55 protein-coding genes (1 of these 55 only partly in view) are annotated in these 55,554 nt (G+C 67.4%); 22 read left to right on the top strand and 33 right to left on the bottom strand.

Going from position 1 to position 55,554, the window contains the following annotated elements:
* The 4 genes in view from Q392_RS19005 to Q392_RS18990 are tightly spaced (at most 25 nt apart) and all read left to right on the top strand, a layout consistent with a single transcriptional unit that may run on beyond the window.
* Nucleotides 1-1,084, top strand: the 3' portion of a protein-coding gene (locus Q392_RS19005; RefSeq protein WP_038211017.1) for a thiamine pyrophosphate-requiring protein. It extends 575 nt beyond the left edge of the window; 1,084 of the gene's 1,659 nt are visible here — the last part of the coding sequence; its start codon lies off the left edge, out of view; it ends in the stop codon at nucleotides 1,082-1,084.
* The gene (locus Q392_RS19000) at nucleotides 1,081-2,055 is read left to right on the top strand and encodes a Bug family tripartite tricarboxylate transporter substrate binding protein (protein ID WP_038211015.1); all 975 of its coding nucleotides are present in this window, start codon (nucleotides 1,081-1,083) and stop codon (nucleotides 2,053-2,055) included. The genes Q392_RS19005 and Q392_RS19000 overlap by 4 nt, the downstream gene beginning before the upstream one ends.
* A gap of 25 nt (nucleotides 2,056-2,080) precedes the next feature.
* On the top strand, nucleotides 2,081-3,100 hold the full coding sequence (locus tag Q392_RS18995) for a TauD/TfdA family dioxygenase (protein WP_084217195.1): 1,020 nt from the start codon (nucleotides 2,081-2,083) through the stop codon (nucleotides 3,098-3,100).
* 23 nt (nucleotides 3,101-3,123) lie between these two features.
* Nucleotides 3,124-3,807: a TetR/AcrR family transcriptional regulator gene (locus Q392_RS18990; protein WP_038211014.1), complete on the top strand. Its 684-nt coding sequence runs from the start codon at nucleotides 3,124-3,126 to the stop codon at nucleotides 3,805-3,807.
* 53 nt (nucleotides 3,808-3,860) lie between these two features.
* On the opposite strand, the gene Q392_RS18985 is transcribed toward Q392_RS18990, so the two are convergent.
* Entirely contained in the window at nucleotides 3,861-4,727 is an 867-nt protein-coding gene (locus Q392_RS18985; protein WP_038211012.1) for a TauD/TfdA dioxygenase family protein, read from the bottom strand.
* A 191-nt stretch (nucleotides 4,728-4,918) separates the two neighbouring features.
* Here Q392_RS18985 and Q392_RS18980 point away from each other — a divergent pair, with 191 nt between their 5' ends.
* A complete protein-coding gene (locus Q392_RS18980; protein ID WP_038211010.1) occupies nucleotides 4,919-6,016 on the top strand; it encodes an ABC transporter substrate-binding protein in 1,098 nt (365 codons plus the stop codon).
* 38 nt (nucleotides 6,017-6,054) lie between these two features.
* Here the strand turns inward: Q392_RS18980 and Q392_RS18975 are convergent, their stop codons facing one another.
* Both Q392_RS18975 and Q392_RS18970 read right to left on the bottom strand, forming a co-directional pair.
* Nucleotides 6,055-6,630, bottom strand: a complete 576-nt coding sequence (locus Q392_RS18975; protein ID WP_038211008.1) for a DUF2889 domain-containing protein — start codon at nucleotides 6,628-6,630, stop codon at nucleotides 6,055-6,057.
* A gap of 13 nt (nucleotides 6,631-6,643) precedes the next feature.
* Nucleotides 6,644-7,639: an NADP-dependent oxidoreductase gene (locus Q392_RS18970; RefSeq protein ID WP_051953752.1), complete on the bottom strand. Its 996-nt coding sequence runs from the start codon at nucleotides 7,637-7,639 to the stop codon at nucleotides 6,644-6,646.
* Between the two features lie 174 nt (nucleotides 7,640-7,813).
* Between Q392_RS18970 and Q392_RS18965 the strand changes: the two genes are divergently transcribed.
* Nucleotides 7,814-8,734, top strand: a complete 921-nt coding sequence (locus Q392_RS18965) for a Bug family tripartite tricarboxylate transporter substrate binding protein (protein ID WP_169748317.1) — start codon at nucleotides 7,814-7,816, stop codon at nucleotides 8,732-8,734.
* A 16-nt stretch (nucleotides 8,735-8,750) separates the two neighbouring features.
* Nucleotides 8,751-9,662, top strand: coding sequence for an SDR family NAD(P)-dependent oxidoreductase (locus Q392_RS18960; protein ID WP_051953751.1), 912 nt, complete (start codon nucleotides 8,751-8,753; stop codon nucleotides 9,660-9,662).
* Between the two features lie 13 nt (nucleotides 9,663-9,675).
* On the opposite strand, the gene Q392_RS18955 is transcribed toward Q392_RS18960, so the two are convergent.
* From Q392_RS18955 to Q392_RS18925, 7 genes are all read right to left on the bottom strand, one after another.
* Nucleotides 9,676-10,794: an acyl-CoA dehydrogenase family protein gene (locus Q392_RS18955; protein WP_038211002.1), complete on the bottom strand. Its 1,119-nt coding sequence runs from the start codon at nucleotides 10,792-10,794 to the stop codon at nucleotides 9,676-9,678.
* A 6-nt stretch (nucleotides 10,795-10,800) separates the two neighbouring features.
* Nucleotides 10,801-11,952, bottom strand: coding sequence for an acyl-CoA dehydrogenase family protein (locus Q392_RS18950; protein WP_038211000.1), 1,152 nt, complete (start codon nucleotides 11,950-11,952; stop codon nucleotides 10,801-10,803).
* Between the two features lie 6 nt (nucleotides 11,953-11,958).
* Nucleotides 11,959-12,765 carry an enoyl-CoA hydratase/isomerase family protein gene (locus Q392_RS18945; RefSeq protein WP_038210997.1) on the bottom strand — a complete coding sequence of 269 codons (807 nt, stop codon included), beginning with the start codon at nucleotides 12,763-12,765 and terminating at the stop codon, nucleotides 11,959-11,961.
* Nucleotides 12,762-14,360, bottom strand: a complete 1,599-nt coding sequence (locus Q392_RS18940) for a class I adenylate-forming enzyme family protein (protein ID WP_051953748.1) — start codon at nucleotides 14,358-14,360, stop codon at nucleotides 12,762-12,764. Before Q392_RS18940 ends, Q392_RS18945 begins: the two co-directional genes overlap by 4 nt.
* A 7-nt stretch (nucleotides 14,361-14,367) precedes the next feature.
* Nucleotides 14,368-15,351 (bottom strand): Bug family tripartite tricarboxylate transporter substrate binding protein, encoded by a 984-nt coding sequence (locus Q392_RS18935; protein WP_051953747.1) that lies wholly within the window; start codon nucleotides 15,349-15,351, stop codon nucleotides 14,368-14,370.
* A gap of 101 nt (nucleotides 15,352-15,452) precedes the next feature.
* Complete coding sequence (locus tag Q392_RS31395; RefSeq protein WP_051953745.1) at nucleotides 15,453-16,199, bottom strand: hypothetical protein; 747 nt, start codon at nucleotides 16,197-16,199, stop codon at nucleotides 15,453-15,455.
* Between the two features lie 263 nt (nucleotides 16,200-16,462).
* Nucleotides 16,463-17,245, bottom strand: coding sequence for a class II aldolase/adducin family protein (locus Q392_RS18925; RefSeq protein ID WP_051953743.1), 783 nt, complete (start codon nucleotides 17,243-17,245; stop codon nucleotides 16,463-16,465).
* A gap of 195 nt (nucleotides 17,246-17,440) precedes the next feature.
* Here Q392_RS18925 and Q392_RS18920 point away from each other — a divergent pair, with 195 nt between their 5' ends.
* The 12 genes from Q392_RS18920 to Q392_RS18865 all read left to right on the top strand — a co-directional run bounded on the left by Q392_RS18920 (nucleotide 17,441) and on the right by Q392_RS18865 (nucleotide 30,644).
* The gene (locus tag Q392_RS18920) at nucleotides 17,441-18,418 is read left to right on the top strand and encodes a Bug family tripartite tricarboxylate transporter substrate binding protein (RefSeq protein WP_038210990.1); all 978 of its coding nucleotides are present in this window, start codon (nucleotides 17,441-17,443) and stop codon (nucleotides 18,416-18,418) included.
* A gap of 40 nt (nucleotides 18,419-18,458) precedes the next feature.
* Nucleotides 18,459-19,421, top strand: a complete 963-nt coding sequence (locus Q392_RS18915) for a 2-hydroxyacid dehydrogenase (protein ID WP_038210988.1) — start codon at nucleotides 18,459-18,461, stop codon at nucleotides 19,419-19,421.
* Between the two features lie 14 nt (nucleotides 19,422-19,435).
* Nucleotides 19,436-20,221, top strand: a complete 786-nt coding sequence (locus tag Q392_RS18910; protein WP_038210986.1) for an enoyl-CoA hydratase/isomerase family protein — start codon at nucleotides 19,436-19,438, stop codon at nucleotides 20,219-20,221.
* Between the two features lie 31 nt (nucleotides 20,222-20,252).
* Nucleotides 20,253-21,038, top strand: a complete 786-nt coding sequence (locus Q392_RS18905) for an aspartate/glutamate racemase family protein (protein WP_038210985.1) — start codon at nucleotides 20,253-20,255, stop codon at nucleotides 21,036-21,038.
* 11 nt (nucleotides 21,039-21,049) lie between these two features.
* Complete coding sequence (locus Q392_RS18900) at nucleotides 21,050-21,544, top strand: (2Fe-2S)-binding protein (RefSeq protein WP_038210981.1); 495 nt, start codon at nucleotides 21,050-21,052, stop codon at nucleotides 21,542-21,544.
* Between the two features lie 61 nt (nucleotides 21,545-21,605).
* Nucleotides 21,606-24,038 (top strand): xanthine dehydrogenase family protein molybdopterin-binding subunit, encoded by a 2,433-nt coding sequence (locus tag Q392_RS18895; protein WP_038210979.1) that lies wholly within the window; start codon nucleotides 21,606-21,608, stop codon nucleotides 24,036-24,038.
* Entirely contained in the window at nucleotides 24,035-24,913 is an 879-nt protein-coding gene (locus Q392_RS18890) for an FAD binding domain-containing protein (protein ID WP_038210978.1), read from the top strand. Before Q392_RS18895 ends, Q392_RS18890 begins: the two co-directional genes overlap by 4 nt.
* Complete coding sequence (locus Q392_RS18885; RefSeq protein ID WP_051953741.1) at nucleotides 24,910-25,587, top strand: SRPBCC family protein; 678 nt, start codon at nucleotides 24,910-24,912, stop codon at nucleotides 25,585-25,587. Before Q392_RS18890 ends, Q392_RS18885 begins: the two co-directional genes overlap by 4 nt.
* Before the next feature lie 7 nt (nucleotides 25,588-25,594).
* Nucleotides 25,595-27,679: an oxidoreductase gene (locus Q392_RS18880; protein WP_038210977.1), complete on the top strand. Its 2,085-nt coding sequence runs from the start codon at nucleotides 25,595-25,597 to the stop codon at nucleotides 27,677-27,679.
* A 165-nt stretch (nucleotides 27,680-27,844) separates the two neighbouring features.
* Nucleotides 27,845-28,822 carry a Bug family tripartite tricarboxylate transporter substrate binding protein gene (locus Q392_RS18875; protein WP_084217191.1) on the top strand — a complete coding sequence of 326 codons (978 nt, stop codon included), beginning with the start codon at nucleotides 27,845-27,847 and terminating at the stop codon, nucleotides 28,820-28,822.
* Nucleotides 28,823-28,845: 23 nt separating this feature from the next.
* A complete protein-coding gene (locus Q392_RS31390; protein ID WP_051953739.1) occupies nucleotides 28,846-29,757 on the top strand; it encodes a cupin domain-containing protein in 912 nt (303 codons plus the stop codon).
* A gap of 35 nt (nucleotides 29,758-29,792) precedes the next feature.
* On the top strand, nucleotides 29,793-30,644 hold the full coding sequence (locus tag Q392_RS18865; protein WP_245610753.1) for a TauD/TfdA dioxygenase family protein: 852 nt from the start codon (nucleotides 29,793-29,795) through the stop codon (nucleotides 30,642-30,644).
* A 42-nt stretch (nucleotides 30,645-30,686) separates the two neighbouring features.
* Here Q392_RS18865 and Q392_RS18860 read toward each other — a convergent pair whose 3' ends face one another.
* Nucleotides 30,687-31,277 carry a nuclear transport factor 2 family protein gene (locus Q392_RS18860; RefSeq protein ID WP_051953737.1) on the bottom strand — a complete coding sequence of 197 codons (591 nt, stop codon included), beginning with the start codon at nucleotides 31,275-31,277 and terminating at the stop codon, nucleotides 30,687-30,689.
* A complete protein-coding gene (locus Q392_RS18855) occupies nucleotides 31,278-32,258 on the bottom strand; it encodes a Bug family tripartite tricarboxylate transporter substrate binding protein (RefSeq protein ID WP_051953735.1) in 981 nt (326 codons plus the stop codon).
* A 92-nt stretch (nucleotides 32,259-32,350) separates the two neighbouring features.
* Here Q392_RS18855 and Q392_RS18850 point away from each other — a divergent pair, with 92 nt between their 5' ends.
* Entirely contained in the window at nucleotides 32,351-33,121 is a 771-nt protein-coding gene (locus Q392_RS18850; protein ID WP_038210971.1) for an IclR family transcriptional regulator, read from the top strand.
* Here the strand turns inward: Q392_RS18850 and Q392_RS18845 are convergent.
* The 17 genes from Q392_RS18845 to Q392_RS18765 form a co-directional block, all read right to left on the bottom strand.
* A complete protein-coding gene (locus tag Q392_RS18845; protein WP_038210970.1) occupies nucleotides 33,087-34,274 on the bottom strand; it encodes an acyl-CoA dehydrogenase family protein in 1,188 nt (395 codons plus the stop codon). The genes Q392_RS18850 and Q392_RS18845 overlap by 35 nt on opposite strands.
* The gene (locus tag Q392_RS18840) at nucleotides 34,271-35,440 is read right to left on the bottom strand and encodes an acyl-CoA dehydrogenase family protein (protein WP_038210969.1); all 1,170 of its coding nucleotides are present in this window, start codon (nucleotides 35,438-35,440) and stop codon (nucleotides 34,271-34,273) included. The genes Q392_RS18845 and Q392_RS18840 overlap by 4 nt, the downstream gene beginning before the upstream one ends.
* The gene (locus tag Q392_RS18835) at nucleotides 35,437-37,554 is read right to left on the bottom strand and encodes an acetate--CoA ligase family protein (RefSeq protein ID WP_038210967.1); all 2,118 of its coding nucleotides are present in this window, start codon (nucleotides 37,552-37,554) and stop codon (nucleotides 35,437-35,439) included. The genes Q392_RS18840 and Q392_RS18835 overlap by 4 nt, the downstream gene beginning before the upstream one ends.
* Complete coding sequence (locus Q392_RS18830; RefSeq protein WP_038210965.1) at nucleotides 37,544-38,344, bottom strand: enoyl-CoA hydratase; 801 nt, start codon at nucleotides 38,342-38,344, stop codon at nucleotides 37,544-37,546. Before Q392_RS18830 ends, Q392_RS18835 begins: the two co-directional genes overlap by 11 nt.
* Nucleotides 38,345-38,570: 226 nt before the next feature.
* A complete protein-coding gene (locus tag Q392_RS18825) occupies nucleotides 38,571-39,548 on the bottom strand; it encodes a Bug family tripartite tricarboxylate transporter substrate binding protein (RefSeq protein WP_038210964.1) in 978 nt (325 codons plus the stop codon).
* Entirely contained in the window at nucleotides 39,545-40,597 is a 1,053-nt protein-coding gene (gene dmpG / locus Q392_RS18820; protein ID WP_038210963.1) for a 4-hydroxy-2-oxovalerate aldolase, read from the bottom strand. Before dmpG ends, Q392_RS18825 begins: the two co-directional genes overlap by 4 nt.
* A 9-nt stretch (nucleotides 40,598-40,606) precedes the next feature.
* On the bottom strand, nucleotides 40,607-41,554 hold the full coding sequence (locus tag Q392_RS18815) for an acetaldehyde dehydrogenase (acetylating) (RefSeq protein ID WP_038210957.1): 948 nt from the start codon (nucleotides 41,552-41,554) through the stop codon (nucleotides 40,607-40,609).
* A 9-nt stretch (nucleotides 41,555-41,563) separates the two neighbouring features.
* A complete protein-coding gene (locus tag Q392_RS18810) occupies nucleotides 41,564-42,343 on the bottom strand; it encodes a 2-keto-4-pentenoate hydratase (RefSeq protein WP_038210955.1) in 780 nt (259 codons plus the stop codon).
* Between the two features lie 23 nt (nucleotides 42,344-42,366).
* Entirely contained in the window at nucleotides 42,367-43,311 is a 945-nt protein-coding gene (locus Q392_RS18805; RefSeq protein ID WP_038210953.1) for a PDR/VanB family oxidoreductase, read from the bottom strand.
* Entirely contained in the window at nucleotides 43,308-44,252 is a 945-nt protein-coding gene (locus Q392_RS18800) for a 3-carboxyethylcatechol 2,3-dioxygenase (RefSeq protein ID WP_038210952.1), read from the bottom strand. The genes Q392_RS18805 and Q392_RS18800 overlap by 4 nt, the downstream gene beginning before the upstream one ends.
* A complete protein-coding gene (locus Q392_RS18795; protein ID WP_038210947.1) occupies nucleotides 44,249-45,148 on the bottom strand; it encodes an alpha/beta fold hydrolase in 900 nt (299 codons plus the stop codon). Before Q392_RS18795 ends, Q392_RS18800 begins: the two co-directional genes overlap by 4 nt.
* Before the next feature lie 24 nt (nucleotides 45,149-45,172).
* Nucleotides 45,173-45,580 (bottom strand): Zn-ribbon domain-containing OB-fold protein, encoded by a 408-nt coding sequence (locus Q392_RS18790; RefSeq protein ID WP_038210945.1) that lies wholly within the window; start codon nucleotides 45,578-45,580, stop codon nucleotides 45,173-45,175.
* Nucleotides 45,573-46,709: a thiolase family protein gene (locus tag Q392_RS18785; RefSeq protein ID WP_051953728.1), complete on the bottom strand. Its 1,137-nt coding sequence runs from the start codon at nucleotides 46,707-46,709 to the stop codon at nucleotides 45,573-45,575. The genes Q392_RS18790 and Q392_RS18785 overlap by 8 nt, the downstream gene beginning before the upstream one ends.
* Before the next feature lie 54 nt (nucleotides 46,710-46,763).
* A complete protein-coding gene (locus Q392_RS18780) occupies nucleotides 46,764-47,270 on the bottom strand; it encodes an aromatic-ring-hydroxylating dioxygenase subunit beta (RefSeq protein WP_038210942.1) in 507 nt (168 codons plus the stop codon).
* Nucleotides 47,271-47,278: 8 nt separating this feature from the next.
* Nucleotides 47,279-48,565 carry an aromatic ring-hydroxylating oxygenase subunit alpha gene (locus Q392_RS18775; RefSeq protein WP_051953726.1) on the bottom strand — a complete coding sequence of 429 codons (1,287 nt, stop codon included), beginning with the start codon at nucleotides 48,563-48,565 and terminating at the stop codon, nucleotides 47,279-47,281.
* Nucleotides 48,566-48,585: 20 nt separating this feature from the next.
* A complete protein-coding gene (locus Q392_RS18770; protein WP_169748316.1) occupies nucleotides 48,586-50,142 on the bottom strand; it encodes a class I adenylate-forming enzyme family protein in 1,557 nt (518 codons plus the stop codon).
* Between the two features lie 40 nt (nucleotides 50,143-50,182).
* Nucleotides 50,183-51,163, bottom strand: coding sequence for a Bug family tripartite tricarboxylate transporter substrate binding protein (locus Q392_RS18765; protein ID WP_084217183.1), 981 nt, complete (start codon nucleotides 51,161-51,163; stop codon nucleotides 50,183-50,185).
* Nucleotides 51,164-51,320: 157 nt separating this feature from the next.
* Between Q392_RS18765 and Q392_RS18760 the strand changes: the two genes are divergently transcribed.
* Nucleotides 51,321-52,163 carry a DNA-binding transcriptional regulator gene (locus tag Q392_RS18760; RefSeq protein WP_038210937.1) on the top strand — a complete coding sequence of 281 codons (843 nt, stop codon included), beginning with the start codon at nucleotides 51,321-51,323 and terminating at the stop codon, nucleotides 52,161-52,163.
* A gap of 48 nt (nucleotides 52,164-52,211) precedes the next feature.
* On the opposite strand, the gene Q392_RS18755 is transcribed toward Q392_RS18760, so the two are convergent.
* The 4 genes from Q392_RS18755 to Q392_RS32060 are packed head-to-tail and all read right to left on the bottom strand — an operon-like array spanning nucleotide 52,212 to nucleotide 55,233.
* Entirely contained in the window at nucleotides 52,212-52,805 is a 594-nt protein-coding gene (locus Q392_RS18755) for an NADPH-dependent FMN reductase (RefSeq protein ID WP_038210935.1), read from the bottom strand.
* Complete coding sequence (locus tag Q392_RS18750; RefSeq protein WP_038210933.1) at nucleotides 52,802-53,935, bottom strand: hypothetical protein; 1,134 nt, start codon at nucleotides 53,933-53,935, stop codon at nucleotides 52,802-52,804. Before Q392_RS18750 ends, Q392_RS18755 begins: the two co-directional genes overlap by 4 nt.
* Nucleotides 53,932-54,522 carry a VOC family protein gene (locus tag Q392_RS18745; protein ID WP_084217179.1) on the bottom strand — a complete coding sequence of 197 codons (591 nt, stop codon included), beginning with the start codon at nucleotides 54,520-54,522 and terminating at the stop codon, nucleotides 53,932-53,934. The genes Q392_RS18750 and Q392_RS18745 overlap by 4 nt, the downstream gene beginning before the upstream one ends.
* A gap of 21 nt (nucleotides 54,523-54,543) precedes the next feature.
* Entirely contained in the window at nucleotides 54,544-55,233 is a 690-nt protein-coding gene (locus tag Q392_RS32060) for a 2-methylaconitate cis-trans isomerase PrpF family protein (protein ID WP_245610754.1), read from the bottom strand.
* 43 nt (nucleotides 55,234-55,276) lie between these two features.
* Here Q392_RS32060 and Q392_RS32055 point away from each other — a divergent pair.
* The coding region (locus Q392_RS32055; protein WP_157008063.1) for a transposase at nucleotides 55,277-55,554 on the top strand (278 nt) is incomplete at its 3' end.

Here is a 55,554-nt window from a genome sequence, read left to right as displayed (position 1 = left end):
GATCGAAGCCAGGCTGCCGATGATCCAGGCCGGCCAGGGCGTGCTGTACAGCGAAGCGAGCGCCGAACTGGTCGAACTGGCGGAGCTGCTCGACATCCCCGTCATGACGACCATCAATGGCAAGAGCGGCTTCCCGGAGGACCACGACCTGTCGCTGGGCGCCGGCGGCATCGTGGTGACCGGGCACGCCAGGCACTTCATCACGAACAGCGACGTGCTCTTCGGCATAGGAACGAGCTTCACGCCCCACAACCTCGAGTCGCCGCCGGTGCCCAAGGGCAAGCGCATCATCCACGCCACCAGCGACTCGCGCGACCTGTACAAGGGCTACGACATCGAGCTGCCGATCGTCGGCGACGCCAAGCTCGTGTTGTCGCGCCTCATCGAAGCAGCGAAGCAGCGCCTCGGGAAGAAGACGGTGGACGGCGCGCGGCGCAGGCAGGCCGTGCAAATCCGCGATCGTTGGCTCGGCGAATGGGAGCACAAGCTCGCATCGTCGGACAAGCCCATCACCCCGTACCGGGTGGTTCGCGAGTTCATGAAGACGGTGGACCCGGCCGAAGCCATCGTGACCCACGACGCGGGCAGCCCGCGCGACCAGCTCACGCCGTTCTACAAGGCCACGAGGCCGCGCGGCTACCTGGGCTGGGGCAAGTCGCATGCGCTGGGCACGGGGATGGGCCTCACGATCGGTGCCAAGCTCGCCGATCCCTCGAAGTTCTGCGTCAACTTCATGGGCGATGCAGCGTTCGGCATGACCGGGCTGGACTTCGAGACCGCGGCGCGCGTCTCGGCCCCCATCCTCACGGTGGTGTTCAACAACTCGACCATGGCGATCGAAACGAAGAGCATGATGCTCTCGCACCAGAAGTACAGGACGCGCGACATCGGCGGCAACTACGCCGGCCTGGCCGCCGACCTGGGCGGCTGGAGCGAGCGCGTCGAGGACCCGGGCGAGATCGCCGCCGCGCTGGCCCGCGCCCGCCGCCAGACGCAGGAGGGTCGCCCCGCGCTGCTCGAGTTCATCACCAACGAGGAAAAGGATTTCTCGTTCCGCGGCAACACCTCGGAAAAGAAGGCATGAACATCTCGCGCAGGGTGCTCGCCGCCGCGGCCCTGTCGCTGGCGGCGGCCGCGGTCGTGCCGGCGCGGGGCCAGACGTTTCCGACCAGGCCCCTCAAGCTGATCGTGCCCTTCGCGCCCGGCGGCCCGATGGACACCGTGGGGCGCCTGCTCGCCAGGGAGATGGAAAAGAACCTCGGCCAGCCCGTGGTGGTGGACAACCAGCCTGGGGGCGGCGGCACCGTCGCCGTCCGCAACGCGGCCCGCCAGCCGGCCGACGGCTACACCATGATCATGGTCTCGCCGGCGCCGCTCGTGGTCTCGCCCGTCCTCGATCCACAGCTGCCCTACAAGCCTTCCGACCTGGCGCCCGTCGGGCAGGTCTATGCCGCCAACCTGCTGCTGACGGTGCGCGGCGACTTGCCGGCCAGGGACCTTCGTGAATTCGTCGCGCTGGCCCGGGCGCGGCCCGGCAAGCTGAACTACGCGCACACGGGCGCCCCGGGCCTGAGCTACCTGGCGATGCAGATGTTCAAGCGCGCGGCCGGCATCGAAACGCTCGACGTCGCCTACAAGGGAGACGGGCCGATCGTCATCGAGCTGCTGGCGGGGCGCGCCGACTCCAGCACCATCGCCTACACCTCGGCGCCGCAGCAGATCGGCGAAGGCAAGATCCGCATGCTGGCAACTTTCGGGCCGCAGCGCTCCGCCACGTTGCCGAACGTGCCGACAGCAGCCGAGTCGGGCTACCCCGAAGCGGTCGCCACGGCGTGGGTCGGCATGTTCATGCCGGTGGGCACTCCGGCGCCGGTGATCCAGCGGATCAATGGCGCGATGGTCGCGGCGCTCGAAACGCCGGCCCTGCGGGAACGCATGAACAGCCTGGACGTCCCGGCGACGCCGTCCAGCCCCGAGGCATTCGCGGCCTTTCTCGAGGCCGAGACGTCCAAGTGGGCGCAGCTTCTGAAGACAGTGCCGATCAAGATCGAATAGGCGAGCGGCAGGAGGACAAGCCCTGATGACAGCAACTTCGCCGTCGCCCGCCACCGGACCGGTGGTCTGGCGGACGGCCGACATCGGACCCGAAACCATCCATGCGCTCACGCCCACCCAGGCGCAGCAGATCCTCGATCTCGCGCGCGGCTTCGAGGCTGGCGAGGCCGAGTTCCCGTCGATTCCCTTTCGCCATTCGCTTGCATCGCTGGCGCCGCTCATGGCCCGGGTGAGGCACGAGCTGCTGCAAGGCAGGGGCATCGCCCTGCTGCGCGGCGTGCCCGTCGATGCGATGAGCGAGCGCCAATGCGCGCTGGCCTTCTGGGGCATCGGCTCCTTCCTTGGCCAGGGCGTGAGCCAGAGCAGCTCGGGCGACCTGATCGGCTTCGTGCGAGACCGCGGCGACGGCAAGCGCGAGAACCGCGGCTACCAGAGCCGGGCCGCCCTTCGCTTCCACGTGGATCTGGCCGACCTGGTCGGACTGCTGTGCGTGCGACGCGGCATGTCGGGCGGCGAAAGCCTGGCCGCGAGCTCGCTCACCATCTACAACGAGATGCTGGAGCTGCACCCCGAGTACCTCGATGCGCTCGCCGCCGGTTTCCACTGGTCGCGCAACGGGGAGGAAGGACCCGGCGAGGCAGCCTACAGCGCGGTCGTCCCGGTGTTCACGCAGGCCGGCGGCATGGTGAGCTGCCGCTTCAACGCGAGCATGATGCAGCGGGGCATGGCATCCGCGGGCCAGCAGCTCACGCGCCTGCAGGAAGAGGCGCTCGACTTCGTCGAGGCCACCGCGCGGCGGCGCGACATCTGCCACGCCACGTACATGGAACCGGGCGACATCCAGTTCCTGAACAACTACACGACACTGCACAGCCGCACGGAGTTCGAGAACTGGCCCGACCCCGCGCGCGACCGCCTGATGCTCAGGCTGTGGCTGCTCAGCGATGGGGTGCGCGACTTCGGCGGGTTGGAAACGGCCATGCGCGATGCGCCCTTGATCTACGGCAGGCAGGGAAGGACGCCGGAACAATTGGCTACACTGTGACGAGGCATCCTCCTTCTCTTTCGATGGCATCCCTGACAGCCCGCCGGCCCGACCCCGAAGAGCGCCCGGACGCAGCCCGAATCCGCGAAGAGATCAAGCGCGTGGCGCAGGATCTCTTCATCCGGCACGGCCTCATCAAGATGACGCTCGGGATGGTCGCCGAGGAACTGGGCATGAGCCGTCCGTCCATCCACTACTACTATCGCACCAAGGCAAGACTGGCTGAAGCGGTGCTCGAAGACTACGCGCGCATCAGCATCGCGCGCTCCCAGGAGAACTGGCTCGATCCCGAAACCACCCTCGCGCAGAAGTTCAAGCGTTCGCTCGACGCCTCGCGCGAGCGCTATCGCTTCTACAACGCGCGCGGCAAGGGCGACCGGCCCTGGAGCCTCTTCGCGCGCTTCTACCAGGAGCTCGACCTGCTCACTCCCGTGATGGAAACGATCATGAAGAGCGCGGCCCGCGAGCAGCAGTCCTACTACGGGGCGGCGGTCAACCTCGCCAAGGCGCGCGGCGAACTCCTCCCGGAAGCCCCGACGCTCGACCTGTCCGTGCAGATCGTGGGGATGCTGCATCAGGTCGGCTGGCTGACCTGGGCGAGCGGCAGCTTCGCGGCCGTCGAAACGGCCTATGCGACGACCCTGACCAGCATCCAGCGCGCCTACGGCCCGGCCTTCCGCGCGGCGCCCGCCAGGGCTCGAGGATGATCTTTTCAGGGGTGCGCACGGGTTGTTCCCGCTGCGCATCAGGACGGGCCGCCTCAGGCGGCAGCCTGGGGAGCCGGCCGGCCGCAGGGCTCTCCGACGATGCTGGTGCGGCGCATATAGCGCACCTGTGATCGGTCGTAGTCGGCCAGCGCCTGGTGGATCACGCAACGGTTGTCCCACAGCAGGGCGTCGTGCAGCTGCCACTGGTGCCGGTAGACGAACTCGGGCTGGGTCGCATGCTCGCAGAGATAGCGCAGCAGCGGTGCGCTTTCCGCATCGGTGAAGCCGATGAACCGGCGCACGCGCTCGCTCAGGAACAACGACTTGCGACCGGTTTCCGGGTGCACCCTCAAGACCGGGTGGGCCACTGGCGGCGCGGTGAGACGCAGGCGAGCGACATGCGCCGGATCGGGCGCCACGTACTTGTCCGAGAAGCTGGCGATGACGTCATGCTCGGCTTCCAGCGACTCGAGCATCGCCCGCATGCCCGGCGAGAGGGATTCATAGGCCTCGTACATGTTGGCAAACATCGTGTCGCCCCCGACGCCCGGCAGTTCGCCGCACCACAGCAGCGAACCTTTGAGCGGCAGGATGGTGTGTTCCATGTCCGAATGCCAGGCGCGGCCCACCTCGCGGGTGGCCGAAGGCTTGCCGTGGACGGTCCTGTTGGTGACCTCGATCGCTTCGGGGTAGCCGGGCAGGCGGAAATCCGGGTTCGCCTCATGCGTATCGGCCTCGCCGAAATTGCGCGTGAACGCGATGTGCTGCTGCGGCGTGAGCGGCTGGCCGCGAAACAGCAGGATCAGATGCTCGTGCCAATGCCGCACGAGTTCCTCGCGGTCCGCGCCTGACAGCGGGCGGGTGATATCCAGGCCGGTGACTTCGGCCCCGATTGGAAAGGACAGGCGGCGAACTTGCATCAGGCGTGCTCCAGCGGGGGACCCAATCGCAATTCTACGAAGTTCTGTCTCTGACTCGTAAGTCAATGATGTGGCTTTCCCAGCCAGTGATTACCCTTGCAACATCCGGCGTTCTCTGGGAAAACACTCAGTTGACAACAGAGTCAGCTATATAAGATGGGCGCTCCTGATCCACTTCCCGAGGTGAACTCATGCAGCGCCGACGATTCGTAGCTTCCGGCACCTGGAGCCTGGCACTGGCCGGCGCGACCCGCGCCTTGGCGCAGGCGGGTGCCACGGACGGGAGGAAGGAGCTGAAGTGGGGCTATGGCGGCAAGAACATCAACACGGCGACGGTCAGCATGGCCATCCCGGAGCCGCTCGGCTACTACAAGGAAGAAGGCATCGGCATCGAGATCCTTCCGGTGGGCACCTATCCGGTCGTGCTCGAAGGCCTGCGCACGGGAACGCTGGACTTCGGCACCGTCGCGGCGATGGTCACACTGCCCCTGCTCGCCAAGGGCCAGAAGCTGCCGATCGTGAATTTCATGGAGTACACCTACCCCTTCAAGTGGAGCCTGGCCGTCAAGCCGGAATCGAGCCTGAACGCGCTCGAACAGCTCAGAGGCAAGCGCATCGGCATCCCTTTCTTCGGCAGCGCGGACTTCGAGGTCGGCAAGGGGGTGCTCGCCCTAGTGGGCCTCACCGAGAAGGACGTGCAATGGATCGCCACCGGGGAAGGCATCCCGGGCGGCCTGGCTCTGCAGCGCGGCGACATCGACGCCCTCTTCACCTATGACAGCCAACTGGCCGTGATCGAAGGGGCCGGGCTGAAGCTTCGCTACCTGACGCTGCCGTCCAACGTGCCCAAAGTCGGAGGGCAATGGCTGGGCGCCGCAACCGACCGCCTGGGCGACGCGAACTACAGGCGGCATGCGGTTGCCTTCGGCCGGTCCGTGGCCAAGGCCAACATCTTCATCCTTGAGAATCCCGAGGCGGCGGCCTATCTCTTCCTCATGCTTTATCCCGAAATGGCTCCGATGAACATGACGCTGCCCGAGAAGGTGAATGCCCTGCTGCTGGCCATGAAGAAGCGCGCGGCCCTCTACAAGCACTACGACCCCGCCATCAGGAAGTGGGGTTATGTGAAGCAGGAGGAGATCGACGAGGAATTGAAGTTCGCCGGGGTCGTGGGCAAGGTCGATGGCTCTGCCCTGTGGACCAACGATCTCGTCGACGAAATAAACCGGTTCGACGAGTTGAAGATCCGCAGGCAGGCCCGAGAGTTCGAACTGCCGTACAAGCGCTGACGGCAGCGCGGTCCCGGCGGATTTGGATCAGCGTTTCCTCAGTTCTTCTTCGGCTCGTAGAACTCCGGATAGATCCGCCGCACCATGTCGCCGCTGCGGCCGTAGCCGCGGCAGGCCCCGACCACCGGTGGCTTGCCATCCTTGTCGAGCCCATAGACGCGCTCCGCGCTGGCGCGGTCGTCCCAGCGGATCTGGCTGCCCAGGGTCTGCACCGCCACGGTCGCCATGTTGGTGATCAGCGTGAGGACGTGGGTGCAGCCTTCCTCGCCGCCGACGCGAGCCTGCACCTCCTTGCCGAAACCCGCACCCATGCGAAGTCCCACCAGCCGCTGGAAGTTGGGTTGCACCGAAGGACATTCCGGGAAGGGATGGCTGTCGATCGCGACCTCGATCTCGCGAATCTCTCGCCGATCATCGAAAGCGAGGCGCAGCCACATCTCGTGGAACGGCTCACCCGCGGGGACGGTCGGGCGCCAGGGCGTCGGCGCCTCGTAGTTGCGCGTGTCCGCAAGGCGGGCCTCCACCTCCCACAGGCCATCGTCGCGGCGAAAGCCCTCGCAGCGGATCGCGCGCGCAGTGACGGGGGAACGGGAACGGGGTGGGGACAGCGGCATGTTCTGGGACTTCTCAAGCGAGCCGGACGAGCGTCTTCCCCCGGCCCCGGCCCTCGAGCATGGAGACGAAGGCGGCAGGCGCGGCTTCGAGCCCCTGCGAAACGGTTTCCCAGCTGCGGAACACGCCGCCCTCCAGCCAGGCGCGCAGGTCGGCGCGGGCGCGCTCGTGCAGATCCGTGTTGCCGTCGATGCGGAAGCCCGTCACGCGCAGGGCGCGGTCGAGCACCCGCGGAAAATTGCGAAAGGCGTAGGGCGCACCCGAGTGGTACTGCCCCAGCAGGCCGCACACCGCGACGCGGCCGTTCTCGTTCATGCGGCCGAGCGTGGCATCGAGCACCGCGGCGCCGACGTTCTCGAAGCAGACCTCCACGCCCTTCGGCGTCGCGTCGCGCAGCGCCTGCTCGAAGCCGGCGGACTTGTAGTCGACGCAGCCGTGGAAGCCCAGTTCCCCTGTCACGGCATCGCACTTCGCCCGGCCGCCGGCGATGCCGACGACCCGCGCGCCGAGGTGCCGCGCCATCTGGCCCGCGAGGCTGCCGACCGCGCCGGCAGCCGAAGACACCACGAAGCATTCACCGTGCCGGACTGCCGCCACGTGGACGACGCCGAGCCAGGCGGTGATGCCGGGCCGTCCGAGCACGCCGAGGTGCACGGACAGCGGCATCCCACCGGCGTCGACGACCTTCTCCAGCTTCGCTGCGGGCTCGGCCGAATACTGCTGCCAGCCGCCCCAGCCGAGCACATGTTCGCCCGGACGGAAGCGAGCGTCGCGCGACTCGATCACCTCGCCCACGGTCCGGCCCATCATGAGGTCGCCAGGGCCGAACGGCACACGGCCGGCAACCGCGTCGGCGAGGCGCTTGCGCATGTACGGGTCGAGCGACAGGAAATGGTTGCGAATCAGGACCTCGCCGGCGGCGAGATTCGGCACCGGGCCCTCACGGAGCTCGAAGTGGCCTTCCTCAACCGCCTCGCGCGGCAGGCTGCGGAGACGGACCTGCAGGTTCATCGTCATCCTCCGATGGTAGGGGCCGCCACCGCGAGGCGATCAACACGCTTGTGATGCTTTCGCGTCGCGGCTTGTCCCTCGCGGGCTATGTGCCTAGCCTCTCGGCACTGATTCAAATCAGAGGAGACATCGATGGACATGAACCGGCGCGCTCTACTCGCCGCCGCCGCGAGCTTGGCGCTGCCGGCGGCGCGCGCCCAGAAGTTCCCGGACCGGCCGATCCGCATGATCGTGCCGTTCTTCGCAGGCGGCAACACCGACATGATCGCGCGCACCACCGGCGAAGGCCTCACCCGCTCGCTGGGACAGCCGATCGTGATCGACAACAAGCCCGGCGCCGGCGGCCTGCTCGCACTCAACGAGCTGGTGCGCGCGCGGCCGGATGGCTACACCATCGCCTTGGGCACGCCTTCGACCCAGATCATCACGGCGCTGGTCACGAAGGACGCCAAGGTCGACGCCATCCGCGAGACACAGCCGGTCGGCATGCTGTGCGGCGTGCCACTGGTCCTGGTGGTGTGGGCTGGCCTGCCGGTGAAGACCGTGCCGGAGCTGATCGAATACGCCCGCGCCAACCCGGGCAAGTTGTCTTTTGCCAGCGACGGCATCGGCACCAGCACGCACCTGGCGATGGAGATGTTCTGCCAATTCACCGGGGTCCAGATGGTCCATGTCCCGTACAAGGGCTCCTATGCGGCGGACATGGGCAACGGGCTGGTCCATCTCGCCATTGCGGGCGCCCGCTCGCAACTGGCACTGGCGGAGGCCGGCAAGATCCGCGTCCTGGCCACTGCCTCCGAGCAGCGCCTGCCCTTCCTGCCGCAGACACCGACCATCGCCGAGGCCGGCAACCTGCCGGGCTTCGATGCGTCGAGCTGGTACGCGCTGTTCCTGCCTGCCGGCGCGCCGTCGGAACTCGTAGCCACGCTCGCCGGCGCCACGCGGACGGCCACTGCGCATGCCGATTACCTCGCCCGCATCACGGGCGCCGGCTTTCTCGCGCACCCCGGCGGTCCCGTCGAGGTTGCGGCCATCATGGCGCGCGACAAGAAGAAGTGGGGCGACGTCGTCGATCGCCTCGGTCTGAAGATATGAACAGGAGCGACCCGATATGGCGAATGCATTGAAGGACAAGGCAGTGATCGTGACCGGCGCTGCCGGCGGGATCGGCTCGGCGGTGGCCGCGTACCTGGCCCGCGAGGGCGCTCGCCTCGTGCTGGCCGACATCGACGGCCCAGGCGTGGAACGCACCGCCGCCGCGCTACGCCAGGCCGGCCACGATGCGATGGGGCAGCAGATGGATGTTTCCGTCTGGAGCGACTGCGCGGCGTTGGTGCAGCGTTGCCTGGACCTCCACGGGCGCATCGACGGTCTCGCCGGATTCGCCGGCGTGGTGTACCTGGGCAAGCCGTGGGAGGAAGACGGGGAAGACCGGGTGCGCCGGCTGATCGAGGTGAACCTGCTCGGCACCTACTACGTCGGCGTGCAGGTGCTGCGGCAGATGCAGCTGCAGGGCAGCGGCTCCATCGTGAACGTGAGTTCGGGCACGCAGGCCGGCATGGCCGCCGGCGCCGCCTATTCGGCGTCGAAAGGCGGCGTGGCGGCGCTCACCTATGCCTGGGCGATCGACGCTGCGCCCCACGGCATCCGCGTGAACGCCCTGAGCCCGGTGGCCACGACGGCGATGACCAAGGTGACCGACGAATACCTGCGCTCGCTCGGGCAGCTGCAAGGCACGCGCCCTTATGTGGACCCCGCCGCCAACGCGCCCGCGGTGGCCTTCATGCTGTCGGATGCGGCGAAGGATTTCAATGGCCAGGTGCTGCGCGTGCACGGCGAGCAGGTCCAGCTCATGAGCCATCCGGCCGTGATGATGCCGGTGCTGTCGCGCGATTCCTGGGACGTGGACGAGCTCGCGCGCGGCTTGCGCGAGTCCTTCCCGGGCGGGCTGCCGCCGCTGGGCGTGACGGGCATCGAGGCGACGTTCAAGCCGCTCACGAAAATGAACCAGGTGCCGCGCTGATTAGGGCCGGGGGTCAGGCGTTGCGCTGCCGCGCGCGGTGCTGGGCCCCGTTCCCGAGCCACGCCGCGAGCACCAGCGCCCGCTTCACGTAAAGGCCCAGGTCGTACTCGTGCGTGTAGCCGATCGCGCCGTGCAGCTGGATGCACTCGCGGGTGATGCGCAGGGCCGCGTCGCTGCAGCGCGCCTTGCAGCGGCCCGCGATGCGGCTGCGCGCGGCGTCGTTCCCGTCGGCCGCGGAGAACGCTTCCACGGCCTCTTCCAGCACCGAGGCGGCGAGTTCGCGCTGCACCAGCAGGTCCACCGCCTTGTGCTGCAGCGCCTGGAAGCTGCCGATCGGCTTGTCGAACTGCACGCGCGTCTTCATGTACGAGATCGTCATGTCGAACGCCGCGCTCGCCACCCCCAGCAGTTCCGCGCTGGCGGCGACTGCGGTCGCGTCCAGGGCCCGGCCGAGGGCCGCTGCGCCTTCGGTCGGCGCGACGACCAAAGCATCCGCGCCGACCCGCACATCTTCCAGGCGCAACGCGGCGGCGGCGGTGCCGTCCACCTGCCATTGGGTCTCGACAACGGCACCTGTCGCGGTGCGCGGCACCAGGAACACGGCGATGCCGTCGTCGAGCCGCGCACTGACAAGGAAGGACGACGCAGCCTGCCCGGCTGCGATCCATCGCTTGGCTCCGCGCAGCGCGTATTCGCCGCCTTGCCGTGTGGCGTGCGTCTCGATGGCGGCCGGATCCAGCGCATCCGGCCGCTCCTGCCAGGCCAGCGCGGCAACGGCGCTGCCATCCGCGATGGCCTGCAGCAACGGCGCGGCCGCCGCAAGAGCGGCGTGGTCCTCCAGCAGCAATGCCGGCAGCACGCTGGTCGCCAGGTACACGTCACCCACCAGCCCGCGCCCGAGTTCCCCGGCGATGGCCGCGGCCTCGCGCAGCCCCATGCCGGCGCCGCCGAGTTCCTCGCGCACCAGCGCGCCGCGCCAGCCGAGCTCCTGCATCTTGCCGAAGCGCGCCGCGTCGTGGCCGGGCGGCTGCCCCATGCGGGCGCGGTAGGCCCTCAGGTCCTGCTCCCGCGCGGTGAAATCGCGCGCGCTCTCGCGCAGCATCGCTGTGAGGTCTTGTGTCTCGGTCGTCATCCGCTTTCAGCCCGGAAGGCCCAGCCATTGGCGGGCCAGGATGTTTCGCTGGATCTGGTTGGAGCCGCCGTAGATGGTGGGCCCGCGGGACTCGAGGAAGGGCGTCAGCACGTCGATGCGCTCGCCATCGATCTCCACGTCGCCTTGCAGCGCACCATCGGCGCCGGCGACCTCCACCAGCAGCTCGGTGACGCGCTGGCAGGTCTCGGTGGCCGTCATCTTCAGCAGCGAGGACTCCAGCCCGAAGCCCTTGCCCACGGACAGCGATCGCACCAGGCGTTCGTACATCGCGGCGAGGTCCTGCACATCGAACACCAGCTGGGTGTAGCGGTCCTGGAAGGCCCCCTCCTCCCAGCTGCCGTTGGCGCGCGCCACCTTCTCGAGGCGTGCCAGCGCAATCAGCGACTGCCGCGGGGATCCCGACCACACCCGCTCGAAACCGAGCAGGGTCTTCGCAATCTCCCAGCCGCCGTTGAGTTCGCCGACCAGGTCGCTGCGGTGCGCCCGGACGTCCTGCAGGAACACTTCGCAGAACTCCTCGGCGCCCGAGATGTCGCGGATCGGCCGCACGGTGATGCCCGGCTGGTCCATCGGGAACATGACGAAGCTGATGCCGGCCTGCTTCTTCACCGACCTGTCGGTGCGCACCAGCGCGAACATGTGGGTGCCGTCGAAGCCCATCGTGGTCCAGATCTTCTGGCCGTTGATGACGAACTCGTCGCCTTCCAGCCGCGCCTCGGTGCGGAGGTTCGCGAGGTCGGAGCCGGCATTCGGCTCCGAGTAGCCCTGCACCCACACGTGCTCCCCCGAGAGGATCTTCGGCAGGTACTTGCGGCGTTGCGCTTCGCTGCCGCGCGCGATCAGGATCGGGCCGAGGTTGGTGAGCGACTGCGTCTGCATCACCGGTGCGCCACTGCGCTCGTATTCCTCGATGTAGATCACCTGCTTGACGGGCGACAGCCCCATGCCGCCCCACTCCACCGGCCACGAGGGGGCCACCCACCCCTGCCGCGAAAGCGCCAGGAACCAGGGCTGAACGACCGACCAGCGCAGCCGGCGGGGCGTGAAACGGAGTTCGCGCGGGCAGTGCTCGTCGAAGAACCGCGCGGCGAGCGCACGGAACTCGGTGTCCGCCAAGGCATTCCAGTCGGTCGCCACGGCGGTTCAGTCGCCCTTGAACTCGGGCTTGCGCTTCTCGACGAAGGCCTTGACTGCCGCCGCGTGGTCATTGCTCAGCATCGTGAGCATCTCGAAGGCCATCGAGGTGTCGATCACCAGGTTGAGCTGATCCTTCAGCGACTTGTTGACCGACAGCTTGGTCCAGGCGACCGCGTTGTGGGGCAGCGCCGCCAGTTCGCGCGCGATGGCCTTCGCTTCCGCCAGCACCTGGTCCTGGGGACGCACGTGCGTGATCAGGCCGATCTCCTGCGCCTCCTTGCCGGACAGGACGCGGCCGCGCAAGAGCAGGTCGCGTGCCTTGGCCATGCCGATCAGCAGCGGCATGATCACCGCGCCGCCATCGCCGGCCACCAGGCCGACCTTGACGTGCGTGTCGCCGATGCGGGCCGTCTCGGAGATCACCGTGATGTCGCAGAACAGCGCCAGCGTGCAACCGAGGCCCATCGCGTCGCCGTTGACCGCTGCCACCAGCGGCGGCCGCAGCTCCAGCATGTTCTGCCACAGCCGTCGCGTGTGCGCCGGCGCCTGCAGCGCGTGGCGGAAGTTCTCCGGCGTGCCGACGCGCGCGGCCATGCCCTTGAGGTCGCCGCCGGCGGAAAACGCCCGGCCGGCGCCGGTGAACACCACGGCCTTGACGCGCGGGTCTTCGTTGATGTCGCCCCAGATGCGCTCCAGCTCCGGATGCATGGCTCCGCCGGCCGGGTTGAGCTGTTCAGGCCGGTTCATGGTGACCGTGCAGACACCCTCGGCGTCGACGTCCACCAGCAGATATTCGTACTTGTCGTAGTTCATGTCTTTCCTTGGTTCAATGGAGAAGCGCTGCCATGCAGCGCCCGGATGCGGTTCTTGTCGATCTTGCCGCTGTTGAGCTTCGGGAGCTCCGAGGCGAACACCACGCTGCGTGGCTTCTTGTAGCTCGCGATGAGCGTCCGGCAGTGGGCGATGAGTTCCTCCTGCGTCGTCGTCCGGCCGCGGCGCAGCACCACCACCGCGCGCACCGCCTCGCCCCAGCGGGCGTCGGGCACCCCGATGACGGCGGCCTCCATCACGGCGGGATGCCTCACCAGCGCCTGCTCTACTTCGCGCGAATAGATGTTCTCGCCGCCCGAGATCACCATGTCCTTCTTGCGGTCGACGATGTACAGGAAGCCGTCCTCATCGAAGCGGCCGATGTCGCCCGAGTGCACCCAGCCGTCGCGCAGCGTCGCGAGCGTGGCGGGCATGTCGTTCCAATAGCCGCGGAACATCACGCCGCCGCGATAGACGATCTCGCCCGCCTCCCCTGGCGCGGCGTCGCCGCCATCGTCCGCGACCAGCCGCACTTCCGTGCCGATCAGCGGCTGGCCCACCGATTCGAGGCGCCGCCTTTCCCGCTCGCTTCCGTCGGGACGGTGCTGGGCCCGCAGCAGCACGCTCACGGCGCCCTCGGTCTGGCCGTAGACCTGGTGGAAGACGTCTCCCATCAGCGCCAGGCCCTGGCGCAGGACGTTGATCGGCATCGGCGCGGCCGAATAACACACCACGCGCACCGAGGAGAGATCGCGCTGCGCGATGCCGGGCTGCTCCAGCACCGTCTGCACCATGCTCGGCGCGAGGTGCAGGATGGTGGCCTTGTCGCGCTCGATCGCGTCGAGCACGCGCGCCGGGTCGAAGCTGCGGTGCACCAGCACCGTCGCGCCGCGCCAGGTGGCGCCGCTCTGGATGCCCTTGGCGCCGACGTGGAAGTACGGCATCACCAGCAGCACCCGGTCCTGCGGCGAGATGCCCATTTCCGCGGCGTGCATCTGCGCCTTGTTCACGCTGTCGCGGTGCGCGAGCATGCAGCCCTTGGGCTTGCCGGTGGTGCCGCTGGTGAAGATCAGGTGGGCGACGTCGTCCTCGCTCGCGCATCCGCGCGGACCGCCGGCCGGCGCCGCGGCGAGCACGGCTTCGTAGTCCTCGGCCCAAGCCGGTGCCGGGCCACCCACGCAGATCCAGCTGCGCACGCCAGGCAAGCTTTCGCGCAGTTGCGCGGCGGCCTCGGCGTACTGCGCCTCGAACAGGAAGGCCGCGGGCGCGGCGCTCTCGACGATGACCTGCATTTCCGCCAACGCCAACCGGTAGTTCACGGTCGCCGCCATGAAGCCGGCGAGTTCGCAAGCGCCGTAGAACTCGAAGTATTCGATGGCGTTCATGGAAAGCATCGCCACGCGGTCCTGGTGCGTGCAGCCCCGCTGCTCCAGGGCCGCGGCCAGCTGGCGCACCCGCCCGAGGAAGGCGCCGTGCGTGAGCCGGCGCGTGCCGTCGTCGTAGGCGATGCCGTCGGCGACGAAGCGGGCGTTGCGCTCGAGCAGGTCGCCCAGCGTCAGGCCGGTGGAGATCCGCCGCAGCGGCGCTGCCTGGGTCATCCGCACCCTACTCCGGCCTCACGCCGGCCACCTTGGCGGCATTGCCCCAGTACACGAGATCCTTGCGGACCAGCTCGCGCATGTCGTCGGCGCTGCCGGGGATCGGGGTCAGGTACTGCACGCGCATCGCCTCGGTCACCTCCGGCTCCTTCATGACCATGTTGATCTCCGCATTGAGGCGCTGCACGATGGCCGGTGGCATGCCGGCCGGCCCCAGGATGCCGAACCAGGGCTCGAACTCGAAGCCCGGCAATCCGGCCTCGGCCACCGTCGGCGTCCCCGGCATCAGCGACGAGCGCTTCGAGGTGGCGAGCGCCAGCGACTTGAGCTTTCCCGCCTTGATCAACGGACCGGAGGTCTGCATCGAGTCGAACATGAGGTGCACCTGTCCGGTCACGAGGTCGGGCAGCGCCTGAGCGCCCGCCTTGTACGGCACGTGAAGCGACTGCACGCCGGCGCGCTGGTTGAACAGCGACATGACCAGGTTGTTGGTGGTGGCCACGCCGTAAGAGGCGTAGTTCAGCTTGTTGGGATTGGCCTTCATGTAGGCCACCAACTCCTGCACCGTGTTCGCCGGCACGCTGTTCGAGGCGGACAGCGAAATGAGCATGATGGCCAGGGGCGCCACGGGCGTGAAATCCTTGACGGGGTCGAAAGACAGCTTCGCGACCATGAAGGGAGCGCTGGTCAGGCCGGAGGTTGTCAGGAGCAATGTGTAGCCGTCGGCGGGCTGCCTGGCAGCGTAGTCTGAACCGAGCACCGTGCCGGCGCCAGGCTTGTTCTCCACGACGACGGGCTGGCCAAGGCGCTGCGACAGCTTGTTCGAGATCAGGCGTGCGATCTGGTCGGTGCCGCCACCGGCGCCGTACGGGACGACGAGCTTCACCGGCTTGTTCGGGTAGTCGCCCTGCCCCGATGCCGGCAGCGCCATGGCCGCAATCGTGGTCACGATCGCTGCCATCGCGGCGCGGCGGCTGGTGGTGGTACGCATGAGGCTGTCTCCTGTGTTTCTCTGGGGCGATCCTAGGGGGGCCTTGCCGCGCCTCCAAGCCCGCCCCGCTATTCCGCATATGCGTGTTGAAAACGCGACTCCTACGTCCGTTGCGGCTCGGGCTCCAGCGCCGCCTCGGGATACTGAAGCACCAGCACCTCGGCGCCATCGGGCCCGGAGCGCAGTTCCATCGGCGCGTCCTCGCTGCCGCGCCAGATGCAGGCGTTGCGTGCGAGCACGCGCGTGTCCTCCGCCAGCGCTCCCCCGACCACCACGTGGAATCGGCCGCCGCTGCGCATCTGCGGCGGCGCCGTGCAATGTTCGCCGGGGGGCAGGCGCAGCAGCCAGCCCGCCAACCCTTCGGCGTCGGGGGTGATCACTTCCAGCACTTCGAGGCGGGGCAGCGCGGCCAGTTCGGACGGGCCGAGCATCGCGAGCGGTCCCACCGTCACGTGGCGCCGGCGGAGCCCGGTGCGCATCTTCGGGCGCGACTCCGGCAGGTACCAGGCGCCGGGGTCCGTTACCGCGCGCAGGGTGAGATAGTCCAGGCCTTCGGGGCCGGCGGTCAGCGGTCCGTAGCCCGCTTCGCGCGTGCTGTAGTGGACGGTGATCGCCCCCAGTGCGTGCCGGCCCAGCGTGCCGCCGCCGGCGGTCACCACCTGGAACTGCTCCTCCAGATGGAAATGGACGGGTAGCACCCAGCCGGGCTGCTGGTGCACCAGGAAGGCCTGCGGCGCCGGCCGCGCGCCGGGCTCGCTCTCGATCAGGTATTCCGTGTAGCCACGAAAGTTTCCCTCATCGAAGACGCGAACCCGTGTCTTCGTCTCGACCGTGCCGATGCGCTCCATCCGATCTCCAGCGTTTCAACGCGTAGTTCGCGATGGTCTATCGTAAAGCGCGACCCGATGGTTTGCGCCACTCGGAAGCCCTCGGGCACGTTCATCAGGGATGTGATGAATAGGCCAGCGCACGCGCTTTCTCCCTCCCTTGCGCACGCCGATTGCGTCTAAGTTGTGTCGCAGCACACAAGAACCAGCATGACCAACAACGAAGAGCCGCCAGCCGGGCCGAAACAATTCGAGCGGCCCCGCGCGCCATGACTGGCGCTTCCCTATCCGGCGAACCCCGGATCCAGCTGCTCCATCCAGCGCCTGATCGCTGCCCACAGCACGCCAGCCTCCGGGCCATGGCGTGCGTTGCGGTCGTACTGGCCCGCGACGCGTTCCGACACGGCGCGCGGCGGGAACAGCAGGCCCGCGGCGCCGCCGGACATGGCCAGCACCTGGTTCTCGCAGGCAGTCTGCAGAAGCAGGATCTCGGAGAACGCCGCTGCGACGCTCCGGCCGCACGCGAGCAGCCCGTGGTTGCGCAGGATCATCACGTCGCGTTCGCCGAGGCTTCGTGCCAGGCGCCCCCGTTCGTCGAGGTCGTCGGTGAGCCCTTCGATGTCGTGGTACGCGATGCGATCGGTAAAGAGCATCGACGTGGTGTTCAGCGGCAGCAGGCCTTCCTTCTGGCAGGCCACCGCAACGCCGGCCGGGGTGTGGGTGTGGATCACACAGGCGATCTCCGGCCGCGCCGCATGCACCGCACTGTGGACCACGAAACCCTGCTTGAGCACCGGCCATTCGGATGCCGAGAGCTTGTTGCCCTCCAGGTCCACCTTCAGCAGATTGGAGGCGGTGACCTCCGCATAGCGCAGCCCGAACGGATTGATGAGGAAGTGATCATGTTCGCCCGGCACGCGGGCGGTGATGTGGTTGTAGACGATGCTCTTGTTCCATCCCAGTGCGTCCACGGCACGGTAGGCGCAGGCGAGCTCGACGCGGGTGGCCCATTCTTGCGGCGAGCAGGCGAGCTCCGGCGGCGGGCTCTGGCGAGTCTTCGAATCCATCGGGTCTCCTCGGAAGCTGGCACGCATTCTCGCGCGCGACCGCCATGCCAGGCTCGCCAGGTGCGGCCATCCGTCCACATGATGGGAGATGCATCGGGGGCTGGCGCCAAGTCCACATTGTGGGAGCCTGGCGGCGATTGCGTTGGCGCCCGCTGGTCCTGACCCGACCATGGCACCCGGCAAAGGAGACAACGCATGGACAAGCAAAGACGACTGCTGCTCTCGGCCCTGGGCTGCGCACCACTGGCCGCCCGGGCGCAGGAGGTCTGGCCATCCCGGCCGATCACCGCGGTGGTCCCGTTTGGCCCGGGCGGCAACGCCGACATCCTGGCGCGGGACATCGCGCAGATCGCGAGCCGGGCGCTGAAGCAGCAGATCGTCATCGACAACAAGGCCGGCAGCGCGGGCGCGGTCGGCATCGGCGCAGTGGCCCGTGCGCGCGCCGACGGCTACGTGATCGGCCTGGCTTCCCTGTCGCAGCTCGCGTCGCTGCATCACCTGCGCAAGACACCGCTTTCCTACAACCCGACCCGCGACTTCGAGCCACTGACCTTCATCGGCCAGTCCGCACCGCTCTGGCTGGTGGCCAAGCCCGCGACGGGGTTCCGCAACGTGCGCGACCTGGTGAACCATGCCCGGACCCACCCCGGCAAGCTGACCTACGGCTCCGACGGCGTCGGCAGCCTGACGCACATTCCCGGCGCGCAGCTGGCGCGCGAGGCCGGCATCGACATCGTTCACGTGCCCTACCGTGGAGGCTCGTTCGCCATCCAGGGCCTGCTCACCGGTGAAATCGACTGCGCCTTCACAGGCGTGCCCGGCCCGGTGGAGCACGTGAAGTCGGGCCGTATCGTGGCGCTGGGCACCTGCAGCGAGAAGCGCAGCGCACCTGACCCGAACCTGCCCACCGTCGCCGAGCAAGGCTTCCCGGGCTTCCATTTCCGCTCCTGGTGGGGCTTCGTCGCGCCGGCCGGCACGCCTCGGGATGTGGTGCAGCGGCTGGGCGCCGAACTGGCGAAGGCGGTACAGGACCCCGCGCTGAAATCCAAGCTGGAGGCGCAAGGCTACGAGGTCGTCGGCAGCACGCCGGAGCAGTTCCGCAGCGTGATCCTGAAAGACAACCAGGTCTGGGCGCAACTCGCGCGCGACCTGAACATCCAGGTGGAGGAATAGCCGCGCTCGACAGCGCGCGGCTGGCCAGGCAATGCAACCCATGACCGATAAGAAGATCGCCGAAACAGCCCCCGTTCCAATTCCTCTGCTGCAGCTGGGACCCTGGCTCGCCGAGGCCTTGCAGGAGGCGCTGCACCCGCGCTTCCAGCTGCTGCCGATGTGGCAGCAGGCGGACCCGCAGGCCTACCTCGCGACCCACGCCGCCGGCGTGAGCGGCATCATCACCCACACGCACGGGCTCGACACGACCCGTGCATTGATCGGGCTGCTGCCGCGGCTGGAGATCGTCGTCAACCTCGGCTCCGGCAGCGAGTCCGTGGATATCGCGGCGGTGCGGGAACGCGGCATCCGCTTTCTCAACGGCGCCGGGGCCAATGCGCCGGACGTCGCGGAGCTGGCGATCAGCCTCATGCTCGCAGCCGGGCGCAACCTGGTCGCCGGCGATCGCCATGTGCGGGCCGGACGCTGGCCCATCGAACGCGCACCGATCACGCGCCGCGTCAGCGGCAAGCGCCTCGGCATACTCGGCTTCGGCGAGATCGGCCGCGCCATCGCCCGCCGCGCAGCCGCCTTCGACATGGAGATCGCCTACTTCGCGCGCCGCCCGGCCGAAGGCGTGGCCTGGCGGTACATGCCGGACCTGCTGGAGCTGGCCCGCTGGGCCGACTTCCTCGTCGCCGCCCTGCCCGGCGGCGCCGAGACGCACCACATCGTCGACGAGCACGTCCTCGATGCGCTTGGCCCGCAGGGCATGCTGGTCAACGTCGGCCGTGGCACCGTGGTCGACGAGGCGGCGCTGGTGCGCGCGCTGCAGCAGGGCCGCATCGCCGGCGCCGGGCTGGACGTGTTCGAGCACGAACCGCACGTGCCACAGGCGCTGATCGAGAGCGACAAGGTCGTGCTGCAGGCGCACCACGGCGGCTCCACCTTCGAGGCATACCAGGCGGTGGCCAACCGGGCCGCCGCAAACCTTCACGCGCACTTCTTCCCCTCCCGCACCTGAGCAAGGAAACACAGATGGATCTTTTCGAGACATACGCCAACCGCTTCGAGCACATCAGGATGCGCCGCGAAGACGGCATCCTGGAACTGCAGCTGCACACCGACGGCGGCCCGCTGCGTTGGGGCTTCAAGCCGCACATGGAGCTGAGCAAGGCCTTCCGCGCCATCGCCCAGGACCAGGGCAACCACGTGATGATCCTGACAGGCGTGGGCGACGAGTTCACCGGGCCGCGCGCCTCCGAAGGCGTGGAGAAGGGCTTCCACGCGATGCGCCCGGAGGCCTGGGAGCACCTCCATGCCGACGGCATGGAGCTGATGGACAGCCTGCTCGCGATCCAGGCCCTCGTGATCGGCGCCGTCAACGGCCCGGCGGTACGGCATTGCGAGTTGGCGCTGCTGTCGGACATCGTGATCGCGAGCGACAACGCGGAGTTCCAGGATTCCGCCCACTTCCCGGACGGCCTCACGCCTGGCGACGGCATCAACGTGATCACCCCGCTGGTGATGGGGCTGACCCGCGCGCGCTACTTCCACCTCACCGGCCAGATCATCAAGGCGCAGGAGGCGAAGAGCCTCGGCCTCGTCAACGAAGTGACCACCCGCGAGGAACTGATGCCGCGGGCGTGGGCGCTGGCGCGCCAGCTCAAGAAGCAGAAGCCGATGGTGCTGCGCCACACCCGGATCCTCAATACCCACGAGTTGCGCCGTCGCATGCTGGAGATGGTGGGCTACGGCCTGGCCCTCGAAGGCCTCGACATCGCGGACTCCCACGAACGGGCGCAGAAGGAAGGCGGCCATTGAGTCGCACGCCCTCACACACAACGGAAACACCATGAAGATCTGGCTCCAGCTCGTGGCCTCCGCCGGCCGCCTTCCGCGCTTCCTGCAGGAGTGCCAGGCGCAATGCGACCGCGCCGCCCATCCCGGCACCCGGGTGACTGTGAGCGGCACGACGCACGGCGCGCTTGGCGACCAGCACGCGATCTACCTGCACTGTGACGCCCACGACATCCTTCACCTGATGCACCAGCACGTCATGGGCCAGGGCTACGACGTCTACGTGATGGGCAATTCGCTCGATCCCGCGCTCCAGGCGCTGCGGGAACTGCTCGACATCCCCGTCGTCTCCGCCTTCCAGGTGGCGTGCTCCGCCGCCATGACGCTGGGCGACCGGCTCGGCGTCGTCGCGACCAACGCGAAATTCGGCCTCGCCTACAGCCGGCTGATCGAAGGCTACGGCCTCGGGCCCAAGCTGGCCGGCGTCGGCGGCCTGAAAGTCATGCGCCCCGCGGACCTCGACGCCTCCTTCGACGACCGCGCCGAAGCGGCCAAGGTGGTGGAGGAAGTCGAGACCGCCTGTCGCCCGCTGGTGGCGGCCGGCGCCGACGTGCTGCTGGTGCCCGGCCCCATCGGGACCATCCTTGCGCACGCCGGCGTCACGCAGATCCTGAGCGCGACCGTCATCGACCTCTATCCCACGGCCATCAAGATCGCCGAAGGCATGGGCCACCTGGCGCGCCATTGCGGCATGAAGCCGAGCCGCCTCGGCCTGTACCAGTCGCCGAGCGAGGAGTCGCGCCGCGAGGCCGCGCGGCTGTACGGCTTCGGCGCCACCTAGCAGGAGAAGACATGGCTGAAACGACTGCCAGGCGGACGATCCCGATCTCGATGCTGGTCAACGGCTGCCGCCACCATCTCGCCGTCGATCCGCGCCACACGCTGGCCGACCTGCTGCGCGACCAGCTCGGGCTCACGGGCCTGCACCTCGGCTGCGAACAGGGCGTCTGCGGCGCGTGCACCGTGCACATCGACGGGGAGCCGGTGGTCAGTTGCCTCACGCTCGCGGTGGAAGCCCAGGACGTGGCGATCCGTACCGTGGAAGACCTCGCGCAGGACGGCGCGCTGAGTGCGCTGCAGCAGGCCTTCCTCGCTCATGGCGCGTTTCAGTGCGGCTACTGCACGCCGGGCTTCCTGATGGTCGGCCAGCACCTGTTGGACCAGGGGCTCGCCACCGATCGCGACGCCGTGCGTGAAGGCCTGAGCGGCAACATCTGCCGTTGCACCGGCTACGAGCCCATCATCGACGCCATCCTGTCAGTGGCGCAGCAGGAGCCGCGCGCATGAAGCCGCGCCGGGCCGCTCCCGCTCAGGTCTGCGCCGCAATCCGCAGCACGGAGGTTTTCCAATGAACAACTGCACGCCTGCGGGCGCCTTGTGGACCGCGAGCGACGCAGCGCAGCGGGACGAGGAACCCGATCTCGGCCAGACCGATCCGTTCGTCTACAACGCCGACGGCGTCGCCCTGCTCACCGGGAAGGGCGCCTACATCGCGGACCTCCGGCTGCCGGGCATGCTGGATGCCGCTTTCGCGCGCAGCCCGATCGCGCGTGGCCGGATCCGCGCGATCGACCGCGCAGCCGCGCTTGCCGCCGAGGGCGTTCATTTCGTCGCCACCGGCGCCGACATCCGCGATGCGGTGGCCCGGACCCTGCCGCGCGCGTCGATGGTTCTGCATGCCAGCGAGCACGCCCCGGAGCAGTTCAACCTGCCGTCCTATCACCTGCTGCCTCCCGACGCGCTGCACTACGAAGGCGAGGCGCTCGCCGTGGTCGTCGCAGCCGATCGCTACCTGGCCGAGGACGCGGTGGAGATGCTTGAAATCGACTGCGAGGAGCAGGTGCCCGTGCTCGATCCCGAGGCCTCGCTGTCGCCCGGCTGCGAACAGCTGTTCGAGGACGTGCCGGGCAACATGGCGCTGGAAGGACGCTTCGGCTCGAAGGACGAGGCCGGCAGCCTGTTCGATTCCGCCCACCTCGTGCTGGAGCGCCGATACCGCATGAACCGCAGCGGCAATCCGCCGCTGGAGGCGCTGGGCGTGGTGGCGCAGTACGAGAACCGGCGGCTCACCGTCTGGTCCACCATCCAGCGGCCGCAGATCCTGCGCATTGCACTCGCCGACATCCTCGGCATCCCGGCCTCGCGCGTGCGGGTGATCGCTCCGCAGAACATCGGCGGCGGCTTCGGCTGGAAGTCGCCGATGTACCGCGAGACCGCGGTGATCGCCTGGCTGGCGATGAAGCTGGGCCGTCCGGTGCGCTGGATCGAGGACCGCACCGAGGCATTGAAGAAAGGCGTACACGAGCGCGACCAGATCTGGGACATGAAGGCGGCCTTCGATGCCGACGGCAAGCTGCTGGGCCTGCAGTCCGAGGTGATTGCCGATGTCGGCAGCGTGCTGGTCGACATGTACGGCCTGCTGCCTGCGCGCATGTCGGCCACGCTGCCCTTCCCTTACGACATTCCATGGATGCGCACGCACCTGCGCTGCGCCATCACCAACAAGGCGCCGATGGGCGTGAACCGGCCAGCCGGCCGCATGCCCGCCGTATGGGCGATCGAGCGGCTGATGGACGATGCGGCGCAACGGCTGAACCTCTCCCCGGCACAGATCCGGATGCGCAACTTCGTGCAGAAGTTCCCCTATACCTCGCCGCTGGGCGCGGTGTTGAGCGACTCGGACTACCTCGGCACGATGCGCAAGCTCCTCGATGTGTTCCAGTTCGAGGACCGGCGCGGCCAGGCCCGGCAGCTGCGCGCACAAGGCAAGCGCATCGGGGTCGGCCTCGCCGCCTGCGTGGAAGTCTGCCGGCCGCTCTGCTCCTTCGGCGGTGCGCTGTTCTACAACCAGCCCCAGTACGCGGCGGTGACGCTGCGGATGTACCCCGACGGCTCGGTGTCGATCATGTCGGGCGACGCGCCGCAGGGCCAGATGCGCCACACCACGATGGCCAAGATCACGGCACGCGAACTGGGCTGCGACCTGGAGGCGATCGAGGTCTACACCGGCGACACGCTGCTGAGCCCGGTCACCAATTCCAACACCGACGTGACCTCGGTCTGCGCCATCGCCGCGCGACGGCTGCGCAGGAAGGTGATCGGCGTGGCCGCCCACCTGCTGAAGGTCGAGCCGGTGAACGAGCATTTCGACTGCCGCCGCGGCCAGCTCACCTACACGCCCGACGGTCGCACGCTGAGCTTCCGCGAGATCGCCTGGTCCGCGATCATGCGTCCCTTCCTGCTGCCGGACGGCGCCACGCCCGACCTGCAGGAAACCGCGTACCTCGAGGCGCCGTACGCGCCCACCAGCTTTGCCGCCCATGCGGCGATGGTGGAGGTGGACGAGGCGATCGGCAAGATCCGCATCCTGAGCTACGGCTTCGTCGGCGACTGCGGCAAGGTGCTGAATCCGAAGGGGCTGGCGACGGCAATCACGGCCGGCATCGCCACCGGCATCAGCAACACCACGCACGAGGCCTACATCTACGACGAGAACGGCCAGCTGGTCACCTCCAATCTCAAGGACTACGCGATGCTCACGGCCGGCGAGATGCCGCTCGAGCTGATCATCGATCACCACGACACGCCGACCGCGGCCACGGTCTACGGCCACAAGCGCACCATCACCGAAGGCGTGCCGGCCGGCGTGGCGCCGGCGATCGCCAATGCCATCATCGACGCCTTCGGAGGCGCCGTGGACCTGACGGAGATCCCGCTCTTCCCCGGCGCACTGTGGGCCCTCGGGCGGAAGGCGGCCCAGTCCGCGGAGGCACCGCAATGAAGCCGGCGCGATTCGAGTACCACGCGCCGGAGACGCTGGCGCAATGCCTCGCGCTGCTGGCCGAGCACGGCGACGAGTCGGCCGTGCTCGCAGGCGGCCAGAGCCTGCTGCCCCTGATGCGCTTCCGCCTGGCCCAGCCGGCGCACCTCATCTCGCTGCGCGGCCTGGGCGGGCCGCTGGAGCGCATCGAGCGTCGCGGCGGCAGCCTCTACATCGGCGCGCGGGTCACCTACACGGCGGTGCAGCGTTCGGCCGAGGTGCGCGAGGGCTGCCCGGGCCTGCCCCGGTCCATCGAGCTGATCGCCACGCCGGCCGTGCGCACCCGTGGCACCGTGTGCGGCAACCTGTGCCAGGCTGACCCTGCCTCGGAGCTGCCGGCCGTGGCCCTGCTGCTGGAGGCGCGCATGCACCTCCATTCGGCCGAGGGCACGCGCGTGGTCGCCGCCGCGGACTTCTTCCAGGGACCGTACATGACGGCGCGCCGCGGCAACGAGTTGCTGGTGGCGGTGGAGTTCCCCGTCCGGCCGGCGACCGAGCGCTTCGCCATCCGCGAGATCACGCGGCTGCGCGGCGGCTTTCCCATGTCCGGCGTGGCGGTGGCGCTGACGCCCGGCGCCGGCTCCGCGCTGGAATCGGTCGCGGTGGCCTGCTTCGGCGTGCATTCGCAGCAGCTGCGGCTTCACGCGGTGGAGCAGGTGCTGCGGCAGCGGGGCCGCACCCCTGCCGCATTGCAGGCCGCCGGCGAAGCGCTCGACGCCGCCATCCATCCCCATTCGGACCCTTTCGCCTCCGAGGCGTACCGCCGCAGCGCCACCCGCACCCTGCTCGAACGCGTGCTGGCCGAGGCCTGCGCGCAGCCATCGAATCCCCCATGAAACTGAACAACAGCTTCGTCGTCGAAGCGCCGCTCGAACAGGTGTGGACCCTGTTCGACGAACTGGACACGGTGATCCCCTGCATGCCCGGGGCTGCCTACCTCGGCCGCGAAGGCGACGAGCACCGCGTGTCGATGAAGGTCAAGATCGGCGCCATCGTCTCCGACTTCCAGGGTACCGTGAGCTTCCTGGAGAGGGACGGCGCGAGCCACCGCACGGTGATGCGCGGCGCCGCGCGCGATGCCGGCGGCAAGGGGGCGGCCTCGGCCACCATCGAGACCCGGCTGGCGGCGGCGGATCCGGCGCGCACCCAGGTCGCGGTGGAGACCGATCTGTCCATGACCGGCCGGCTGGCCCAGTTCGGCGGGCCGATCATCGCGGACATCGCGCAGCGGCTGGTCGGCCAGTTCACCGGCAACCTGCAGCAGGTGCTGCAGACCCGCGTTCCGGCCACCGCGCCCGCACGGCCATTGGATGCGTCGCCGGATGCGCCGATGGCCGCGTCGGCAGCGAGCGCCGCCACAGCGCCGCCGGCGCCTGCGCAGCCTGGCGAGGTGCAGCCGCTGGACCTGGGCAACGTGGTCGGACGGAGCCTGGCGCATCACTTCCTGCGGTACGCGCTGCCCGCGCTGGCATGCTTCGCGCTGGGCTGGCTGCTGGGGCGCTACGGCTGACCGGCACATGCGCTACACCCACCTGCTGCAGCCGTTGCCGCTCAAGCACCTGCTGCTGAAAAACCGCATCGTCAAGGCGCCCTACAGCTCCACCAGCGCCGATGCGCGCGGCTACGTCAAGGACACGGGCCCGTGGCACTACGAAACCGTCGCACGCGGCGGCGTGGGCCTGTTCATTACCGAATCGGTGGCCGTCGAGCCCATGGGCGTCAGCGGCTCGCCGCGCATGCAGATCTGGGATGACAGTTTCATTCCCGGCCAGGCCTCGCTCGCGGCCGCAGTGCACCGGCACGGCGTTCCCATCCTGATGCAGATCCACCATGCCGGGCCCTCCTACTCCACCGGCATGCTGGGCCACTGGTCGGTGGGCGAGCCCGAGAAGCTGCAGGCCAAGTCGGCCTCCACGCTCACCCCCGAGCAATTGCCCGGGCCGCGGCGCAACCTGCCGCGCGGCATCTCGAAGGACGAGATCGCCGACTGCGTGGAGATGTTCGCCCGCGCGGCCGAGCGCGCGGCCGAGGCCGGCTTCGACGGCGTGGAGCTGCACTTCGCCACCGGCTTCCTGGTCAACAGCTTCTTCTCCCGAGCCTGGAACAAGCGCGATGACGAATACGGCGGCAGCCTTGCCAACCGGGCGCGCATCGGCGTGGAGATCGTGCGCGCGGTACGCCAGCGCCTGGGTGAGCGCTTCATCGTCGGCGCGCGCACCAACGCCATCGAGTACAGCGCCCGGCACGGCGACGGCCTCACCCACGAGGAAGCGGCCGGCATCGCGCTGATGCTCGAGGACGCCGGGGTGGACCTGCTCAACGTCACGGCTTACGGGTACAACGACTTCGAATGGGTACTGTTCCCGGAACAGGGGCTGTTCCCTTCGCTGCCGCGCGGGATGGCCGCCTTCGGCCGCGCGGTGCGGCGCGGCGAGCCACTGGTGGCCGAGGCCGAGGCGATGAAGCGCGCCGTCTCGATCCCGGTCATCGCCGTCGGCAAGCTCGACGTCGACAGCGCCGAGCGCGTGCTGCGCGACGGGCGCGCCGATCTGGTGGCCTTCGGCCGCGCCCTGATCGCCGATCCCGAGCTGCCGAACAAGGTGCGCGACGGGAAGCACCGGGACATCCGCCCCTGCACCCATTGCATGACCTGTGTGGACGCGCTCAGCCGCTCGGTGCACGAGCGCTGCCGCGTCAACACCGCTTTCGCCAAGGAGAAAGAATTCGAGACCGCACCACCCGCGGCCCGCCGCAAGAACGTGGTGGTGGTGGGCGGCGGACCGGCCGGCATGGAGGCCGCGCGCGTGGCCGCGATACGTGGCCATGCGGTCACGCTCTACGAGAGGAGCCCGATGCTCGGCGGCCTCGTGCCGCTGGCGGGGTTGATCAAGGGCACGGAGATCGAAGAACTGCCGCAGTTCGTCCGCTATCTGGTGCGCCAGCTCGACCAACTCGGCGTGCGCGTGATCAAGGGACGCGAGGTGACGCCCGGATTGATCGCGGGCCTGAAGCCCGATGCAGTGGTGCTGGCCACTGGCGCGAGCCTGCGCACGCCGGTGATCGCCGGCCTGGACCACCGCAAGGTGCGCACCGCCGCGCAATTGCTCGACCAGGTGCGCTGGCCGTTGCGGCTGCTGGGCACGCACGGACTGGAGCATGCGACGCGCGCCTGGCTGCCCCTGGGCCGGCGGGTGGTGCTGATCGGCGGCTTGATGCAGGGCGCGGAGCTGGCCGAGTTCCTGGTCAAGCGCGGCCGGCAGGTCACGCTGACCGAGATGGCGGACGAGCTGGGCACCGGGCTGCTTGAAATCCACCGCACCCGGCTGCTGCAATGGCTGGCGCAGCGCGGCACCACATTGCTGCACGGCGTGCGCTACGAACGCATCTCCGACGAAGGTGTGCACCTCGTCACGCGCGACGGCGCGGCCCGCTTGCTGCCGGCGGACAACGTGATCGTGATCGCGCAACGCGAGCCGAACGCGACGCTGCGCGCCGAGCTGGCCGGGCTGGTACCGGAGATCCATGTGGTGGGCGACGGCAACGTTCCGGGAATGATCGTCGACGCCGTGGAGCAGGGACACCGGGCAGCCTATGCGCTGTGAGCCGCGGGTGCAGCTCACTCGCCGCACGTGCTCGAGGGCCTGAAGGGAGACTCCGCGCGATCACATTGTGGGAACAAATGCGGCTTGCGGCAGCGCGCGTGCCAGGCAAGGCCGACAGTTGAACGGTGCCCTCTGCGGCAGCGATGCAAACAAGGAGACACCCATATGATTCGACGACGTCGATGGCTGGCAGCCGCTTCCGTGCCGCTGCTGGCGCCCTTGGTGAACAGCGTCCGGGCCGAGAGCTACCCCACCAAGCCCATCCGCTTTCTCAACCCGTTCCAGGCCGGCAGCAACGGCGACACCGCGCCCCGCCTGGTGCTGCAGCGCGCCGCCGAGACCCTGGGCCAGCCCTTCGTGATCGAGAGCCATCAGGGCGGCAGCGCCATGCTGGCCATGCGAACGCTGGCCGCCTCCAGGCCCGATGGCTACACCGTCGGCCTGGGAACGCCGGGCAACGTGATCACCGGCTTTCTGACCATGCGCGATCCGGGCTTCGAGGTCGAGCAGCTGGAGCCGATCACCCTGATCTGCGAGACGCCGCTGGTGCTGTCGGTGACCAACAGCCTGCCCGTCAACTCGGTGCAGGAGCTGATCGCCTACGGCAAGGCCAACCCCGGCAAGCTCAACTACGCCTACGACGGCGTCGGCGCCACCACCCATCTGGCGGCCGAGCTGCTGCTGCAGACCGCGGGCGTGGTGGCGCAGGGCGTGAGCTACAAGGGCGGCGCCGGAGGCTACACCACGGATTTCGTGAGCGGGCGCATCCACTTCGCCATCGGCGGCATCGGCGTGCCGCTGGGCCTGCATCGCAGCGGCCAGCTGCGCATCATCGCGGTCTGCGGCGACAAGCGCGTTCCGACGCTGCCGCAGATTCCCACCGTGGCGCAGCAGGGGTTCCCCGGCTTCGACGCGAGCAGCTGGTTCGCCGTGTTCGCCCCGCGCGGCGTGCCGCGAGATGCCTTCAACAGATTGGGCCGCGAGCTGCGTTCGGCGGTCGAGCATCCCGATGTGTCGGCCAGGCTCTCCGAGGCCGGCTTCCTGCCGCTCGTCTCGAGCAGCGAGGCCTTGAAGGAAAAGATGGCGCGCGAGCGCGCCAAGTGGACCATCGTCGCCGCCAACGCCGGCGTGGCGAAGCAATAGCCGCCAGGGCGAAGGAGAAGCACATGTCGGATGTCGAGACCCTGCGCCAGCCGGGCCCGCCGGCGGCCAACGCGGTGCTGAATGCGCCGGAGGCCGCGTTCAAGCGGGGCCTGCCGGACGTGCCCGCGCATCTGTTCGCGCGGGAGCGCAACCTTGCCCTGGCCCCCGGCCGGCCGAGCGGGCTGATCGCGCTCGACCTCTCCGCCGAACTCGGACTCGCCGGGCCGGCCACCACGCCAGCCATGCTGGCGCGCTACGTGCTGGTGCGGGCCGGCGAGCACGTGGCGCATGAATTCAGTGCGACGGGCGAGGTCCACTACGTCATTCGCGGCCAGGGCGAAACCGAGAGCCATGACGTTCGCATCGTCTGGAAGGCGGGCGACGTGTTTGTGCTGCCCGGCGCCGCCAACACCTGCCATCGCGCCTCGTCCGACAGCATCCTGCTGTGCGTCACCGACGAGCCTCTGCTCGCCATGCTCTGCGTGCCGGCGCCGGATGCCGCGGCCAACCGGGCGGTGAAGCCGGCCCATTTCAGTGCCGCCAGCATCGACGCGCAGCTGGACCTGATCCATCGAAGGACAGGGCCGCAGAAGTCGGCCGGCAAGGCGGTGAACTTCTTCACGTCCGCCTCCGCGCGCGTGGTCAGCCTGCTGCCTGCCATGAGTGCCGGCATGAACACGCTGGAGCCCGGCGGCAATCAGCGTCCCCACCGCCACAATGCGGCGGCGCTGACCCTGGGAATCCAGGTGGAGGGCGTCCACTCCATGGTGGGCGGGCAGCGCTTCGATTGGATCGCGGCCGGCGTGATGGTGACCCCGCCGCTGGCCGTGCACTCCCATCACAACCGCGGCCCCGCCATGATGAAGTCGCTCGTCCTGCAGGACGGCGGGCTCTACTACAACCTGCGCTGCCCCGGCTTCTCCTGGGAAGACTGAGGCCTGCGAGCGCCCTGCGAGGAACACTCATGCCCATGGAATTCATCCCCCTTCGAGGCGACTTCGCGGCCGAGGTCAGGGGTCTGCATATCGGCGTCGGCGTCGCGCCCGAGCAGATCGAAAGCGTCGAGGACGGACTGGCCCGCTTCGGCGTGCTGGTGCTTCGCAACCAGTGCCATGGCGACGACGCCCAGCAGGCGTTCATCGAGCAGTTCGGCCCTCCGGTCGTCGCCAACCTGAAGGAGATCAAGAGCAGGCATCCGCACTTCTACGACATCGGGACCGTGGACGAGGACGGGATACCGTTCCCGCCGGGCGGCGCGAAGGAAAGCTTCCTGCTGGCCAACCTGCTGTGGCACACCGACGGCTCCCCCATGCAGCCGCCGACGCGCGTGTCCTGCCTGCATGCGAAAGTGCTGCCTCCGGTGCCTCCGCCCACGGAGTACGCCGACATGCGCGCGGCGTGGGACGCCCTGCCCGCCGGCCTGCAGCAGGAGATCGACGGGTTGCGAGGGGAACACAGCTACTACCACTCCCGCGCCAAGCTGGGCATGACGCAGGAGCAGTTCAGCCAGGACACGCTGAATTCGCGGCCACCGCAGGAGCATCCGCTGGTGCGGCACAACCCGCGAACGGGAAGAAAAGCCCTGTATCTCGCCGCCCACATCTCTCACGTCGCCGGCTGGCCGGTGGACAAGGGGCGCGCGCTGGTCGACCGGCTGATGGCGCACGCGACGCAGCCACGGTTCGTGTACTCGCACGACTGGCAACCCAACGACCTGCTGATGTGGGACGACAGCTGGACCATGCACCGCGCGACGCCCTATCACGGCGCGCATCCGCGCAATCTCCGCTGGTCGGGTGTGCGCGAGCGCGCGCCGGTGTAAGGCGAGCGCGGCGGGGCACGCCTGCGCCGCGCACCGTGCGCCTCAGCCGATTCCGAGCGCGGCGCGTTCGCGGAAGATGAAGTCCGAACCGTCGCGGCGCTGGATCTCCCATGCGGGCAGCGGCGCTGGCCCATCGGCAGGCACCGGCTCCATGCGCTTCCAGCCGAACACCACGGTGCGGCGCGAGATCTTCCACTTTCCATCACGGCGCTCGAAACGGTCGACATAGCGCGCCGAGCCCGTGACGTCGGTGGCCATGCCGGGCTCGCCCAGCTTGCCGCCGGAGCTTTGCGCCAGGCTCTCGCGCGCCTCGGGCGCGTAGCGCTGCACACTGAGGATCGTCGTTTCCACCAGCGCGAGATCCGGGTTCGCGAACTCGATCAGGATGTTGCTCACCAAATGCATGGAGAAGGTGATCGACTGGTGCCGCTCGCCGATCCAGCGGATCAGGCCGGCGCGGTCGCCGCGGTAGGAGCCGTGGTTGTCCTGCATGTCCTCGTGGAAGAGCTCCGGCATGACTGCCAGGTCGAGGCGGTCCACCGCACGGCACCACCTGAGCATGATGTCCTGGATGCGCGCCCGGTCGGCCAGGCGTTCCGGGGAATAGGGATCGAATTCGAGAGCGGCGGACATTCAGATGGACTCCTTCTGGATGTTGGCCTTGCGCGCCACCTCGGCCCATTTCAGCTGTTCCCTGGCGAACTGGGTCCGGAATTCGGCCGGTGTGGCAGTCATGGGAGTGAAGCCGCTGGCTTGGAGCTTGTCGGCCACCTCCTTGGTCTCGACCGCGCGGCGCAGTTCGGCACCGAGCCGGCTGATGGCCTCCGCCGGCATGCCGTGCGGGCCGAAGATGCCGAACAGGCTGGTTGCCTCGAAGCCCGGATAGCCCTGCTCCGCCACCGTGCCGATGTCCGGCAGAACCGGGACGCGCTGGGCGCTGGTGACCCCGACGATGCGCACCTGCCCGCTGCGGTGCAGCCCCAGCGGCACGCCGATGCCGCCGATCGCAAAGTGGATGCGGCCGGAAACCAGATCGCTGGTGTAGGAACCGGCACCGCCCTTGTAGGGGACGTGCACCGCGCTCACGCCGGCCGCCTGCAGCAGCATCTCGGTAGCCAGGTGGGTCGTGGTGCCGTTGCCGTCGGAGGCGTAGCTGAGCTTGCCGGGATGGGCCCTGCCGTAGGCGACCAGTTCCTTCACGCTCCCGACCGGCAGACCGTTGGTGACGGCCAGCGCGAACGGTACGTCGCAGATCGGCGTGACCGGGTCGAAATCGGTCTGCGCATTGAAGCCCGGATTGCTGAAAGTCAGCGGGGCGGTGATGAGAGTCGCGGTGGTCCCGAGGCCGACGGTGTAGCCGTCGTTCTTCGCCTGCGCCAGCAAACGGGTCGCCAGCAGCCCGCTCGCACCGACGCGGTTCTCGATCACGAACGGCTGGCCCAGCGCGCCCGCGGCCCTGTCGATGACGATGCGTGGCGCCACGTCGCCGTTGCTGCCGGCCTGGTAGGGGTTGATGAAGCGGATCGGCCGCGAGGGATAGGTGTCGGCGTAGGCGCCCTGCAGCGAGACGAGGCCGGCCGCCCCCGCAGCGAGGAAGTGGCGTCGATGGATCATGAGTGTCTCCTTCATTCGAGTGCGAAACGGCGCATTCATGTTCGTCGGCCAGGCGTGTTCGGCAGAGGGAAAGTGCCTAGAATTCCCACAATATGGACGACCTGCCCCACACCCCCGGCGCCCAGGCGCTGCGCCGCGGACTTCACCTGCTTCGGCTGCTTGCTCAAAACCAGAAACAGGGCATTCGCATGTCGGATGCCATCGAACTGGCCGGGCTGGAACGATCGACTGCCCACCGACTTCTCAGTTGCCTGGTCGAGGAAGGATTCGCGGAAAAAGACGAACGCAGCAAGCGTTACCGCCTCGGGATCGACGCCATGCAGCTCGGCTCTGCGGCAGTGCGGAAGATGCCGCTGGTAGATACCATGCGGCCGATCATGCAGCGGCTGGCGCGCATCTCGGGCGACACCGTGTTCTTCGTGGCCCGCGACGGCGACGAGGTCGTCTGCCTGCACCGCGAGGAGGGGCCGTACCCGATCAAGGTGTTCACCATCAACATCGGCGGGCGCCGCCTGCTCGGGATCGGGGCCGGCGGGCTGGCGCTGATGGCTGCGCTGGAGGATGCGGAGATCGAGGACGTCTTCGCGCGCAACAAGGTCGCCTACGAAGCCGCCGGCCTGCCGCGGGCGACGCTGTGGCGAGCTGTGCGGGAAACCCGCAAGACCGGCTCGGCCATCATCATCGAGACGATCACGCCCGGCGTGGCAGGGCTGGGGCAGACACTCCCGCCCTCGCTGCGCATCCCGGCGGCCCTCAGCTTCGGCACCATCACGCCACGCTTCACGCCCGCACGGCGAACCGAACTCGCCGCCCTGCTCTCCGGCGCCGTCAAGGAATTGAAAAGCAAACGGTCTTGGCGATGATCCCCAGTTGGACTTCGGCGGCGCCGCCGAAGATGCTGAACGCGCGGCTGTTGAGGAAGTCGGGCAGCAGGGTTCCGAGCAGTGCGTCGTCCTCGTCGGCCTCCGCCTCCTGCCGAGGCCAGCGGGTCGCCTCCAGCCCGCTCGCCTGCACGCCGAGCTGCGCGATCGCCTGCCGCAGGCGGCTGGCGCGCAGCTTGAGAATGGAGGCCACCGGGCCCGGTGACTGCAACGGCTGCACACGCGCGAGCGTGCGCAGCTCGAGCATCTCGAAAGTATCGAGATCGGCGCAGACCTCGCCGAAGCGCGCCTCCACCGCCGCAGAAGGCTCGAGCCCGCGGCGGCGCATGGCTTGCAGCGCATCGCCGACCCGTTTGAGCTGCGCGCGCAGGCGTGGGCTGGACATGCCGGCGCCGCGTTCGAACTCCAGCAGGTACTTGGCGCACTCCCATCCGCCGCCCTCCGGGCCGATGCGCCAGGACTGCGGCACGCGCACGTTGTCGAAGAACACCTCGTTGACGTCGTGATCGCCGCCCATGGTGGCGATCGGCCGCACGGTGACTCCGGGCGCCTGCATGTCGATCAGCAGGAAACTGATGCCGTCTTGCCTGCGGCTGTCCGCGCCCGTGCGCACCAGCGCGAACATGCGGTTGGCATGGTGGGCGTGCGTGGTCCAGATCTTGGAGCCGTTGACGAGATAGTCCTCGCCTTGCGCCACGGCGCGTGTCTTCAGGCCCGCCAGATCCGAGCCCGCGCCGGGCTCGGAGAAGCCCTGGCACCAGTAGTCCTCGCCCGAAAGGATGCGCGGCAGGTGCAGCGCCTTCTGTTGCGTCGTGCCGAACTTCATCACCACCGGCGCCACCAGGCGGATGCCCATCGGATGCACCAGCGGCGCGCCGGCCAGCGCGCATTCGGTCTCGAAGACAAAGCGCTGGACCGGTGTCCAGCCTGGGCCGCCGTGCTCCACCGGCCAGGCAGGCGCCAGCCAGCCTTTGCGCGCCAATGCCGCCTGCCACGGCCCTGAGACCCCGGGCTCCGGATAGATCCCGGTGTTGAGGCTCTGCGCCCGGCGCAGTTCCTCTGGCAGATGATCGCGGAGGAAGGCACGCACTTCCTCGCGGAACCTCTGTTCTTCCGGCTGCAGTTCGAGGTTCATGCGGTGACCCTGGCAGGAGGCAAGGTCTGGCTCTCGCGCCAGGCCTTGCCGGAAACATGCCGCTGCCCCAGGAAACGCGCATGCCACTCCGGCGCGCCGCCGCGTGCGTTGAAGGCCATCAGGCGGCGGAACCAAAACGAAATGGGCAGTTCCTCGGTGGTGCCGATCGCGCCATGCAATTGCACCGCCTCCTTGGCGACGAAATCGGCACAGCGCCCGACCTTGTTCTTGGCCATGGCGGCGAGCGCGACGACGTCTTCGTCGTCCCCGCGCTCGAGGCGCAGGCTGGCAAGCTCGCAGGCGGCGCGCGCCTCGGTGCAGCACACCGCCATCTCGGCCAGGCGGTGGGCGACCGCCTGGAACTCGGCCAGCGGCTTGCCGAACTGCACGCGTTGCCGCGTGTACGCCACCGTCTGCTCGTAGGCCGCCGTCATGGCGCCGCATGCGTCCCAGCACGCGCCCACCAATCCTTCGGCAAGGACGCGGTGGAGCACCGCGGTCGCATCCGTGTCGGAACCCACCAGCGCATGGCGGCCCAGCTGCACGCCATCGAGCCGGACATCTGCGGCCTCCAGTCCGTCCACCGTACGACACGGCATGAGCGACAGACCGCCGGCCGATGGCTCCACCAAAAAGATGCGCACGCCACCGTGGGGCCGCGGCACCGTTGCGGTCACGAGCAAGGCGCGCGCACCGGGTGCACCCACCACCAGCAGCTTGCGGCCGTGCAGCACCCAGCCATCGCCCGCCCGGTCTGCGCGAGTGGCAGGGGCTGCCCAGGGAGACTCGAACGCCGCCTCCTCATGCGCCAGAGCGAGCCGCTCCCGGCCCTCCACCATGGCGGGCAGCCAGTCCTGCTGCTGCGCACTGGTGCCCAGCCCCGAGAGCAACCGCGCCGCGACCATGCAGGCATGGAACGGCTGCGTCACCAGATGCCGGCCCATGGCCTCCAGCAGCAGGCCGGTGCCGAGCGCGTCGCCGCCGAAGCCGCCTGAAGACTCGGGGAGCGGCTGGCCGAGCCAGCCCATCTGGGCGAACAGGGGCCACAGCGCCGAATCGCCCGCCGCGCCGCTGCGGCGGCGCGACTGAAAGTCATGTTCCTTCGCCAGCACGGCTTCGGCACTGGAGGCCAGCAATTCCTGCTCCTCGGACAACCACAGATTCATTCGGCAACCTCGGTTCCGGCGCCGCCGGCCGGCAGCACCAGCGCGTCGAGCACCGCCACGCCCTGGCCGCGCGGCCGAACCAGCAGCGGATTGATCTCGCCTTCCAGGCCCGCCGCGGCCAGCGACAGGGCGGCTCGCGAGAAGGAAGCGATGGCGTCGCATGCGGCCTCCACGTCCGCCTTCGGCCGTCCGCGAAAACCATCGAGCAGGGCCGCCGCCTTGAGGTCCCGCAGCATGTCGCGCGCCATCGTTCCGTCCACGGGCAGCAGACGGTGACTCACGTCCTCATAGATTTCCGTGAGCACACCGCCCAGGCCCACCGCGAGCGCCGGGCCGAAGACCGGATCGATCGAGACGCCCAGAAGCAGCTCAGCGACCCCACTGGTCATCGGCTGCACCAGGACACCATCGAGGCGTGCCTGCGGCGCATGCCGGCCGGCGGACGCCACCACCTCGCGGAAAGCGGCACGCACCGCGCCGGCATCCGTCAGCGCCAGCCGGACACCGCCCGCTTCCGTCTTGTGCGAGATATCGGCCGAAAGGATCTTGAGCGCTACTGGATAGCCGAGGCGCTCGGCGGCCGCCACCGCGGCGTCTTCATCTGCGGCCGCGGCCTCGGCCATCTGCGGCAATCCGAAGCGCGTGAGCCATTGCCGGATCTGCAGCTCGTTCATGCCGCGCGCCTCGGTCGCGGGCTCCGCCGCCGCGGTTTGCGCCCGCAGTGCCGCCCAGTGCCCCACCTCGTCACGCCGCGCCATCCAGTGCAGGAACGGCGCCAGCGCGCGCAGCGCACGGCCCAGATCATTGAACACGGGAACGCCGGCCTGCGCGAGGCGCGCATGACAGGAGCCGCTGCCGGTGTCGATGCCCACGAACAAGCGCTGGTGCTCGGCGCATGTCTGCGACAGGGCGTCGGCCATGCGGTCCATCAGGTAGCCCGGCGCGTAGACGAGCACCGTGTCGATCGCATCGGTGCTCGCCAGGAGGCTGCAGATGGTGCGCACGAAGCCGGGCTGGTTCACGATGTTGCCGGTGAGGTCCACCGGATTCGCCACCATCCCGTAGTCGGGGATGCCGCGGCGCAGGGCTTCCTGCAGCGCGGCCGGCAGCGTCGGCACCTCGTGGCCCGCGGCGATCAGCTTGTCGGCGATGATCGCGCCCAGCGCCCCGGAAATGGAGAGGATCGCCACCCGTCGGCCGCCCCGGCGCTGCCGGAAGCCGGCCAGCCAGGCCAGATCGCCCATCTGCGCGAAATCGTCCGCCTGCATCGCGTTCACCTGACGGAAGGCCGCCTTGTAAAGCGCCTGCTTGCCCGCCAGCGCGGAGGTATGAGAACGAACCGCCTCCGAGCCCTTGTCCGACTCGCCGGCCTTGAGCAGGATCAGCGGCTTGCCGCGGCGCGCGAACTCGAGTGCGGCGCGCACGAAGCGCTTGCCGTCGCGCAGTTGCTCGATGTAGCCGACCACCGTGTCGGTTTCGTCGTCCGCGGCAAGGAACTCGAGGTACTCGGAGAATTCGAGACTCGCCTCGTTGCCTGTGTTGATGAAATGGCTGACCGGGACGCCCTGCTGCCGCACCTGTGCGAACACGGCCGAACAGACATTGCCGCTCTGGGTGACCAGGCTCACGCGCCCCGGCTCGTGCTGCGCGGGCACCTTCTTGAAAATCGATGCGAAAGCGGTGTACGCATGGTGGTTCAGGTTGGCGAAGCCCATGCAGTTCGGCCCCGCCACCACCATTGCGCTTTTCCGCACGAAGGCCTCGAGTTCGTCCTGCAGAGCCGCCCCGGCGGCACCCGCCTCGGCGAAGCCGGAGGCGTAAACGATCGCGGCCGGTATGCCACGGGCGTGGCAGCGGCGCAGCATCGCGGTGACATCCGCTGCAGCCACCGCCAGCACGGCAAGGTCGGCGACCTCCGGCACCGACTCGATGTCCGGATAGCAGCGGTTGCCGAACGCCTCCTGGTACTTCGGGTTCACCGGAAACACCTTGCCCTGGTAGCCGAAGTGGTTCAGCAGTTCCAGCGGCATGCCGCCGATGCGCGCCGCATCCGCACTGGCGCCGATGAAAGCGATGGACCGGGGGCGCAGCAGCGGGTCAAGCCTATGCACCATGCGTCGCGCCCTTCTGGATGGCTTTCGCGAGGCCTGCATCGCGGGTGCGCAGGTATTCGCTGCTCACATGGCTGAGCTGGTGCAGGTCGAAATGCGCCGACAGCGCCTGGCGCATTCCCTGCGCATCGGCGACGCGATTCAAGGACTTCTTCAGGATGCGCATTGCGAACGGCGGCGCCTGCGCGATGCGCTGGGCGACCTGCATCGCCGCATCGGGCAGTTCGCCGATTGCTACCACCTTGTTGACGATGCCGAGCTCGTAGGCGCGCCGGGCGCTCACCCGCTCGCCCATGAACAGGAACTCCTTGGCTGCCCGAAGGCTCATGACCCAGGGATGAATCAGCACCTCGGTGGCCGCTGCGCCCATGGTATGAGTGACCGGATCGGAGAAGAAGGCATCCTCCGAGGCCACGATCAGGTCGCACATGTTGGCCACCATGAATCCTGCGGCGACGCATGCGCCCTGCACCTGCGCGACCGTGGGCTTGGGGAAGTCCCACAGGTTCATGCAGTAGTTGAAGTAGCGCTTCTCCTCATAGGCCCAGCGCTCCTCGACACTGAAATCCGCGCGCTTCTCCTGCGCCTCCTTGAGGTCGTGGCCGGCGGAGAAGTGCTTGCCTTTGGCCGCCAGCACCACCACGCGGGTGTCGGCGTCGTCGCGCGCGCGCGTCAGCGCAGCGTCGAGCTCGTCCAGCAGCAGCTGGCTCTGGGCATTGCGCACGGGCTCGCGGTTGAGCCAGATGCGGCATACGGGGCCCGACTGTTCGACGAGCAGGTTTGAATAGGTCATGCGGTCCTCATCTGTGATGCTCCGCATTGTCCCGAGGCGCTTGTGCGTTCCAAGCAACGGCCCGAGTTTTTCCCGCATCGTGGACGACGCGGTGCCGATGACCGCCAGCGTGATCCGCTGCACGTCCAACGCCGCCATATACGCCCAGGCGCCACCTCAACTCTCTGATAGCGGGCCGCGCGCGACCTACGACACCGGCGCCTGCGGCGTCGCAGGTTGCCGCCGGTCAATCCGCGGTGATCCCGCGGCTGCGGACGACGTTGCCGAGGAGTTCGGTTTCCTGCCGGATCAACTGGTCGAAAGCCGCCTGGTCCATCGCCATGAAGTCGAAGCCCAGCGGCTTGAAGCGATTGGCCACCTGCGGGGTGGCCAGGGCCAGACGCACTTCCTCGTTCAACTTCGTAACCACTGCGGCCGGCGTGCCGGCGTTCGTGACGAGGCCGAACCAGATGTTGATTTTCACCGCTGGAAAGCCTGCTTCCGCGGTGGTCGGGACCTCGGGCACCAGTGCCAGGCGGGACGACGTGGCGGTGGCGATGGCCTTGAGCTTCTGGTCGCGCAGGTAAGGCAGACCGGCGCCGATGCCGTCGAACAGGCAGTCGACCTGGCCGCCCAGAAGGTCGACCATCGCCGGCGCCGAGCCGCGGTAAAGCACGTGGTTCAGGTCGGCGCCGCTGGCGCCCTTGAGCATCTCGCCGAGCAGATGGCCAGCCGATCCCGGCCCCTGCGAGGCGAAGCTCACGGTCCGGGTTTTGGCCAGCGCCATCAGGTCGCGGATCGAATTGACGCTGCTGCCATGTTGCACCCACAGCACCATCGGCATGGCCATCAGCGGCGCCACCGGCGCCATGTCTCGCTGCGTGTCGAAGGCGAAGCCCTTGTAGAGAAAGCGATTGGCCGCGAAGGCGGCGCTGTCGCCCAGCATCAGGGCGTGGCCGTCGGCCGGCGCCTGCAGCATGGCTGCCGCCGCAATCTGGCCGCCGCCGCCCGGCTTGTTTTCCACCAGCACCGGCTGGCGCAGCCGGCCGGCAAGGATCTCGGCGACGGAGCGGGCCATCGTGTCCGAAGGGCCGCCAGGCGGATACATCACGATGAGCCGGATCGGCTTGGTCGGATAGGCGACCTGCGCCAGCGCCGAAGGCGTGGCTGTGAACGCCGCCGGCAGGCCGAGGGCGGCCAGGAGAACTTGACGGCGCTGGATCATTGTCCGGGTCTCCGTTGATTGCTGGCGCGGTCTGCGTTCCGCCGCTCGAGGAGATCGAGTGCGACGTCCACGATCATGTCCTCCTGCCCACCGACCATCCGCCGACGGCCGAGCTCGATGAGGATATCGACTGTCTTCAAGCCGTATTTGCCTGCCGCCGCTTCGGAATGTCGGAGGAAACTGCTGTACACGCCCGCATAGCCAAGCGCCAGGGTTTCCCGGTCGACGCGTACGGGCCGGTCTTGCAACGGGCGGACGATGTCGTCGGCGGCGTCCATCAGCTTGTACAGGTCGCAACCGTGGTTCCACCCCATCCGCTCGGCGGCAGCGATGAACACCTCCAGCGGCGCATTCCCCGCGCCGGCCCCCATTCCGGCCAAGCTCGCATCCACGCGATCGCATCCCTCCTCAACCGCGACGATGGAGTTCGCCACACCGAGGCTGAGGTTGTGATGTGCATGCATTCCGGTTTCCGTCTCGGGGGACAGCACCTCCTTGAACGCGCGAAAGCGATCCCGAACGTCCTGCATACCCAGCGCTCCACCCGAGTCCACCACATAAACGCAGGTTGCGCCATAACTCTCCATCAATCGGGCCTGCTTCGCCAGGCGCTTTGCATCCGTCATATGGCTCATCATGAGAAAGCCAACCGTGTCCATGCCAAGGGCGCGTGCCGCTTCGATGTGCTGACGTGAGACGTCGGCCTCCGTGCAATGCGTTGCGATGCGCACGACGCGCGCGCCTGCCGAATACGCAGCCTTCAGATCGTGCACGGTGCCGATGCCAGGCAGCAGCAGCGTTGTCACCTTGGCGTGCTTGACTACGCCTGCCACCGCCTCGATCCACTCCAGGTCGGTGTGCGCGCCGAAGCCGTAATTGAAGCTGCCGCCCTGAAGCCCGTCGCCGTGAGCAACCTCGATGGAGTCCACACGCGCCGCATCGAGCGCCGAGGCGATCTGGCGCACTTGCGCCACTGTGTATTGATGGCGGATCGCGTGGCTGCCGTCTCGCAGCGTCACGTCCGAAATGTAGATTTTCTTGCCCGTCATGTCGTTCCCTTACACGGCCGCGGCATCGGCGGCCATTCGCGTCGCCATGCGCTCGGCCGTCGCGAGCGCAGCGCTCGTCATGATGTCGAGATTGCCTGCATACGCCGGAAGATAGTGGGCGGCGCCCTCTACTTCCAGGAAGATGGAAGTCTTGAGCCCAGAAAGGCCGCTCCCGAGCCCCGGAATGGTGAGGTCCGTCAAACGATCGAACTGCAACTGCTGCTTCAATCGGTAGCCCGGCACGTACCCGCGTACCGCCGCCACCATGCGGTCGACCGACTCGGCAATCAGGATCTCGTCGGCCAGCGCGCTGAACGTGTACACGGTGTCGCGCATGATCAGTGGCGGCTCTGCGGGGTTCAGCACGATGATCGCTTTCCCCCGGCCTGCACCGCCTACGGATTCGATCGCCCGCGAGGTAGTCTCGGTGAACTCGTCGATGTTCGCGCGGGTCCCGGGTCCGGCGCTCTTGCTGGCAATGGAGGCCACGATCTCAGCGTAGTACACCGGTGCGACGCGCGCGACCGCCGCCACCATGGGAATGGTGGCCTGGCCGCCGCAGGTGACCATGTTGACATTGAGTGCGTCCAGATGCTTCTCGCCGTTGACCACGGGAACACAGTATGGGCCGATGGCGGCAGGCGTGAGGTCCACGATCCGGATGCCGGGTTTGTGACGGCGCAGGAAGGCATCGTTCCTGACGTGCGCTGCCGCACTGGTGGCATCGAACACGATGTCGATGTGGTCGAAGACCGGCAGGCCGACCAGTCCTTCGACGCCCTGGTCGGTCGTCGCCACGCCCATGCGCCGCGCGCGCGCGAGACCATCGGATGTGGCGTCGATACCGACCATCGCGACGACCTCCAGACCCTGCTCCTGCCCCTGCCCCTGAATCTTGATCAGCAGGTCCGTTCCGATATTGCCGCTGCCGATGATGACGGCCTTGATTTTCCGCATGTCCGTCCCTCAAACCATGCGGCAGCCGACGCTGCCGAGCGCGCCGATGCGCGCATGGACGACGTTCCCCGCCTTCAGGGGCACCATGGGGCCCAGCGCGCCGGAAAGAATCACCTGCCCCGCCTGCAGCGGCCTGCCGCGCGCGGCCATCGTGCGTACGAGCCAGTACGCCGCGCGCAGCGGGTGGCTCAAGCAGGCGGCGCCGGTACCGACCGACACCACTTCGCCATCCATGCTCATCTGCATCCCCAACTCGCCGAGGTCCAGCCGACCCAGCGCGACGGGTTGATGACCGAGTACATACAGCGCGGACGAGGCGTTGTCGGCCACCGTGTCGACCAGGCTGATCTTCCAATCCGCGATCGCGCTGTCGACGATTTCCAGCGCCGGCAGCGCATACGAGATCGAGCAGAGGAATTCGGACCAGGTCGGCGACTCGCCGGAAAGCGTGCTTGCGACGATGAAGGCCACTTCCGCCTCGACTTTGGGCTGGATCAGGCGGCTCATGGGCACGGCATCCCCGTCCAGGTACTCCATGTCATCGAAGAGCACACCGAAGTCGGGCTGGTCCACGCCCAACTGCTGTTGGACCGCGCGGGAGGTCAGGCCGACCTTCATCCCGACGATGCGACGGCCGGGTTCGGCCAGGCGAGCACGCACATTGCTTCCGGCCACTTCGTACGCAGCGTCGAGCCCCGCGATGTCATGCGTCTGAGAGACCGGCGGTATCGGCTGCCTGTCCCGGCGTGCCTGCCGCAGCGCGACGGCGGCGCGTTCTGTGTTGTCCATGGCTTTGTCTCCAGTGCAAGAGTCTAGATATCGAGAATCAGTTCGGCGGATCTGGAGCGCGAGCAGCAAACCAGGATCTGGTCATGGGCCTCCCGCTCGGCACGCGAGAGATACAGGTCGCGGTGATCGGGCTCGCCCTTGAGCACCCTCGTCAGGCATGTGCCGCAGACACCCTGCTCGCAGGACAGTGGGACGTCGATGCCGTGCGCCATGAGCGCCTGGGCAATGGACTGCGTGGGATGGACCGGAATGCACTGACCGCTGCTCGCGAGCCTGACTTGAAATGGCCGCTCGCCCTCCTTCACCGGCTCGGTGCCTGCGAAGTATTCACGGTGCACACACCCCTCGGCCCAGTTCAATGCGGCCGCCGTCTGCACGACGGCGTCGATGAAGCCACCTGGCCCGCAGACATACACATGCTTTTCCGGCAGGGGATTGGCGAGAACGGTCTGCAGGTCGAAGTGCGGCCCCCCGGGCAGCGCGTCGACGTAGGTGTGAACGCGGCCGGAAAAATCAGATTGAGCCAAACGATCGCGAAAGGCCAGCCGGTCGTCGGAACGCACGCAGTAGTGCAGTTCGAAGCTCGCGCCGACATGCGCGAGCTGCTCCGCCATGCACAGGATCGGCGTGATCCCGATGCCCCCGGCCAGGAGGACGGAATGCGCCGCAGGATGCAGCGGGAAATGATTCCGGGGCTCGCTGATCTCGAGGATCTCGCCCTCCCTGACTGCATGCATGGCTTTCGAACCGCCGCGCGACGCGGGATCGAGCAGGACACCGATCAGGTAGCGCGTGCGGTCGGCCGGGCTGTTGCACAGCGAATATTGGCGCGTCAGGTTGCTGGGCAGCCGCACGTCGATGTGGGCTCCTGCCGAAAATGGCGGCAGCAACTCCCCTTGGACCGCCCCCAGTTCAAGCGCAACGACGTCCCGTGCTTCATCGACCCTGCGGCGGACTTGAACTTTCATGCCGGCTCTCCGAACAACAAGCCGAAGCCCGCCATGTACTCGGGAATGGCGCGGTAGAAGCGCACGCCGTCAGCCAAAGGGCGTGCTGGCAGGGCCGCGCGCGCGATCAGCCAGCTCTTGGACTCATGGGCGGACAGGCCAGCCTCGAAGGCGATGCTGTCTTCACTGCGGTTCAGCAAGGTATCAAGCTCACCCTGCTGTATCGCGTCCATCCAGACGGCATCCCATTCGGGATTCAGCGGCTTGAACGCCGGGTCTCGGGCGGCGAGCGCCATGCCCGCGGCCATGACGCGCGCGGTCTTCGCCTGTCGCTCCTGCGGCGTCGATTCCTGCTTGCGTGTGATCCGTTCGCGAACTGCAGGATCCGGGTGCTGGAGCGTCGGCACCGGAGGTTCGTGGGACAGCCCGCCCGATCCGATGAGCAGCGTGCGGCCAGGAAGCTTCTCGAGGAACCGGCCGATCGATGCGCCGAGGTCGCGGCAGCGCGACAGCCTGGGAATGGTCGGCGGCGCGACCGCGTTGACGAAAAGCGGGATGACCGGCGGCGTGTCCAGCCCACCCCAGAGAAACTGCAGCGATTGCGCAAAGCCGTGGTCCACCTGCATGCGGCGCGACACCGCGATGTCGAAGTTTTCATCCATCAGATGGGTGACGAGCGCCAGTGCCGCGTCTGCGGCCACGTTCAGCGGGCCAGCAGGTGTCAGGTAATCGCCGACCGCGGTGGCGTTCGTGCCGATGCAGAACGGGGGCATGAGTTCGTTGAAGAAGCCGTTGTAGTGATCAGCACCGATCAGAACGACACGATCGGGTTGCCAGGCATGGACCGCCGCGCGCGCATCGGCCAGAGCTTGCTTCAGTCCCGCCTCCACCTCCGGCGCGACGGGATTGAGGCCATAGAGCGGCGTGTGAGACATTCCCAGGAACGCGAGATCGTGCGTCATGGTGCCGACAGAGGTGCGTCGAGGGGGAGACCGCGGAGGAAATTGATGTGGATGCGGTTGAACGTGTCCACATCCTCCCACTGCGGCCAATGACCGCACCCCTGCATCACCTCGAACACGGAGCCAGGGATCATGCTGGAGATCCTTCGTCCTTCGCTGACATCCGCCGTCGGATCGTGCGACGTCCAGAGCACGAGCGTCGGCGCCTCGATGCGCCCGTAGTCTTCGGCCAGCATCAGATTGCGTTTGCGCACCTCCATGTCCTGCAACACCATGGCATTCTTCATCGCCTCGGCGAACCCGGTCTGGCTGTAGATCGATTGACGGCAGGCGACGATGTCCTCGGTCGCATCCTTCGCATCCGCCATGAGCCACTCGACGCGCGCCTTGATGAAATCCCACTCGGGATTTTCCGCGGCGCGCATGGACAGGCTGCGGATCCTGTCCATGACGACCGGATCGGCCTGCGATCCGCCTGCGGTGTTGAGCACGACGCGATCGACGCGATCCGGGTGGTCGGCTGCAAGCCGGGACGCGACCCAGCCGCCCAGCGACTCGCCGCTGATGTGGATGCGGTTCCAGCCGCGTGCATCCATGATGCGCAACACGTGGTCCACATAGTGGCTGATCTCGTAGGGATGGTCCGGTTTGGCGCTGCGGCCGTGGCCGATGAGATCGATGGCCCAGGTGTCGAAGTACGCGCCGTGCCGGTCGAGGTTGCGGGCGTAGGCTTCGCAATGGCCGCCAATGCCGTGCAGCAGAAGGAGCGGCGGCAGTGAATCGTCGCCCGCATGGAGATAGCGCGTCCGATAACCGCCTGCATCCATCCATCCCTGGGAAAACGATGTTTCCCTCAGGTCCTGCCAGATGCTGGGTGTTCGTGTCGTGGCTGTCATTCTTGAATCGTCGGATGCCTCGGGTCAGGCGGGTTGAAAGACAGGAAGCCAGGTCCCACCCTGCGCTTCGAAGACAACGTGGAGCGGCATGTCGATGCGCAGCTGCGCGTCGCTGCACCCGATCACGTTCGAGTAGATCCGGGGGCCTTCCTCCAGTTCGACGATCGCCGCGTTGTAGGGCGGCGGGAACGCGGCGTGATAGGCCGCATGGATCACGACGAACGAATAGAGGCGGGCCCGGCCGCTCGCCGCAATCCAGTCGAGGCGGTCGCAGCGGCATTGGTTGCACCGGCGTTCACCGAGCTGGGACGCGCCGCAGCGCGTGCAGCGTTGCACCTGCAGCAGCTGGCGCGACAGCGCCTCGAAGAACGGCAGCGTCGCCGCATCGGCTTCGGGCATCGGCTTCGCCGTGGACATTCGGCTGTCAAGCATGGGATTGCGCTCCCAGGACCAGGCACGCGTGGTAGTCGAAGAAGCCGCCTTCGTTGGTCACCAGCGCAACCTCGTGCCGCGGGCACTGCCGCTCCCCGGCCTGGCCCCGGATCTGGACAATGGCCTCGGACAAAGGCGTCATGCCCTGCAGGTAGTAGCCGGACAGGTGCCCGCCGCCGGTATTGGTCGGAAGCCGGCCGCCCGGCGCGGTATGGCCCGCGGCAACCATCGCACCCGCCTCGCCCTTTTGGCAGAAGCCGTAGTCCTCCAGCGCCAGCAAGGTCATGTACGTGAAGGCGTCGTAGCACTGCACCATGTCGATGTCATCGCTCGTGATGCCCGCCATCGAAAAGGCGGTCCGCTTCGCCTCATGCGCCCCCGTCGACACTTCGTTCTCGTACGGGCGCTGGCGGGGCCGCCGTGGGTGGCCCTGCCCCATCCCCAGCACGTGGACGGGCGGTTGCGCGAGATCCGAACACGCGTCGGCCGTACTGACGACGACCGCGATGCCACCGTCCACGGGCGTCGCGCAGTCGTACAACCGGATCGGATCCGCAACAAGCCGCGATGCGAGATAGTCGTCGAGCGACAGAGGGGTCCGGTATACCGCGCGTGGATTGAGCATCGCCCAGCGACGGCCCGTCACTGCGACCGCACCAAGTTCTTCGACGGTCGTTCCGTACAGCGCCATGTGCCTGCGCACGGCCAGGCCATACAGCGCGGGCGCGCCGAACAGGCCACTGCTGTAGCGCAGCCCGTCGATCCCGGTCGTCGACTTCACAGTCCCGAACGCTTCGGAGCCGCGGCGGCCACCCCTTAGCGGCGCATCCGCAAAGACGCAGACCACGTGCCGCGCCAAACCCATCGAGACCGCCCCTGCGGCGGTTTGCACCATCTGCAGCGCACCGGTGCCTTCACCATCGATGAATTGCAACAACTTCAGATCGGGAATTCCGCAGGCCTGGCGAAGCCGCAGGTCCACGCCGCGATCGATCGCGACAGGACTGCGGCTGATGAGAAGGCCATCGACCTCCTCGTGCCGCAAACCCGCATCGGCGATGGCCAGATCGATGGCTTCCAGCGCAAGCTCTCCCGCAGAAAACGGTTGCGATCTGGAAAGGCCGGCCATTCCCAGACCGGACACGACAGCTTGCACTCGGGACGGCATGCCAGACGCGACGCTTCAGATCAGAAAGGCCAGCGTTTCGATGGGCGCATCGTTGTCCACGAGCAGCACCTTCTTCATCGCCATCCGGAACCCTGCGTCGCCGCCGGGCTTCAGAATGTGGACCGTGCGCCCGGCCCAGTGCCTGACCACGCCGCGGCGGGACTCGGCCAGCATGAAGTTCGATGCCACCCGGACGCCCTTTTCATCGACCGATTCGATCTCGATGTTCCCCACGACTCGCCGCAGCCGGGACTGGGGGCTCTGCGCATACCGCCGGCCGGTCATCAACTGCCGCACCCGTCCCGCGATGCGAGCACGGTTGTCGTAGATGAAGGAGAGTTGCCGCTCGGGGTCGGTGTCGTCGCTCCCGGCGGGCACCCAGTAGAGCCCGTCGTCGAGCCACAGGGACTCCCATTGTTCATATCGATGTTCGTCCTGCAGCCGTGCTTCGAGGTACAGGAACTTATGCACCGCCGCTTCGTCGACGGTCGGCTCGGAGGAGCGGATGTCTTGCATGTTCATGTCGGTCCTCACGCCATGACGTTCTTGTAGTGGGACCAGAAGGCCCTCTGGGTCGTTTCGTCTTTCAGGCCCCCGGCACGGGTTCCGCCTTCCTCGACGACCTCGTCGTGCATGCCGCGCTTGAGCAACAGCCACTCGGGCAGGGTGTTGGACACCCCCTGCTGCACGATGTCGGTGATCTCCGCGTCATCCGAAATGAGGAAGCCCGCCGGGCCGAGGGCGCCCTCGCAACGCCTCAGGGTTCTGGGGTTCAGCTCGGCACCCCCTTCCATCATCACGGCCGTCGTCTGTTGCAGCGTCTCCTTCTCGCTCAGGGGTTCGATGAACATGATGTTCATTTCGGCCAGCAGCAGGTTGGGGAAAATCGCGGCATGCGGGGGACCGTCGATGAGCCGGCGATTGGCTTCGGCTTCGCCGTAGGCCTGCCGCATGGCATCGACATAGTTGGGTAGCCGTTCGGTAGAGACGCCACCCGTCCATCCGAGCATGACATTTCGCTGCCGGAAATCGGCAGCGAAATCGAGTTCCGCATGCCCGTTGCCCAGATCACGGACACGCGATGCGGAAGTGTCCTTGCGGTCGCGCACGCCGGCGAACGGCTTGTTCGCCCGCAAGAGAGAGCCGTGGACGATCTGCGGGTGGTAGCCGTCGACATGGTTCTCGACGAGCCCCTTCCAGTTGCCGTGCAACCGATGCTTCATCCATCCGGCGTCGAGGCGCACGCGACCTTCGGGCGACAGGCCGTTCAGCATGTCGATCATCGTCTTGCCACGACCCAGGTGCCGGTCCAGCGAAATGCCTTGCGGCGCGAGGCTTGCGAAGACAAAGCCGCCGTAGGACTCCAGGCGGGGCGCACGCGCCATGGAGAGCGCCGCCTTGTCGCAGCCTTCGGGAAAGCCTTCGGGCGCCGGCATCATGAGAAATTCGCCATTCGGCTTGAATGCCCAGCCGTGGTACACGCAGACGAAGCTCTGCACCGATCCATGGTCCGCGGGGCAGATCTTGTTACCGCGATGCGGACAGCGGTCGTACAGGAGTGCGATTTCCTGGTCCGCGCCGCGGGTGAGAATCATCGACTGCTTGCCCATCCGGCGCGACACGTAGTCGCCCGGCTTCGGAATCTCGCTTTCATGTCCCACATAGACCCAGCCCTTGTGGAAGATCGCGTCCATCTCGTCGTCGAACACCTGAGGGAGCGAGTACAGCGAGCCGTGCACACGGTCCGCGTGAACGAGACTGGCGTAGTCGAGGGGGGGGCTTGCCCGCAGCGTGCGGCTTTCCAGAACGGGGATCATGGGGGTACGTCCTTCGTAGTTCATGTCGTGAGCGTCCATGGGAGTCGGCCCGACTCGATCAGCAAATCGCGGACGGCGCGTTTGTCGAGCTTGTCCGTGAAGCCCTGCGGGAGGCTGGCAGAGATGGCGATGTGCTTGGGGACTTCCCAGCGCGGCACGGATGTCTTGCAATGCGCGATCAGCTCAGCTTCCGTCGCTGTCGCGCCGGCCACGAGGGTGACGACGGCCGCCACCGCCTCGCCCCAATCCGGGTGCGGCACGCCGACGACCACGGCCTGATTCACCGCAGGATGCTCGGCGAGAACGTTCTCGATACCCAGGGGGTGAACGTTCATTCCGCCGGAAATGATCATGTTCTTCTTGCGGTCGCCGAGGAAGATGTAGCCGCGATCGTCCATCCGGCCGAAGTCGCCCGTGCGCTGCCATCCGTCCACGAGCGCTTCTCCCGTCTCTTCGGGCCGGTTGATGTAGCCGGCCATCACGCAGTCGCCGCCCAGCCAGACGGTTCCCGTCTCGCCCATCGGCACGATGTTGCCCTCGTCGTCTCGCACGGACGCCAGGGCATGCGGAAGAATCCGGCCGACCGACGTCAGCAATTCCGGCTCCGTGCGCAGGGCCCGAAGGTGGTCGGCGTTCCTCAGGACGGTGATGGGCCCCCCGGATTCCGACGTGCCGTAGATCTGGGCAAAGCTGCAGTCGAGCGTGTCGTAGGCCTGGCGGATCATCGCGGGCGATGTGGGCATCGAGCCATACAGGATCTGCTTGAGCGATGAAACGTCATGGTGTCCGCTGCGTTGCAGATCGATCACCCGGCGCAGCATCGTGGGCACCAGCGTCACCTGCGTGACCTTGTGATGCGCCACCAGGTCGAAGAACGTTGCGGCTTCGAAATCCTCGATCACGGTCTTCATGCCCGTGACGATGTTCATGCAGGTCATGAAGACATTCACGCCGGCGGGATTCGTGCAGTAAAGGCGCACGTCCTCGTACGAAAAGCCCCAGCCGATGCAGAGATTGGTGACGTTCGAAAAGACATTGCCCTGGGTCAGGATGACGCCCTTGGGCAGGCCGGTTGAGCCAGAGGTGTAGCCGATCAGCGCACGGTCGCCGTGGGTCAGCGGCGGGTACACGGCGGCGTGTTCCTGTGCGATGAGGGATTCGTAGTCCTGCTCGAATTCATGGCCGCGGCTGAATCCGATGAAGATGCGCCCCTCGGCCCGGAGTTCGTCCAGGTACGGAGCGATGACATCCGCACATTCCGACTGGATGATGATCGCCTTGCAGTCGCTGTCGCGGATGGCGTGCAGGATCTCTCTTGCCGAGTAACGCCAGTTGATGCCGCAGCGGACCATCCCTGCCTTCAGGCATGAAAGCCAGTGCTCCGCAATCTCGATCCGGTTGTGGGACAGAATCCCGACGGAATCCCCCTTCATTAGACCAAGCTGCTGCAAAGCCCCTGCAAGATGGTCCGTGCGCGCATGTGTCTCGCGCCAGGTGCGCTGCAAGTCGCCGGTGACGTAGGCGATTTCGTCCGGGTAGGTCGCCGCACAGCGACCGATGTAATCTCTCAGCAACATGGATCTGCTCATCTTTCTTTGAACGGGGCCGCTGCGGGCATCAACGATTGATGTCCCATGAAATGTTGTTGGCTTTCGCCACATCGCGCCACAGCTTGTTCTCGGCCGTGATGAAGCGTATGAAGTCTTCGGGCGATCCGGTGGCAGCGCGTGTGCCGTCGCGGCGCAGCGCGGTTCGGACATCGGCCAGTTCCACCGCCTTTCGCAATGCCGAGTTCAGCTTTTCGACGGCTGCGGGCGGCATGCCAGGCGGGCCTCCGAAGCCCCACCAGAATCCGGCCTTGAATCCGGGCAGCGAGGTCTCTGCAACGGTCTTCACGTTTGGTGCGTCAGGATTTCGCTCCGGACCTGTCACGGCAATGAACTTGATCTTGCCCGCGGCGGCTTGGTCCTTGGCAAAGCCGAAGACATCGATGGCGGCATCGACATCGCCGGCCAGCAGCGCGGTGCGGGCTTCTGCGAGCCCCTTGTAGCGGATGATCGACCAGTTGACGCCTGTCTGCTCACCCAGCAGCGCGATCACCATGTCGAGATGCCCGCCAGACGTCGCGATGTTGAACGTTTTCGGGTTGGCCTTGGCATAAGCGACCAGCTCGGCGAAGTTGTTGACCGGGACCTTGTTGTTGACAACGATGGAGTAATCGCCGAAGTTGTACTGGGTGATCGGTGTGAAGCCTTTCACCGGATCGATCTGGTACTCCTTCATCGTGATGGGCAACACCACGGCAGAAAGCGTCAGCCAGCCGAAGGTGTAGCCATCGGGATTGGCTTCCGACAACGCTCGGTTGCCGATGCTGGTCAACGCGCCGGGCTTGTTCTCGACGATGACAGGCTGGCCCAGCAGGTCCCTGAGATGCAGCGCGATGATGCGGGCATGCACATCGATAGGACCTCCGGCCCCATACGGGACGATCATCTTCAAGGGTTTTGCGGGATATGCATCCTGTGCCTCCGCGGAAATCACCACATTCGCGGCGATGCAGGAAAAGACTGCAATGAGTCTGAGGAATTTGGGCAGCATGTTTTGTCTCCGGAATAGTCCAAATGCCCGCCTGGAATTCTTCGATCCACGAGGCGGTGCAGGAATGAAGCTTAGTTAAATGGCCTCAGTATCCCCACTCATTTCTGCTTTCCGTTCACAATCTGAACCGACAAAACGAGCAGGAAAGCACTTCACCATGACCGATGACGACCCTCAGACAGGCGACTACCATCACGTCCAAGGGCTGGTACGGGGGCTCGCGGTCCTGTGCGAACTCAACAAGCAACGCGCAGGGACGGCCACTGCCGTTGAACTCAGCCAGCTCACGACGCTTCACCGCAGCACCGTCAAGCGCCTGCTCGAAACGTTGAGAGCCGCCGGATTCGTGAATCGACTCGCCGACGGCCAGAACTACCGGCTGACATTTCGTGTGCAGCAGTTGAGCGACGGGTTCAATGACGAGACGGGACTCTGCACCGTGTCCCGACAGCTACTCACCCAGCTGACGGAAAAGGTCCTTTGGCCGAGCGACTTGGTGACGCTGGAAGGCAATCACATGGTGATCCGCTACTCGACGCATGCGTTCAGCCCGCTGTCGTTCCACCCGGGTGCCGTGGGAAGCCGCTTCCCTGTTCTCCCCACCGCAGCGGGGTGGGCATACCTGGCGTTCTGCACCGACGCCGAGCGCGAACTCGTGCTCTCGATGCTTCGCGAGGAAGATGGGTTGCAGGGCGAAATTGCGCGCGATGCACGGACCGTCAGGAAGTCGGTGGATGCCACGCGCATGCGCGGTTACGGCATCAATGACGGAGAGTGGGTCAGGGAACCGCGGTTCGGCGCGTTGGCGGTTCCGATCCGGCACGCGGGCCGCGTCCAGGCCTGTCTCAATATCGTTTTCTCAAAGAAGGCGAAAAAGATCGAGCAGGCCCAGATAGATTACGTGGATGACCTGCGCGCAACGGCGAAAGAGATCGAACTGCGGCTGTCGAAGTACCGAAAGCGCGAAGAGCCCGCCCACTTGGCCACATCAGCGCGGTGAATGTCCGCTGCCATGAGGACGTGTATCGAGCGGTGTCGCTCACCAGTTCTAGTGCTGCGGCTCCGTGACGGCCCCGATGTTGCCGGCGGCTGCGACCAGGCTGGCTGCCAGTGCTTCCAGCAAGGCCTGCTGGCCGGCATCCTTCAGAGAGCCGTCCTCCGCGAAGGCCTGGGCCGCACCCGAGATACCCGGTTGGTCGGGCACCACCCAAGCGCCGAGCCCGCTGAGGATCTGCCTCAGGTGGGTCAAGGCGCGCGAGCCGGCGAAAGCGGAGGCTGTCGCGGCCGTCAAGGCCACGACCTTGCCCTTGTAGGGCACCTTGCCGCTCTCGGTCGGCGTAGCACGCGACACCCAGTCGATCACGTTCTTGAGCAGCGGCGAAATCGAAGCGTTGTATTCGGGCGAGGCGATCAGGATGCCGTGGTGCGTCTTGAACAATTGCTTGAGCGCCATGGCGGCGGCGGGGATGCCGCTCGCCTGCTCTTCGTCGCCGTCGTAGATCGGCAGCACGTAGTCGTCCAAGCTGATCAGTGTCGGCTGACCGCCGGCCTTGTCCACCGCCGCGGCGCCCAACTTCGCCAGCCGAGCGTTGAACGACTGGGCGCGGCGGCTGCCTGAAAAAACGAGGATGCGCGGCTTCATGGTTTCCTTGCGGTAGTGATGTCCGCCCAGGCGGCGGTGAGGTCGGCCACGTGTGCGATCAATGCGTCCTGACCTTTCAGGTAATGCGTGGCGCCTTCGATTTTATGGAAGCTCTCACGGCCCTTGCAGGCGTCGGACCACTTCTTCACGTCGGCCGGAAAGATCGAGCCATCGCCCGTGTATTCGAGATTGAGCACCGGCACCGTCGTGAGCGCCAGGTTGGCCGGGCCGCGCGCCCGCGAGAGCAGCGACCACTGCGAAAGCCATGAGGTCAGCGCGGTATAGCGCGCCAGGTTGTTCACGCTGTAGTTCACTTCGCGCGGGTTGCTGCCGCGGTTGCCTCCGGGTTTGCGGTCGTTGGGATCCAGCGTCAGGTCCAGGAAGCGCGGATCGGCATATGTCCGGTAGACCACGAAAGCCTCGTCCTGAATCGGCTGAGGAAGTCCACGCAGGTATTTCAGTCGGTCCAGGGCCCAGGCCGTGATGCGCTGGCTGCGAGCGTGTTGGCCGTCGCGGATGCGCTGCACGAAATCGGCGCTGAAGGGCGGCTTGTGACGCGGATCGTAGATGTCCAGCGCGGGGTCGCACGAGAGGCCGTCACGCTCATCCGTCACCGACGCATCCAGCTGGTGCAGCATCAGCTCCGATCGCCCGAGGTGCGCCGCCATCAACGCGATACCGTCCGCCGGCGGCAACTCTTCGGGAGTGAGCCTGATCGGGTCGCCTGCGGGCGTTTCGGTGATCGTCAGGTTCTCCGCCTGCGCTTGGTAGAACGCCGTCAGCGAAGCGCCACCCGAGTTTCCAAGCAGGATGACTTTGTCGAAATGCTCGCGCATGTACTTCACGCCGGCACCCAGGTCCTGGATCACGCGCTCCATCAGCAGCACGCTGTCATTGCCGACGAAACGCGAATTCAGCGCCAGCAGCCCGACACCGCGCTGCGCCAGCGGCTCCAGGAGATAGTGACCCATCAGGTTGCTGGTCGGGTGCATGACGATGGCGCCGATCCGGCCCCGCGGCGGACCGGCCAGCACGCCGTAGATGCGGGGGTTGGAAGTGAACAGCCCTGACTGCGATTCGAACGCAGCCCCGAGCGGCACCGGCAGTGAGATGTGGTGCCGCTCGATCATGCTGCGGCGCGCGCCTTCAGTTCCGCGATCTTGGCCGGGCGGTGAGCGAGCAGCTCACGCGCCTGTCGAGCCTTGTCCTTCATCGCGTCGAGCGATGCGGTCCGGTGGACCAGCTCCATGCGCATGCCGTTCGGATCGAAGAAGTAGATCGAGTCGAACCAGCCATGCGGCACGATGCCCAACACATCGACGCCAGCCGCCTCCAGACGCGCCTTGGCATCTTCGAGCGACTGCCTCGAATCGACCTCGAGCGCCATGTGGTGCAACCACGAAGGCGTGTCCGGGTCCGGTATGTAGGACTTGCCGTCCAGGAGATCGAAGAAGGCGATATAGGAGCCGTCGGCCAGCTCGAAAAAGATATGGTAGTAGGGGCAGTACTCCTGTGTGCTCGGCACGCGCTCGTGGAACACGGCCGCTGCCAGCGGCAGGCCCAGGATGTCTTCGTAGAAATGCCGCGTCTCTTCCGAGTCGCGGCAGCGGAAGGCCCAGTGGTGAAGCCCGTGCACATTGGGCAGGCCGTCCCGGTCCTCGGTGTTGACGGCGGCCTTGCGCAAGGAGATGGACGTGATCGGGTGGGTGGTCTTCATGGCGTTTCCTTCGAAATGAGATCAGTAGTGGACGTAGCCGTCGAACAGCAGGCGCGCCGTCCGGTAGAAAGAGCCGTGCCGCGCGCGCCAGCCGCAGCCGTCGCGCTCCACATGCGCGCCGACCGACAGCACGCCGGAAGGCATGCCCAGCCGGAGCGCCTCGCCCTCCTGTGGACGGCGTCCGGCCAGGTGCACCACGTCGTGCACGACTGTGCCCTGGATCGCTGCGGCAACGGCAGTGCACAACGAAATGGTGAGCGGCAGCGCCCGATGGATGCGTCCGTTGGACAGCACGCGCACCGAGAGGTCCATCTCGTGCGACGACCGGCGCTCGCCGTCGAGGTGGAACGATTCGGCCGGCGGCGCGACCAGTGCGATGAAAGGAACGGCGGGGTTGCGTGCGGCCTCTTCCGCCGATGCCGCCAGACCCATGGCGACAGCCGCATGGCTGCGAATGGCGGACAGGCGGCGCATGACACCGACGTCGGATTCAAGCGCGTCGGGCAGCTCCGTGCCGAGCAGCCCCAACGACGAGGCCTTCGCGAACACGCACGCATTGGCCGCATCGACCGCGGAGATTTCCAGCCCGGTCTCACCCGGTATATCCAGCCGGGTGCGCACCCCGCCCGCCGGCAACAGCCGGCCAGTGGTTGCGCCGCCGGGCTCGATGAAGTCCAGCCGGATCGGTGCGTGACCCTGCCTAGATTTCACGTACAGCAAGAAGTTGGAAACTTCAAAGGTACGGAGAATCGAGATGAAAGAAGGCAGGCTGCCCAAGAGGCAGTACACAGAGGAATTTAAGGCCGAGGCCGTCAGGCTGGCGGCCTCGGTGGGCGGCCACGAGGCAGCGCGGCGCCTGGGCGTGCCGGTGGCCACGGTGGGAAACTGGTCCAGGCGCGGTGTTGCCTCGGCCGCCACCGGCGGTACGGTAGCGTCGGGTGATTCACCCGCCCGGCGCCCCGTCAGTGAGCTGGAAGCTGAGAACAGCCGCCTGCGCAGGGAACTGGCCGAAGCGAAGCTGGACGTGGAAAT

This window comes from Xenophilus azovorans DSM 13620 (assembly GCF_000745855.1).
GTDB classification, from domain to species: domain Bacteria; phylum Pseudomonadota; class Gammaproteobacteria; order Burkholderiales; family Burkholderiaceae_C; genus Xenophilus; species Xenophilus azovorans.
This window is presented reverse-complemented; position numbering and strand designations above follow the sequence as displayed.

Bases quoted from the DNA above. Each gene is read 5' to 3' on its own strand.
- Q392_RS19000 (WP_038211015.1), top strand. From the start codon at position 1,081: ATGAACATCTCGCGCAGGGTGCTCGCCGCCGCGGCCCTGTCGCTGGCG.
- Q392_RS18995 (WP_084217195.1), top strand. From the start codon at position 2,081: ATGACAGCAACTTCGCCGTCGCCCGCCACCGGACCGGTGGTCTGGCGG.
- Q392_RS18990 (WP_038211014.1), top strand. From the start codon at position 3,124: ATGGCATCCCTGACAGCCCGCCGGCCCGACCCCGAAGAGCGCCCGGAC.
- Q392_RS18985 (WP_038211012.1), bottom strand. From the start codon at position 4,727: ATGCAAGTTCGCCGCCTGTCCTTTCCAATCGGGGCCGAAGTCACCGGC.
- Q392_RS18980 (WP_038211010.1), top strand. From the start codon at position 4,919: ATGCAGCGCCGACGATTCGTAGCTTCCGGCACCTGGAGCCTGGCACTG.
- Q392_RS18975 (WP_038211008.1), bottom strand. From the start codon at position 6,630: ATGCCGCTGTCCCCACCCCGTTCCCGTTCCCCCGTCACTGCGCGCGCG.
- Q392_RS18970 (WP_051953752.1), bottom strand. From the start codon at position 7,639: ATGAACCTGCAGGTCCGTCTCCGCAGCCTGCCGCGCGAGGCGGTTGAG.
- Q392_RS18960 (WP_051953751.1), top strand. From the start codon at position 8,751: ATGGCGAATGCATTGAAGGACAAGGCAGTGATCGTGACCGGCGCTGCC.
- Q392_RS18955 (WP_038211002.1), bottom strand. From the start codon at position 10,794: ATGACGACCGAGACACAAGACCTCACAGCGATGCTGCGCGAGAGCGCG.
- Q392_RS18945 (WP_038210997.1), bottom strand. From the start codon at position 12,765: ATGAACTACGACAAGTACGAATATCTGCTGGTGGACGTCGACGCCGAG.
- Q392_RS18940 (WP_051953748.1), bottom strand. From the start codon at position 14,360: ATGACCCAGGCAGCGCCGCTGCGGCGGATCTCCACCGGCCTGACGCTG.
- Q392_RS18935 (WP_051953747.1), bottom strand. From the start codon at position 15,351: ATGCGTACCACCACCAGCCGCCGCGCCGCGATGGCAGCGATCGTGACC.
- Q392_RS31395 (WP_051953745.1), bottom strand. From the start codon at position 16,199: ATGGAGCGCATCGGCACGGTCGAGACGAAGACACGGGTTCGCGTCTTC.
- Q392_RS18925 (WP_051953743.1), bottom strand. From the start codon at position 17,245: ATGGATTCGAAGACTCGCCAGAGCCCGCCGCCGGAGCTCGCCTGCTCG.
- Q392_RS18920 (WP_038210990.1), top strand. From the start codon at position 17,441: ATGGACAAGCAAAGACGACTGCTGCTCTCGGCCCTGGGCTGCGCACCA.
- Q392_RS18915 (WP_038210988.1), top strand. From the start codon at position 18,459: ATGACCGATAAGAAGATCGCCGAAACAGCCCCCGTTCCAATTCCTCTG.
- Q392_RS18910 (WP_038210986.1), top strand. From the start codon at position 19,436: ATGGATCTTTTCGAGACATACGCCAACCGCTTCGAGCACATCAGGATG.
- Q392_RS18905 (WP_038210985.1), top strand. From the start codon at position 20,253: ATGAAGATCTGGCTCCAGCTCGTGGCCTCCGCCGGCCGCCTTCCGCGC.
- Q392_RS18900 (WP_038210981.1), top strand. From the start codon at position 21,050: ATGGCTGAAACGACTGCCAGGCGGACGATCCCGATCTCGATGCTGGTC.
- Q392_RS18895 (WP_038210979.1), top strand. From the start codon at position 21,606: ATGAACAACTGCACGCCTGCGGGCGCCTTGTGGACCGCGAGCGACGCA.
- Q392_RS18890 (WP_038210978.1), top strand. From the start codon at position 24,035: ATGAAGCCGGCGCGATTCGAGTACCACGCGCCGGAGACGCTGGCGCAA.
- Q392_RS18885 (WP_051953741.1), top strand. From the start codon at position 24,910: ATGAAACTGAACAACAGCTTCGTCGTCGAAGCGCCGCTCGAACAGGTG.
- Q392_RS18880 (WP_038210977.1), top strand. From the start codon at position 25,595: ATGCGCTACACCCACCTGCTGCAGCCGTTGCCGCTCAAGCACCTGCTG.
- Q392_RS18875 (WP_084217191.1), top strand. From the start codon at position 27,845: ATGATTCGACGACGTCGATGGCTGGCAGCCGCTTCCGTGCCGCTGCTG.
- Q392_RS31390 (WP_051953739.1), top strand. From the start codon at position 28,846: ATGTCGGATGTCGAGACCCTGCGCCAGCCGGGCCCGCCGGCGGCCAAC.
- Q392_RS18865 (WP_245610753.1), top strand. From the start codon at position 29,793: ATGGAATTCATCCCCCTTCGAGGCGACTTCGCGGCCGAGGTCAGGGGT.
- Q392_RS18860 (WP_051953737.1), bottom strand. From the start codon at position 31,277: ATGTCCGCCGCTCTCGAATTCGATCCCTATTCCCCGGAACGCCTGGCC.
- Q392_RS18855 (WP_051953735.1), bottom strand. From the start codon at position 32,258: ATGATCCATCGACGCCACTTCCTCGCTGCGGGGGCGGCCGGCCTCGTC.
- Q392_RS18850 (WP_038210971.1), top strand. From the start codon at position 32,351: ATGGACGACCTGCCCCACACCCCCGGCGCCCAGGCGCTGCGCCGCGGA.
- Q392_RS18845 (WP_038210970.1), bottom strand. From the start codon at position 34,274: ATGAACCTCGAACTGCAGCCGGAAGAACAGAGGTTCCGCGAGGAAGTG.
- Q392_RS18840 (WP_038210969.1), bottom strand. From the start codon at position 35,440: ATGAATCTGTGGTTGTCCGAGGAGCAGGAATTGCTGGCCTCCAGTGCC.
- Q392_RS18835 (WP_038210967.1), bottom strand. From the start codon at position 37,554: ATGGTGCATAGGCTTGACCCGCTGCTGCGCCCCCGGTCCATCGCTTTC.
- Q392_RS18830 (WP_038210965.1), bottom strand. From the start codon at position 38,344: ATGACCTATTCAAACCTGCTCGTCGAACAGTCGGGCCCCGTATGCCGC.
- Q392_RS18825 (WP_038210964.1), bottom strand. From the start codon at position 39,548: ATGATCCAGCGCCGTCAAGTTCTCCTGGCCGCCCTCGGCCTGCCGGCG.
- dmpG (WP_038210963.1), bottom strand. From the start codon at position 40,597: ATGACGGGCAAGAAAATCTACATTTCGGACGTGACGCTGCGAGACGGC.
- Q392_RS18815 (WP_038210957.1), bottom strand. From the start codon at position 41,554: ATGCGGAAAATCAAGGCCGTCATCATCGGCAGCGGCAATATCGGAACG.
- Q392_RS18810 (WP_038210955.1), bottom strand. From the start codon at position 42,343: ATGGACAACACAGAACGCGCCGCCGTCGCGCTGCGGCAGGCACGCCGG.
- Q392_RS18805 (WP_038210953.1), bottom strand. From the start codon at position 43,311: ATGAAAGTTCAAGTCCGCCGCAGGGTCGATGAAGCACGGGACGTCGTT.
- Q392_RS18800 (WP_038210952.1), bottom strand. From the start codon at position 44,252: ATGACGCACGATCTCGCGTTCCTGGGAATGTCTCACACGCCGCTCTAT.
- Q392_RS18795 (WP_038210947.1), bottom strand. From the start codon at position 45,148: ATGACAGCCACGACACGAACACCCAGCATCTGGCAGGACCTGAGGGAA.
- Q392_RS18790 (WP_038210945.1), bottom strand. From the start codon at position 45,580: ATGCTTGACAGCCGAATGTCCACGGCGAAGCCGATGCCCGAAGCCGAT.
- Q392_RS18785 (WP_051953728.1), bottom strand. From the start codon at position 46,709: ATGGCCGGCCTTTCCAGATCGCAACCGTTTTCTGCGGGAGAGCTTGCG.
- Q392_RS18780 (WP_038210942.1), bottom strand. From the start codon at position 47,270: ATGAACATGCAAGACATCCGCTCCTCCGAGCCGACCGTCGACGAAGCG.
- Q392_RS18775 (WP_051953726.1), bottom strand. From the start codon at position 48,565: ATGATCCCCGTTCTGGAAAGCCGCACGCTGCGGGCAAGCCCCCCCCTC.
- Q392_RS18770 (WP_169748316.1), bottom strand. From the start codon at position 50,142: ATGTTGCTGAGAGATTACATCGGTCGCTGTGCGGCGACCTACCCGGAC.
- Q392_RS18765 (WP_084217183.1), bottom strand. From the start codon at position 51,163: ATGCTGCCCAAATTCCTCAGACTCATTGCAGTCTTTTCCTGCATCGCC.
- Q392_RS18760 (WP_038210937.1), top strand. From the start codon at position 51,321: ATGACCGATGACGACCCTCAGACAGGCGACTACCATCACGTCCAAGGG.
- Q392_RS18755 (WP_038210935.1), bottom strand. From the start codon at position 52,805: ATGAAGCCGCGCATCCTCGTTTTTTCAGGCAGCCGCCGCGCCCAGTCG.
- Q392_RS18750 (WP_038210933.1), bottom strand. From the start codon at position 53,935: ATGATCGAGCGGCACCACATCTCACTGCCGGTGCCGCTCGGGGCTGCG.
- Q392_RS18745 (WP_084217179.1), bottom strand. From the start codon at position 54,522: ATGAAGACCACCCACCCGATCACGTCCATCTCCTTGCGCAAGGCCGCC.